Here is a 57,671-nt window from a genome sequence, read left to right on the forward strand (position 1 = left end):
GGAGAAAGGGAACGCCACTAACGCTCCTTGGCACCTCGACCATTGGGACGAAAGATCCGACGGGCTGATCGACCACCGGGACGAAAGATCCGACGGGCTGCTCGACCACCGAAAAGAACGGCCTCGAGACCCGGTCAGCCGACGCTCATAGGGTCCAGGAGTGCACCGGCTCGCCCTCGTGCATGTGGGTGACGTAGTCGGCCAGCATTCCGCGGAGGGCGGTGGTGCGGTCCTCGCCGGCCTGCTCGCGTGCGGCGACTGCCCGACGCTGCCATACCGAGCCGGTTTGTCTTGTGACGCAGCGGCCTTCGATGACCGACAGGTAGCGGGCACGCGCTTTGGAGGAGACTCCGAATGCGCGGAGGCCGTCGTCGGCGAGGGGGAGTAGTCGACGGAGGGTGAGCTCGTCGGGGCGCACCCAGCCCACGTCGGGCCAATACAGTTGCGACTCAAGGCCTCCGCGGGCGCCGGCATGCAGATTCTCGGCAGCGGCATTGAACGACATCTGCGACCACAGCGGCCGGTCGGCCTCCACGAGACCGCGGACCACCCCGTAGTAGAACGCGGCGTTGGCCATGGTGTCGACGACGGTCGGCCCGGCGGGCAGCACACGGTTCTCCACCCGCAAATGGGCCTGCCCGTCGACGACGTCGTAGACCGGCCGGTTCCAGCGGTACACGGTGCCGTTGTGCAGACGCAGTTCCTCGAGCGCAGGGATGCGCCCCGCGTCGAGTTCGGCGAGCGGATCGACGTCCGTCGACACCGGTAGCAGCGCAGGAAAATAGCGGGTGTTCTCCTCGAACAGGTCGAAGATCGTGTTGATCCATCGCTCCCCGAACCACACTCGCGGTCGCACGCCCTGGTTCTTCAGTTCCAGCGGCCGGGTGTCGGTCGCCTGCTCGAAGACGGGGATGCGACTCTCGTGCCACAGCGCTGTCCCTGCCAGGAACGGGGCGTTGCCGGCCAGCGCGACCTGCACCCCGGCGATCGCCTGCGCGGCATTCCAATGCGCGGCGAAATCCTCCGGTGCCACCCGAAGATGGAGTTGCAGGGACGTACACGCGGCCTCGGGCAGGATGGAATCGGTTGAGGTGTGCAGTCTTTCGCTGACGTGATGCTCGCCGAGCGGGACCCCGGCGATGTCGATCTCGATGTCCTCACCGCGGGCGGCAAAGATCTGTTGGTTCAGCAGGTCGTAACGCGGATTCGCCGAGATCCATTGATGTGCGAAGTGCTCGGTCCGCAGGGTGGGCAGCGTGCCGATCATGACGAGGTGCGTACCGACGCGGGTGGCCTGTTGCTCGGCGCGATTGAGCGAGGTGCGCAGCCGTTGTTCGAGAGACATCGTGTCGTTGTCGACGAAAGGCCGCGGCGAGACGTTGATCTCGATGTTGAACTGGCCGAGTTCGGTCTGATAGTCGGGGTCGGCGATGGCGTCGAGCACCTCGGCGTTGGCCATGGCCGGGTTCATCTCGTCGTCGACGAGATTGAGCTCGACCTCCATGCCGAGCAACGGCTCGGGCGGAGCGCCGTGGTCGGTGAACAAGCCGTCGGCGAGCATCCGGGCGATCGCCTCGGTGCCCCGGCTGACCTGCTTGCGAAAACGCACCCGGTCGGCGCCGGAGAACTGCTGGGTGCTGACGTCGGTGCCCATTGCTCAATCCTGCCCGGTCCGTCCGGGTTGCGGGCGCGATCAGCGCAGGGCACTCAACGCAGGGCGGCCACGACCTGATCGGCCATCGCCTGCTGGCCGCGCGCGTTGGCGTGCATGGACGGGAAGTTGACCGCACCCAGCGTCGGCTCGACCCAGCGCCGATCACCCGCGCAGGCATCGTGGCCTGCGGACGCCTTCGTCATATCGACGAAGGTCGCATGCGTCGTCGCCGCGGCACGGCGCAAGGCGTCGTTGAGGGCGGCGAAGGCCTGGTGCAGGTATTCGGTGTCGGCGGGCGTGGTGAGCAGCGCAGCCGAGCAGACCGGGGATCCCACGGCCGGGAAGATCTGCGGATATCCGGCGAGCACGACACGGGCGTTCGGGGCGGCGCGGTCGATGTGGCGCAACGCATTCACCAGGTCGGGGTAGGTCGAGGTGTTGATCTTGTCGACCAACGAGGTGCCGAATGCATCGCGGCACGGGGCGGCCGACAGCGGCGCGGACAGCCAGGCCTGCTGGCAGGCCGACGTCGAGTCGCTGAACAGCCCGTTGTTGTTCGCGCCGATCGTCAGGGTGATCAAGTGGGTCGCCGGTCCCAACGCGTTGATCTGCGGTCCCTGCCACCGGTACTGCGACTGGGTCAGGTCGGCGGTCGTCGCGCCGGCGCAGCTGACGTCGGCGACATTCATCCCACGTCGCTTGGCGACGAGGTGGGAGTAGTTGACGCTCGAGTTCGAGCAGAAGGTGGCCGCACTCGTGGCCTGGGGGAACACCGATGCGCCTGCGCTGTAGCTGTCACCGAGGTTCACGTAGGGATATCCGTCGGCCGCCTGCGCCCCGCCGGCCTGAGCGAGTCCGCCGAGAAGGGCGACGGCTGTGGCCGCCGCGGTCAGCACGGTTCGGATGCCGAGGCGTCGGTGGGGGCTGCGGCCGTACGGCAATGGCATTCGGTGACTCCAGATCGTGGTGCTCGTGTTACTGACGTTGTTAGTGTGACAAATGGTACTGATGATGTCGTCGGGTTCGTCCGGAGCGTTACCGGAATGGGTCCTGACTGCCCGGCCGCGTGCCCGAACGATCCCGCCGCGAGGCGGCGTGAATCGACGGCGAGGCATCATGGGCGGCGTGCCCGCCCGAAAACCCATCGATCCCACCGACACCCGCGCAGCGGTACTCGCTGTCGTCGAGTGGTTGCGCGATGAGCAACTGCCCGCGCCTGCACGGCCCACGCTCGCGGCCGCGGTCCGGCTGACCGCGCGCACGCTGGAGGACATCGCACCGGGGAACTCCGTCGAGGTCCGAGTGCCACCGTACGTGGCCGTCCAATGCATCGAGGGTCCGCGGCACACGCGGGGGACTCCGCCGAACGTCGTGGAGACCGACCCGCGCACCTGGTTGAGCCTGGTCGTGGGGGATGCGCGATTCGCCGATGCCGTCGAGTCCGGTGCGGTCACGGCGTCGGGGTCCCGCGCGGGCGAGGTCGCGCAGTGGCTGCCCCTGGTGCCGGTGCCCCGCCCCGACCTATGACCCTGCTCACCCCGGAGGAATATCGTCGGGCGCGTCGTCGCTGCACGGTTGGCATCGGGGCAGTACCGATCGGTAGACTCCGGAGGGTCTCCAGCCCATTGCCGCGTTGGCTTCCGCACGGCCGGTCTCGCCCGTGATCGGATCACCATCGTGACCCGACATCTCATCCGGCCGTCGTGTCCGCGTCCGGATGTGCAGACCAGAGCCCAGCCCCAGGGAGATCGTCGATGACCGAAGAGTCGATAGCCGGCCGGAACCTCCTGGCCCCCACGTCGCGGGCATGTCCCTCGAGCCGACCGATCGACGAACCCGAGAACGAGCCGCGCGAGGAGTGCGGCGTTTTTGGTGTCTGGGCTCCGGGTGAGGACGTCGCGAAGCTCTCGTACTACGGCCTCTACGCCCTGCAGCACCGTGGTCAGGAGGCCGCCGGGATCGCGGTCGGCGACGGCTCGCAGGTGCTGGTCTTCAAAGATCTCGGACTCGTCAGCCAGGTGTTCGACGAGCAGACGCTGGCATCGATGGTCGGCCACGTCGCGATCGGCCATTGCCGCTACTCGACGACCGGATCGACCACCTGGGAGAACTCCCAGCCGATCTTCCGCACCACCGACGCCGGGACAGGGGTTGCGCTGGGCCACAACGGCAATCTGGTCAACACCGCGGAGCTCGCGGCGCGCGCGCGTGAGGTCGGCATCAAGAGCACCGCGGCGACCTCGGATTCCGACGTCGTCGGCGCGCTGCTGGCCCATGGTGCCGCCGACAGCAGCATCGAGCAGGCGGCCATGGAGTTGCTCCCCACCCTGCGCGGTGCCTTCTGCCTGACCTTCATGGATGAGCACACCTTGTACGCGGCGCGCGACCCGCACGGTGTCCGCCCGCTGTGCCTGGGCCGTCTCGACCGGGGGTGGGTCGTCGCCTCGGAGACCGCGGCCCTCGACATCGTCGGTGCGTCGTTCGTGCGTGACATCGAACCCGGTGAGCTGCTCGCCATCGACGCCGACGGCGTGCGCAGTTCCCGTTTCGCCGAGCCGACGCCACGCGGCTGCGTCTTCGAGTACGTCTATCTCGCCCGCCCGGACAGCGTCATCCACGGCCGTTCGGTGCATTCCACGCGTGTCGACATCGGGCGGCGGCTGGCCCGCGAGTTCCCGGCGGTCGGCGACCTGGTGATCCCGGTACCCGAGTCGGGTACGCCTGCGGCCGTCGGGTTCGCCCAGGAGTCGGGGATTCCCTACGGGCAGGGGCTGATGAAGAACGCCTACGTCGGCCGTACCTTCATCCAGCCGTCGCAAACCATTCGTCAGCTCGGTATCCGTCTCAAGCTGAACCCGCTCAAAGAGGTCATCCGCGGCAAACGTCTTGTTGTCGTTGATGATTCGATCGTGCGTGGCAACACCCAACGCGCATTGATCCGGATGCTGCGGGAGGCGGGTGCGGCCGAGGTGCACGTCCGTATCGCGTCGAGTCCGGTGCGCTGGCCCTGTTTCTACGGCATCGATTTCGCCTCGCCCGCCGAACTGATCGCCAACGGCATGGAGTCCGAGGAGCACATGGTCGAGGGCGTCCGGCAGGCGATCGGCGCCGATTCGCTCGGCTACATCAGTACCGAGGAGATGATCGCGGCGACGCATCAGGAGCCGTCGGCGCTGTGTGCGGCATGCTTCGACGGCAACTATCCGATCGAACTGCCCAAGGAGTCGTCGCTGGGCAAGGCGGTGCTCGAGCAGATGCTCGCCAACGCCGCCGACGACGCCCGGATCGACCCATTGACCGCTCCCAATGACAACGTCAGCGCCGTGATGCGGCCCTGAAGCACTCGGGTAGCGTGTCTCCCGTGAGCGAACAGGATGCGGCTGACGAGAAGTCCACTTCACCTTCCGCGGATCTTCCTTCTGGCGGCCTGTCGTACGCGGGGGCCGGGGTCGACATCGACGCCGGTGATCGCGCTGTCGAGCTGATCGGGCCGCACGCCAAACGCGCCACCCGCCCGGAGGTTCTCGGCGGCCTCGGTGGATTCTCCGGACTGTTCGCCCTCAAGGGCAACTACCGCGAGCCGGTACTCGCCGCGGCGAGCGACGGCGTCGGCACCAAACTCGCCGTCGCGCAAGCGATCGGCAAACACGACACCGTCGGCCAGGACCTGGTGGCCATGTGCGTCGACGACCTCGTGGTGTGCGGCGCCGAACCGCTGTTCCTGCAGGACTACATCGCCATCGGCAAGGTGGTCCCGGAGACGGTCGCCGAGATCGTCGCCGGCATCGCCGACGGCTGCGTGATCGCCGGCTGCGCACTGCTCGGTGGCGAGACCGCCGAACATCCCGGTCTCATGCGCGACGACCACTACGACCTCTCGGCGACCGCGGTGGGCGTCGTCGAGGCCGACCAGGTGCTCTCGCCGGATCGGGTCCGCGCCGGCGACTCGGTGATCGCACTGGGTTCCTCGGGCCTGCACTCCAACGGATATTCGCTGGCGCGCAAGGTCCTTCTCGATTGGGGCCACATGGATCTCGGAGGCGATGTCGAGGAATTCGGTCGCACCCTCGGTGAGGAACTCCTCGAACCGACACGCATCTACGCACGCGATTGCCTCGCGCTGGCGGCCGAGGCCGATGTTCGGACGTTCGCCCACATCACCGGTGGCGGGCTCGCCGAGAACCTGGCCCGGGTCATCCCGTCGGGGCTCGTGGCCGAACTCGAACGCAATACCTGGACTCCCGCACCGATTTTCGCCATGATCGCCCAGCGCGGTCGCGTCGAGCAGGCCGAGATGGAACGCACCTTCAACATGGGTGTCGGCATGGTGGCCGTGGTGGCGCCCGAGGACACCGATCGTGCCCAGGCGGTACTGACCGCGCGCCACGTCGACAACTGGGTGCTCGGCACCATCAAGCGCAATCCCGAGGCCAAGGGTGGATCGGGGCGCGTGAACCTCGTCGGCGATCACCCACGCTTCTGACAAGCGCTACTACAAGTAACCGCCCGGGGAGACGCTGAGAAACCAACGATCACCGGTCCGTTCGCCGAACGCACTCGAGACTTGCGTTCGATGAACGAACCGGTGATCGCCTGTGGTGGCGCTACCGTGACGACGACGCCGGGGCGGTCGGCGTCAAGGGGTGAGCGAAATGAGGGCGGTCGCGCTCAGGCGCGACGCCACTCGTCCTCTTCAAGCCACTCGTCCACCGGATCCGGGCGGTCTGCCGAATCCGCCGAACCCGACAACTCGCGCTGCAAGCTGTCGAAGTCGGTGTGGGGAGTGGAGTACTTCAGCTGACGAGCAACCTTCGTCTGCTTTGCTTTAGCCCGGCCGCGGCCCATATGGGACCCCCTCGCACAATGACGGGGCGGCCAAACTGGTGGCGGCCCCGTTCTCTCGGTAGTTGAGTATCTCGTGGGCACCAGTTTAGCGCGCGTTTCGCGATTACGCGGATTGCCCCGGCAATGGCACGCCGACCAGCTGCGATGGGGTGTTGCCCGGGGCCTTCCCGGTGTGCTCGGGCCGGTGGCCGTCAGACCTTCGCGACGCGGGCGAGATGTCGGCTCGCCTCGCGACGAACCTTCGCGGGTAGGTCGTCGGCGGCCAGCAGGGTCTGTAGGGGCTCGGCGTCGGTGCCGGTCAGCAGATCGCGGACGGTGACTCCGTGGTCCGGGCGGGCGACGACGCGGATCTCGTCGCCGGCCCCGATGCTTCCGGGCGTGAGAACCCGCAGGTAGGTGCCGACGTCACCCTGCTGCATGAACCGTTTGACCCACCGGGGCTCGCCCGCCCACACGGCGAAGGTCCGGCACGGGGTCCGGGGGATGGTGGTCTCCAGCAGGACGCCGGTCGAGGGATCCTCCGGTGGCCCGACCCACCAGCGTTCGCCGACGAGCGCATCGGTGACGGGCAGGCCGTCGACGCGCAGGTTCTCCCCGAACCAGCCGTAGGGCAGGTCGCGACCGAGCTCGTCGGCCCAGCGGCGCGCCTCGCGGTCGTCGTAGGCGTAGACGGCCTGGTCGTGGCCCCCATGGTGTTTCGTGTCACGGACGTGGTCGTTCAACAGGCCGAGCTCGCCGACCTGCACCCGCCCGTCGTGGGGGCGCTTGTCGATGGCGCTGATGCCCGCCCGGCCGAGGTCGACGTCGGCGTGGACCGCGCAGACCGCCAGGACGCGCCCGTCCGGCTGACCCTGGTGTGCCGGCTCGGGCGGGGTCACCGTCATGCCCGTCCGCGGAGGCGTTCGACGGCCGCCCGGCCCGCCTGGACCCGGTCGTCGGCGTCCACGGAGTCGGGATCGACGCGGGCGGCCATCGGGGGTTCGTCGGCGTCGCCATTCACGAGTAACTCGACGTCGGGGCCGATGCCGCGCTTGAGCAGTCCGAGGGCGATGGGGCCGAGGTCGAAGTGGTCGACGGCGGTGCCGAGGCGGCCGACGGTGCGCCCTCCCGCGGTGATCGGGGTTCCGGGCGGCGGACGGTGATCGGAACTGCCGTCGAGATGCAGCAGCACGAGTTGCCGCGGCGGCTTACCGAGATTGTGCACGCGAGCGACGGTCTCCTGACCGCGGTAACAGCCCTTGTCGAGGTGGACGGCGCCGAAACGCTCCGGACCGCCGATCCATCTCGCCTCGTGGGGGATGGTGCGTTCGTCGGTGTCGACGCCGAGGCGGGGACGCCGGGCGGCGACACGCAGGGCGTCGAAGGCCCAGCTGCCGGCCATCCGTGCGCCGGCCTCGGTGAGCTGCTCCCACCAGCGCAGCAGCAGGAACTCCGGTACGACGAGGTCGACCATCGGCAGCGAGGTGTCGGTGTGCGGTCCCTCCGACAGGGGCGGCATCATCCGCCAGAAGCCGAGCGGCTCGTCCTCGTGATGGGATTCGGGCAGGTCGCCGGCCTGGTAGGGCGCGGCGTCGGGGTCGATCTCGAGGAGATCGGCGATCGGTCCGCGCACCGCGTCGGGGCCGATGAGGGTGAGGACCTTGACGTCGGCACGCGCCGCGGGTTGCACCTTGGCCCAGAAGACCATCCTGGTGAGGAACGTCAGCAGGGCCTCGCCGCGTGCGGCCTCGGTGTCGATCCAGATGACCTCGTCGACGTCGGTGAGCACGAAATGGTCCTCGACTCGGCCGTTGGCGTCGAGGGACAGCGCCTCGGCACTCGACCGGTCACCGAGGTCGCTCACCTGCTGCGAGCAGATCGTGTTCAGCCAGGTGAGGCGTTCGGGGCCGGGGAGTTCGAGGACCGCACGGTCGGTGCGGTCGACGATGGCCGCGCCGCGGACCGCCGCCCGCTGCTCACCGAGGGGATCGCCGTAATGCCAGGCGACTCCAGTGCCCTGCGGAGTGGTGGGAGTCTCGGGAGCGGCGACCGCGCCCTGGCTGGAATACCTGGTCAGGATGGGTGAGCGGCTCACGAGTCGAGTCTACGCGGCGGGTCGATAGGGTGGCGGCATGTCCCAGCCCGACAAGTCCCAGCCCGCAGTGTCGCAGTCCATCCTGGTGTCCCTCGATGGAACCGTCCTCGATCCCGAGGTCCCGTTCCTGCATGCCGACGATCTGGCCGCGGTGCGGGGCGACGGGATCTTCGAGACGCTGCTGATCCGCGACGGATGGGCGCGGTGCGTCACCCTTCATCTGCAGCGTCTGGCCCGCTCCGCGGAGATGCTCGATCTGCCCGAGCCGGATGCCGAGAAGTGGCGTTCGGCGATCGAGGTGGCGACGCGCACGTGGGTCGACCGCAACGGTGAGTTCGCCGAAGGTCTTCTACGCCTTGTCTATTCGCGTGGGCGGGAAGCTCATCCGGCAGGCGCGGGTGCCGAGTCCGGGGCGCCGACGGCGTACCTGACGGTTGGTCCGGTCGCCGAGCGGGTCGTAGCGGTCCGGGCGAACGGGGTCTCGGTGATCACCCTGGACCGCGGCTACTCGATCGATGTCGCCGACGCCGCCCCGTGGCAGTTGCTCGGTGCCAAGACCCTCAGCTATGCGACCAACATGGCTGCGCTGCGTCATGCCGCCGACAACGGCTACGACGATGTGATCTACGTCAGCAGCGAGGGTGCGATTCTGGAGGGTCCGCGCTCGACGGTCGTTGCTGTGATGGGGAAGACACTCGTCACCCCGCCGGCCGAAATCGGCATCCTGCCCGGCACCACCCAGGTGGCGACGTTCGCGTTGGCGGCCGAAGAAGGCTGGCAGACCGAGACCCGGGTACTGCGTCCGGCCGATCTGCTCGAGGCCGATTCGGTGTGGCTGATCAGCAGCGTCACCCTCGCCGCGCGGGTGACCGCGCTCAACGGTCACCCCCTGCCTGTGACGGAAGTTTGCCAGGATTTTATCGATTTGGTCGACCGCGCCATTTCTGCTGACCGATAATGGCTGGTGTCTGCGGGCTCTCCCCGCGGACACCAGCGAGATCCAGCCCACAAATGAACCCAGGTGACGGGACTTTTGGCGCTTGTTCGCGTGAGTGGCCAGGCGTAGCGTCACCGGTACGGTTACTACGTGGTGTAGTAGCCAACTTTCGTCCCGCGTCTCGCAGCCCGAGACGCGACCATGCGATTCGAGGCGACGTTGAACGCTCTGGATTTGTCACGATGGCAATTCGGTATCACGACCGTTTATCACTTCTTGTTCGTCCCGTTGACCATCGGTCTCGCGCCGATGGTGGCGATCATGCAGACGGTCTGGCACAAGACCGGAAACGAGCAGTGGTTACGAGCCACGAAATTCTTCGGGAAGCTATTCCTGATCAATTTCGCCCTCGGTGTGGCCACCGGTATCGTTCAGGAGTTCCAATTCGGAATGAACTGGAGCGAATACAGCCGATACGTCGCCGATGTGTTCGGCGCGCCGCTGGCCCTCGAGGGACTGATCGCCTTCTTCCTCGAGTCGACCTTCCTCGGTCTGTGGATCTTCGGCTGGTCGCGTCTGCCGCGTCGGGTGCACCTGGCCACCATCTGGCTGGTCGCGATCGGCGTGACCGCATCGGCGTACTTCATCATCGCCGCGAACTCGTGGATGCAGCACCCGGTGGGTGTGGCCTGGGATGAAACGCGTAACCGCCCGGCCATGAACAACTTCTGGGCGGTCATCACCAACAACACGACCCTCGCCGCGTTCCCGCACGTGATCGCCGGTGCATGGCTGACCGCGGCCACCTTCGTCGGGGGCATCGGTATCTGGTGGATGTCGCGAAACATGTGGCGCGCCAAGAAGTTGCGCGTGGCCATCGACACCGGCGACACGAGGGGGATGCCCAAGACCACCTCGCCGAGCCAGATCGATGCCACCCCAGAGGATCTCGAGCGCGACGCCCATCGCCTGTGGCGTCCGGTGACCCGGTTCGCGTGCTGGGTGGCCATCGTCGCCGGCGTGCTGTTGTTCATCACCGGGGACTTCCAGGCGCAGATCATGTTCAAACAGCAGCCGATGAAGATGGCGTCGGCGGAATCGCTGTGCAACACCCAGGAGAATGCCGGTTTCTCGGTGCTCTCGATCGGGCGGCAGAACAATTGTGCCGACATCGACCACGTCATCGAGATCCCGGGCATGCTGTCCTTCCTGGCCACGCATCGCTTCGGTGAAACTTTGCAGGGCGTGAATCAGTTGCAGACGCAATATCAGGAAGCGCTGAACATGCCCGGCCAGAACTTCGCCCCCAATCTGTTCGTCACCTACTGGGGATTCCGCGCGATGATCACCTGGGCGCTCGGATCGGTCGTCGTGGCCTTCGGTGGACTGTGGTTCACCCGGCGAAAGAAGGTGGTCGAATCCAGACGCCTGGGCCTGTTGGCCCTCTGGATGATCCCGACCCCGTTCCTGGCCAACGCTTCCGGCTGGATCTTCACCGAGATGGGCCGCCAGCCGTGGGTGGTCGCACCCAACTGGGAGAACAACCTCGACCCGTTGCGCATACACATGCTCGTGGCCGACGGCGTCTCCAACCACACGCCACCGATCCTGTGGGTCACCATGATCGGCTTCACGCTGCTCTACGGCGGACTGGGTGTGGTGTGGTTCCTCCTGCAACGGCGTTACGCCATCGAGGGTCCCGCGGCATATGACCACATCGCTCCGGAGGTGGAGTCCGACGACTCCTATTCCGATGAGCCCAAACAGCTTTCGTTCGCGTACTGAGGAGCGGGACAGATGTCACTCGAAAACTTCTGGTTCATCGTCGTCGCGGTCCTGTTCATCGGATACTTCGTTCTCGAGGGCTTCGACTTCGGTGTCGGCATGCTGATGCCGTTCCTCGGCGCGAGCCACACCGGTGGCGACGAGAAGGTCGCGGCCGACGACGATGCCGCCGACCCGGACAAGCGCAGGCGTGCGCTGCTCAACACCATCGGCCCGGTGTGGGACGGCAACGAGGTGTGGCTGCTGACCGCCGGCGGTGCGCTGTTCGCGGCGTTCGGTGGTTGGTATGCAACGATGTTCACCGCGTTCTACCTGCCGCTGTTCCTGATCTTGATCGGACTGATCACCCGGGTCGTGGCCATCGAATGGCGGGGCAAGATCAACGACCCGCGCTGGCGGATGTGGTGCGACGTCGGCATCGGCCTGGGATCGTGGATTCCCGCATTGCTGTGGGGCGTGGCCTTCGCCAACGTCGTCCGCGGTCTGCCGATCGACGCCGCGCACCAGTACACCGGCGGATTCTTCAACCTGCTCAATCCCTATGCGCTACTCGGCGGTGTCACCACGCTGCTCGCGTTCCTGACCCACGGTGCGGTCTTCCTCGGACTCAAGACCAGCGGCGTGCTGCAGCAGGACGCGATGAGATACGCCAAGCTGCTGGCCATTCCGACGCTGGTCGTGGCCGCGGCGTTCCTGCTGTGGACGCAGTTCGCCTACGGCAACGGCTGGACGTGGATCCCGGTGCTCATCGCCGCTGTCGCCGCGCTGGTGATGGTGGCGGCGACCCAGGTGCAGCGCGAGGGCATCGCCTTCCTGGCGACCTCGATCGCCATCGCCGGGACCGTGGCGACGCTGTTCTCGGTGCTGTTCCCGAATGTGCTTCCGTCGACCACTGATTCGGCCTACAACCTGACCGTCGCCAACACCGCGTCGAGTCATTACACGCTGACCGTGATGACGATCGCCGCGCTGATCATGACGCCCATCGTCATCGCCTATCAGGGGTGGACCTACTGGGTCTTCCGCAAGCGCATCAGCGTTGGCCAGATCCCGGCACCCACCGGCCTGTCGTTGAAGGCATGGCAATAGCGGACGCGGACGGGGGTTCTCGACGCGCACGGCGGGCCCGCCCGCCGCTCGATCCCCGCCTGCTGCGGTATTCGCCCGCCACCCGGCGCTATGTGCTGGTGACCGCATTGCTGGCGGCGGTCACCACGGTCGCGGTGATCGTCACCGCGATGATGACGGCGTCGGTCCTCGCGGAGTTGGTGACCGAGCCGGCGCGCCGTTCCCTGGCCGCACAGTCGGTGCACCTGTGGGTGCTGGCGGCGGCGGTCGCCGTCCGCGTGCTCACCTCGTTCGGCCACGATCGGTACGCGCATCGGGCCTCGGCGACCGCGATCGCCGAGCTGCGCGCCCGCGCCCTGGATGTGCTGACCGACCCGGACCGCACGCCGCCGCGAGAGCTGGTGCAGCGCCGCGAACACGCGACGACGGTGCTGCTACGGGGACTGGGCGCGCTGGGCCCGTATCTGTCGGGATATGTGCCGGCGCTGATCGTGACGGTTCTGGTCACGCCGACTGTGCTGGCCGTCATCGCCGTCGCCGACTGGCCGTCGGCGGTGATCATCGTGATCACGCTGCCGCTGATCCCGCTGTTCATGATCCTCATCGGACTGATGACACGTGATCGCACCGAGCGCAAGCTCGCGACGATGAGCCGGCTCAGCGCTCAACTGCTCGACCTGGTCACCGGTTTGCCGACGCTGCGCGCACTCAATCGCGCTCGCGCGCCCGCCCGGCAGGTTGCCGACCTCGGGCAGGCGCACCGGCGCAGTTCGATGTCGTCGTTGCGGGTGGCGTTTCTGTCCGGTGGGGTCCTGGAGTTCCTCGCGACCATCAGTGTGGCGTTGGTCGCCGTCGGTATCGGCTTGCGTCTGGTGTCGGGCGAGATGACCTTGTACGCAGGTGTTCTCGCACTCATCCTGGCGCCCGAGGCCTACCTGCCGTTGCGGCAGGTCGGTGCGCAGTTCCACAACTCGGTCGACGGGGTGACCGCTGCCGGCGAGGTGCTCGATCTCATCGACTCCGGTTCCGCGGGTGCGGGTGTCGGCCGGACGCGCTCGTGCACCGTTGCCGGAGAACCGATCCGGTTGCTCGACGTCGGTGTGCACGGCCGGGACGGCTGGGCGCCCTACGAGCTCACGGCGACCGCGAATCCCGGTGAGCTGACGGTGTTCACCGGACCCAACGGGTCGGGCAAGTCGACGATGTTCGCCGCCATCCTCGGACTGCTCGCCCCCGACGAGGGGTCGGTGCTCGTCGGGTCGATCCCGGTGGCCGAACTCGAACCCGACGCCTATCACGAGCAGGTCGCGTGGCTGCCCCAGCAGCCGGTCGTGGTGCCCGGCACAGTCGCCTACAACCTCGCCCTCTTCGGCGCACTCGATCCGGCGCAGCTCCACCGAGCCTGCGCCGCAACGGGTTTCGACGAGGTTCTGGCCTCGTTGCCGGACGGCGCCGACACCGTGCTCGGTACCGGGGGCGTCGGGCTGTCCGCGGGACAGCGGCAGCGACTCGCGCTGACCCGGGTGCTGGCCTCACCGTCGCCGCTGCTGCTGCTCGACGAGCCCACCGCACACCTCGACGCCGCGAGCGAGGAGTCGGTGCTCGCCGCGCTGGCCGCGCGGGCGCGCGCCGGTGACACCGTGCTCGTCGTCGCGCATCGCGATGTGGCCCGCGCCAACGCCGACCACGTCGTCGAACTCCCGGAGGTGCTCGGTGTCCGCTGATCTCGCTGAGACCTCTGATGTCTCAACAAGCACTGGGCGGCATCGCGATCCGTTGCTCCGCGCGTTGGGATTCCTCGGTCTGCGCACCCGGCCGGTGCTGTGGTCGCTGATGCTCGGCGTGGCCGGTGCCCTCTCGGCGCTGGGGCTCGCTGCGCTCTCGGCGTGGCTGATCACCCGAGCCTGGCAGATGCCGCCGGTGCTGTACCTGTCGGTCGCGATCACCGCCGTTCGCGCGCTGGGCATCTCGCGGGGACTGTTCCGGTACCTGGAGCGGCTGGCCACCCATGACCTCGCACTCGGCGCGATGGCGACCGCACGCGAACGGCTGTACGTGGCGTTGGCGTCGGGATCGCCGGCCTACTCGGTGACCCTGCGCCGCGGAGATCTGTTGACCCGCACCGGAGATGACGTCGACGAGATCGGCAATGCGCTCATCCGGGCGTTCATTCCGATCGGCGTCGGGTTGACGACCTCGGCGGCCGCGGTGGCGATCATGGCGTTGGTGTCCGGCTGGGCGGCACTGGTCCTCGCGATCGCCCTGATCGTCTCCGGGGTGATCGCGCCCTGGCTGGCGGCCCGCGGCTCCGATCGTGCGCTCGGTGACGCCGCCCGCGCGAACACCGCGGTCGCCGAGGCGACCACCACCGCCCTGTGGCATGCGCCCGAGCTGGTCGTCTCCCGGCGGCGGCGCAGCGTGCTGGCGACCGCCCGGCAGGCCGACGCCGAGGCGATCCGGGCTGCCGACCGGGGCGAACGCATCGAAGCCCTGGCCGCCGCGGCGACCCCACTCTCGTTGGGGGCGTCGCTGATCGCGGCCTGCGTCATCGGGATCGGCCTCGCCTCGGGGGTTTCCGGCTCGCTGGCCGGCGTGTCGAGTACCACCGGCCTCCTGACGCCGATGGTGCTCGGCGTGTTGATCCTGTTGCCGCTGTCGTCCTTCGAGTCCACGGCGCCGCTGACCGAGGCGGGAATCCAACTCGAGCGCAGTCGGCAGAGCGCCGCACGGGTGATGGCACTCGTCGACGGGGCACGCCGGATCGGCGAGGACTCGGCGGTCGGGGATGCGGCGATCGACGACGTCGCTGTGCACGCCGCGCCCGCGACGCTGCGCCTCGACGCTCTGCGCTGGGGGTGGTCGGATGCGGCCGTGCTCGGCCCCGAGGCGGGTGTGACCGCAACGCTGACGCCGGGTGCACGGATGGCCGTCGTCGGACCCAGTGGTATCGGCAAATCGACGCTGCTGTTGACGATGGCCGGTCTGCTCGATGCCCGCGGTGGGTTGGTAACGGCCGCCGACGAAGCCGGGCAGCAGCTGACAATCCGTTCGGCGACATGTTATTTCGCCGAGGAGGCGCACATCTTCTCCACGTCGCTCGAGGAGAACCTCCGCGTCGCCCGCGGGGATGTGACCGTCGAGGAGATGCACGCGGCGCTCGCCGAGGTGGGTTTGGCCGACTGGGTGGCCGAACTGCCCGACGGGCTCGGCACCGAACTGACCGGCGGCGCCGAATCGCTCAGCGGTGGCCAGCGCCGGCGACTGCTGCTTGCGCGGGCGTTGCTGCACCGTGCGCCGATCGTGCTACTCGACGAGCCGACCGAGCATCTCGACGCCGCCGACGCCGAGCGCCTGCTGGCACGGATTCTCGACCCGTCGTCGGGCATGTTCGCCCCGGATCGCACCGTGGTGGTGGTGACGCATCAGCTGCCGGCGACGGCGCTGCATCCCGGGCGTGCCGAGTCGGTTCGGGTGGTCGACCTCAGCCCGGTCGCGCACTGACGTGACATCTCCCCTGTGAAACCCCCCGGAACGAAAACCTGTTGCCGGGCTTGAGGTTGCGGCGTAGTTTCGTCGGTACACATGGAAGGAGGTGGTCCGAAGTTGATTGGCAAACGGACAAGTGAGGTGACCATCCGCTGACGCGGAGATCCATCTGATATCCCTCGATCGATCCCTCGCGTCGGCGAATACCAGGTGGTCACCCGACCCCCGCACCCGACCTGGTCCGGTCGCTCGGCCCGAATTCCCGGGCGGTGCGGGGGTCGTTCCATGTGTGGGGTCCGTCGGGGTGAACCCCGGGTTTTCGGGTAGTGCACTACTCGTGTTCGGGCTGTCCGGCCGGTGTGGACTGGCACACAGATCAGCTCACCAACGCGGGAGACGTCATGAACACCGGGATCCTGGATTCGTCAGCAACTGCCTCATCGGCAACCGTGGGCATTGCGACCGCATCGACGCGGGAGTTCTCGGTACCCACCGGCGGGTTGTCGCGCTTTCTCACCCCGGGCGATCGCGACTGGAACGACGACGGCGCGGGTACCTGGATCGCGGGGTACGCCGGCGGGCTCACGTACACGTTGACTGCCGATTCCGTGGACTCGCGTCTGACCCTGCACAACCGCGGCCGCACCGATCTCGCCGTACTCTCGATTCCCGGCTTCACCGCGATGTCGGGTGCCCGGCTCACGCCACTGAGCGCAGGATCATCGGCGGCGTTGCCGGACAACGAGTTCCACGTGCTGCAGGCCGAACGCCGCGGCGGGCGGCCGGTCATCGTCGGCCAGATCGTCGACGACGGTGAGCCCGCCTTCCTCATCCACCCGCCACGGCCAGACGAGGTCGATTGGCCGCGTATGCCCGGTGCGGACGAGTTCTGGACGCCGTATTCGCCGGCGCCGTCGGCCGAGCCCGATCAGTCGGGTGCGGCGTCCGACAGCATCGCAGGAAGATACGACGCCACGGACGCCGGGGTGTGCTGCGAGAGTGTCGCGGGGATGGCCGTGGTCCACAATCGGGGGCCGCGACGGATCGCGGTGCTGATGACCGGGCTCGGCGGGGCCTTCGACCTCGTCGTCGCGCTCCCCGGGGAATCGATCCCGATCCCACCGGGCCCCGGCATCCACTATGTGCAGGCGGCGCGGGATTCCGGGCGGCCGGTCGTCGTCGACGTCATCCACGTGCGCCCCTGATGGGTATGACGCCTGATGTGTATGACGTTCTCGTGTACGACGTTTCCGGCGGAAACCGGGCAAATCGTCATGCTGATCGACCTTCCGGGTGGCATGGGGGGATTGGCGGTAGCGTATGCGCGGTGAATGAACCGGGGAGCCATTATTCGAATCCGTACCCACACCAGCAATGGGGTCCGTCGACGCCGCAGCCGTGGGGTGGCGGCCAGTACCCGGGCGGCTACGGGGTGCCCGGTGCGTATGGGGCAGCACCGTTCACACCACAGCCGAAGCCGCCGCTGCGTCATGTCGCGCTGACGCGGACGTTTGCCGCGTGCACGATGCTGGCGTGGTTGCTGATCGGTGTTTTCGGGTTTCTCACCTTCGCGACGGTGACCGCAAACGACGGCGGCGACTCGACGTTCAACGGATGGGCTCACTGGACCTCGCAGGGTGAGGGACTGCCGCTGATGGGCGGATCGCATGCGGTCGTCTTCCCTGGGGTGCTACTGCCCTTACTCATCCTCTTCCCGACGCTGCTGTCGTCGATCCTCATCCTGTGCAACGTCGCCCGGCGCGGATTCTCCGCGGTGAACGTGGTGTTCGGGGTCATCGGTGCGGGCGTGGCGACGGTGGCGGTCGTCGACCCCTCGGCTGTGGTCGGCACCTTCGACAACGACTCGTCGCAGTATGTCGACGCCCACTACACGTTCTCGGCCGGACCGTCGGCGATCCTGAACGTCGTCCTCGGGGTCGTGGTGGTGCTGCTGGGAATCGGCGGAATCATCTGGGGTGGCAAGGCGCCTGTGCCGGCCGCCTACGCACCGCCCGCGTACACACCGACGGGCCACATGCCGCCGTCGGTGTGAGGCTCAGCCGAGCATGCTCACCGCGGCGGCGGTGACTGCCATTGCCACCAACCCTCGCGCCTGCGTTGTCAGCAGAAAGGGTTGGACGGATGCCCCGGTGACGAGAGGTTCGTTCACCACCACCGAGTCGTAGGGAAGAGGCGGTCGCGTGGCGCGCCGCAGGACCGCGATCGTCGAGCCGACGAACAACACCACGACCGACGACCCGGGCAGCGGCCAGGCGAGGGCCGCTATGCAGGTGGCAATCGCCACCACGACGCCGGGAACCACCATGTGAGCAGCCCAGAGTGTGCGATCGTCGAGGGCGAGTGCTCGTCGGAGTGCGCGACCACCGCCGGCCGTGCGCAACCCGTCGGTCACCGAGTTCCCCGCGCAGTAGGCCAGCGCGGCGACCACCACCGCAGATCCGTGACGAAACAACAACGCCTGTGGGATGACCATCAGAGCCATCAGACACAGCAACGCGCGGATCACCGAATCCGGATGGCGTCGGAGACGGCGAAAGTCCAATTGCACCAACGAGAACGTCGGTGAGTCGACGAGTCGAGGGCCCCTGGACGCGAGATGGCATCGTTGCCAGCGAACCACCCGGGCGTCGGTGAGCCAGGTGACATCCATCGTCGAGACCGTGAGGCCGAGCGCCCCCGAGTATCCATCGGTGGGCGCTATCGTCCGGCGATGAAGGGTGGCCGGGGAGAGTTCCCGCAGGGGAGGGGCGATACCACGGCGTCGATCATCGACGACTTGCGCGAGGTAGGCCGCTCCGGCGGCCGTCAGGCCCGCGGTACCGCCCACGATCATCGATGCCACCATGAGGTCTGGCCGGAGAAGTCCCAACAGTGCTGCACCGCAGAGACATACGAGGATCGACGAGATTCCGACACGCGCCAGGTGCCTCCCCAGAACGCGTCCGCGCGGCGCTGGGCCCGACAAGGTCCATCGCGCGACCGCCCGTGAGACGCGTACCGGACCCCACACTCTCGCCCAACGGGACGCGAAGACCGCGACCACGATGATGCCGATCAGTAACGCCGGCAGCGGATGAGTGGCCGCCGCTCCGGTGAGCTGAACGACCGAGGCAACTCGCGACGGCGCGAGCAGGGTGCCGACCCCGCCGGCGAGGACCGCCACGCAGAAGACGACCTCCACCCACGAGACGTCGTAGCGTCGCATCCAGTGCGGCCGTAGGCCGCCGAGACGTTCACCGAACCGGGTGCTCATCGACCCAACTCCACGATCTGGTCGGCGCAGCGCTGCACCAGCGTCGCGCTGTGTGATGCGATGAGAACGGCGCGTCCCGACGAAGCGGCAGTCTCGATCTCGGTGGCCGCCCATTGTTGACCGTCGGCGTCGAGTGCACGCTCGGGTTCGTCGAGCACCAGCAGCCGTGATGGCCGGAGGAACGCTGCCGCGAGTGCGAAACGTTGTCGTTGACCGGAGGACAACGTGTGCGGGTAGCGATCGGCAAGGTCACCGAGCCCGGCATGGGTGAGCGCCGCGTCGACGTCGGTGGCGCCGGTTCGATGTGTGCGGACGAGTAATTCGAGGTGCTCTGCGACAGTCACGTCGAAGAACGTTGCGTCGTCGCCGGTATCGGCGGAGACAAGCGCGCGAAAGCGCGGCGACCGATCGTCTGGAGCCATCCCGAAAACGTCGATGGAGCCGGCGTCGAGCCGGTCGTCGTCGATGACGCACCGCAGCAGGGTGCTCTTGCCGCTGCCATTGGGTCCGACGACGGCGGCGCAACCGCCCGGCGGAACGACGAGATCGAGTCCGGTGAACAGGGTCTGATGATCAATGGTGCGTGTGGCACCGGTGATGGACAGCATGAGATGAGAGATCCTCGGGTACGGCGGACAAGGGAACCGGTCGTCAGACCAGTGCCGCCGGCGCGCGCGGATCACCCACGCGCACAGCAAGAATCAGTTCACGAAGAAGTTGTGGCCGGCGGCGCCGGCGCCACAGCGTGCGATCGACCGGTGGCGGAGTGCGCTGCGGACTGATGCGCAGCGCCGCCAGCACACGCAGCATCAGACGTCGGGCGACCGGATGCGCAGCGGTGCCGGCCGCGAGTGCGATGAGCACCACCGCGAGGACAGACGTGACCGCGGTGGGCGCAGGCGGTCCCATGACCAGGGTGAATAGAAACGGGACCCACATCATGGCGAGATACACCGGTAGCGAGCGAGGGGCTCCCGTGTGATCGCGCAGCATGACGATTGCGTCAGCCGACGTGACGCCGCAGCTTGGCCGACAGGCGCGGGGTGAGGTCCCCCTCGGCATCGACGCGTTCCTCGACGTAGGCGAGATCGCCGTCGGGCACGATGCCGTAGAGACGCTTGGCGCCGCCGGTGTGCTTGCCCGACTCGGAGCGGATGACGACGTCGGTGGTCAGATTCCACGACGTCTGATTGAGCGGGCGGCCGTAGTACAGCTCGATGGAGCCCTCGGCGTGGGTGAGGAGGAGTTCGATGCTGTCGTCCTCGCCGATCCGCCAGAAGCCGGCCTCACGCAGATCGGGTCGGACGAAGTTCCCGTCCTCGTCGATCACCCACGAACGGGCCTCCCAGTTGAGGAAGTTCTGTCCGTCGTGGCTGGCCACGATCTGCTGGGCGAAGTGGTAGTCGTTGCCGCTGACCGGGTCGTGGCCCTCGCCCTCGCCGCGCCAGACTCCGACCATCGGCAGAAGGGCGAGCAGGCCCGGATGCAGGTCGGCGCCGATCCGCAGATTGGCGGTGTCGGCGGGCAACGGCAGATCGTCCCACGAGGGGGCGTTGCGTTCGCGGCTGCCGGATTCGGCGGCACGGACCTCGGCCTGGTTGATCGCCTCGTCACCCGACCGACGTGGGATATCGGCCCCGTCGGGGTCGGGTTGTCCGTCGGACGGCAGGGTCACGATTCGTCGTTGACCAGGCGGTAGATCACGTACAGCGTGAACCAGATGATCAGCAGCGTTGCCAGACCCAGCAGGATTTCGAAGAAGAGGACCACGGGTGGCAGTTTACCTCTCGGGGTGTGCGCGGACGTCGTCGGACCGGCCGAGTGAAAGATGAATCACGGGCCGCCCTGGGAAGACCCGAGGAAGAACAGGTGAGAACGCCGACGGCCCGGCCACCGCGAGGGTGACCGGGCCGTCGGGGAGTCCGTGTGGACTTACTTGCTGACGGTGATGTCGTGCGTGTGCACGCCGGGTCCGTCCGGGCTGACGGTGACGTCACCGTTGCCGACCGAGCTCAGCGCACGCAGCGTCCACTTGCCGGGCGCGGCGAAGAAGCGGAAGTCGCCGGTGGGGCTGGCGACGACCTCGGCGGTGAACTCACCGGTCTCGTCGAGCAGCCGCACGAACGCACCCGCGACGGGGCTCCCGGAGTTGTCGGTGACCTGTCCGGTCAGGACGGTCTCCTTCTCGACATCGACGCCCGCGGGCAGCTTCTGTCCCTGCTTGGGTGCAGCACACATGATTACTTACCTTCTCCCAGTTCAACCGGAACGCCGACGAGCGAGCCGTATTCGGTCCAGCTGCCGTCGTAGTTCTTGACGTTCTTGTGGCCCAGCAGCTCCTGCAGAACGAACCAGGTGTGGCTGGAACGCTCGCCGATGCGGCAGTAGGCGATGGTTTCCTTCTCGCCGTCGAGGCCGGCGTCCTTGTAGAGCTCGGCGAGTTCGTCGTCACTGCGGAAGGTGCCGTCCTCGTTGGCGGCCTTGCTCCACGGCACGTTGATGGCACCGGGGATGTGGCCGGGACGCTGGCTCTGCTCCTGCGGCAGGTGGGCAGGGGCGAGGATCTTGCCGGAGAACTCGTCGGGGCTGCGCACGTCGACGAGGTTCTTGGCGCCGATGGCGTCGACGACCTCGTCGCGGAAGGCGCGGATCGAGTTGTCCGGATCGGCGGCCTTGTACTCGGTGGCCGGACGGCTCACGGCATCGGTGGACAGCGGCCGGCCGTCGAGCTCCCACTTCTTGCGGCCGCCGTCGAGCAGCTTCACGTCCTGGTGGCCGTAGAGCTTGAAGTACCAGTAGGCGTACGCCGCGAACCAGTTGTTGTTGCCGCCGTAGAGCACGACGGTGTCGTCGTTGGCGATACCGCGCTCGGAGAGCAGCTTGGAGAACTGCTCGCGGTCGACGAAGTCACGACGAACCGGATCCTGCAGGTCGGTCTTCCAGTCGAGCTTGACCGCGCCCTCGATGTGGCCGCCGTCGTAGGCGCTGGTGTCCTCGTCGACCTCGACGAACACGACCTTGTCGGTGTGCAGGTTCTGCTCAGCCCAATCGGCGCTGACCAGGACGTCGGAACGTGCCATGGGTGTTTCCTCCCGTAGATGTGGGTATCGGGTGTAGTGGAGATGATCGTGAAACAGCGATGAAGGCGATCGGCGTCGGACGCCGACGAACTTCGGCGGATGATGACGGCATGATCGGCGGAGAGCCCGGGATCTCGGTGGACGGCGTCGTCATGGGAAACGCGCCTGGACCGGCCGGCATCGAGTGACCGTGCGACTCGGGCGGGACGGGCCGGCGCGAGCGAGACGATCACATCGTGATGCGACAGCAACAGTCGGCGACTCGACAGAAGTCGATCGCCCGGCGGCGGGTGAGCATGAACTCACGGCGCTGTTGCATGTCCACGAGGGTACAACAGCGAGCGGTGCCCGCCGCAAGCGTGTCCCCGGCCCGGCCGTGGTTGCGATCGTCGAGGTCAGAAGCGCGCGGGCAGCAGGTCGCGTGGCCCGGACCCGGCGGTGAGCAGGATGTCGCTGCCCGAGCTGTGTGCCCCGGTCGCCGGCAGGTCCCACGGCATGGGCAGCAGCGGCAGCGTGGCGGTGAAACGCGCGAACACGGCCGCGCGTAGAGCGGACTTGTCGGCGCCGGCGAGTTCCGGTGCGTCGACGTGCTTTTCGGGCCCGGTGTAGAAGCCCGTCGCCTGCAGGTGCAGCCGGCCATCGCGCACCGATACCTCGACGGTGACGCTGACCCTGGTCCGCGGGCCCGGGTACTCCGAGGCCGACGGCGCGCGCTGCGGACTCGGCGTCGCACCGGTTGGCGGCGCCGAGGCCGGCGGCAGCGCCACCGATCCGGTCAGCACGATCCCCGAGGTGCGCTCGAGGTTGCCGAACTGGGGTCCGCCGCCGCCGACACGGTCGGGGCCGGCGGGGGTGTTGACGGTGAGATCCAGGATGCCCAGCATGCGGCCCAGATTCACCGAGTCCAGTCGCGAGTAGGCGGTGACCGAATCGATGTGCAGGGTGTCGGTGGGCCCGATGTCGAAGCCGTCGGGGACCCGCAGCGCCCCGAGTGTCGCCCCGAGTTCGGCGAAGCAGGGGCCGGCCGCCGGATACGAGCATCCCTGCGCGATCGGCACCCCGCGGGCGGTGATCGTGGCGCCGGTGAACTCGCCGGACGAGGCATGGGTCAGGAACGGGAAGCCGCCGAGCGTCACCTCGGGCCGGTAAGCGATACCCGGTGCACTCGCGAGGGACGTCGAGAGGCGATGTTCGCCGCGACTTGCCGCGACGGTGTCGGCGATCGCCGCGATGGCACCCACGACGACGACGAGCGCAAGCGTCACCAGAAGCGTGCGTCGCAGCCGATGTCGCGAGGGTGCGGGGGTCGCTGCGTCCGAGGTCACGGCCTCCGAGTCTGCCTTGTTAACAGCCGAACGTGACATTGCGGCTATTCTGTCATCTGTCGCGCACATGTTGGTAAGGCAGAGTAAACATGCCCTTTCAGGCGCGATCGGTGGATCGCCTCAACGTCGAGGTGGCCGGGAGACGGGGTACGACCATCCCCGAGGCCCCCTGCCTCGGGACGTAAGGTGCGCGAGGCGCGACGAGGAAGATCGGAGAAGGACGTGGATCTCCTGTTGTTGACCGCCGATCCCAACCCGGAGTCGGTATTGCCGTCCCTGTCGCTGCTCGCGCACACCGTGCGGGTGGCTCCGACGGAGGTGTCGTCGCTGATGGAGGCGGGTAACGCCGACGTCGCGATCGTCGACGCCCGCACCGACCTGGCCGCGGCCCGCGGACTGTGCCGGCTGCTCGGCAGCACCGGATCGGCGGTGCCGGTGGCCGCGGTGCTCACCGAGGGCGGATTGGTCGCGGTGAATGCGGATTGGGGACTCGACGAGTTCCTGCTGCCCGGGACGGGCCCCGCCGAACTCGACGCCCGCCTGCGTCTGCTGGTCGTGCGCACCCGCGGCATCAGCGCCGAGGAGGCCTCCGGCAAGGTCACGCTCGGTGAGCTGGTCATCGACGAGGGCACCTACACCGCCCGTCTGCGCGGGCGCCCGTTGGATCTGACCTACAAGGAGTTCGAGCTCCTGAAGTATCTGGCGCAGAACGCCGGTCGTGTCTTCACCCGGGCGCAGTTGCTGCAGGAGGTCTGGGGATACGACTTCTTCGGTGGCACCCGCACCGTCGACGTCCACGTCCGGCGCCTGCGCGCGAAACTCGGCAGCGACCACGAGTCGTTGATCGGCACCGTCCGTAACGTGGGCTACAAGGCCGTGCGCCCGACGCGCGGCCGCTCCGCCTCGGCGGAGACCGCCGACGACGAGACCGCGGACGCGGGAGACGAACTCCCCGGCGAGGACCTCGGCGACATCGGCGACACCCGGATCGATCCCTTCGACGAGGAGTTCAGTGCCCCCTGAGGTCGAGGTCCCCGAGGTTGACGTCATCGAGTCCCTGACGCCCGAGATGGCCGCCCACGCACACCGTGTCGTCGCGGCAGCGACCGCGGCCGACGGGGTGGCGCCACTGTCGGAACAGGCCGTCCTCGCCATCGACGGTGCCGGCGTGGGCGTTCGACACGTCATCAGCGCGGCCGGCTACGCCAACATCGTTGCCGGCCGTGACGACGAGCCGGCGATGATCGAGGCCGTCGTCGATCCTGAACAGCGTCGCAGGGGGCACGGCCGGGCACTCCTCGAAACCGCCTTCACGGCGGCGCGCGAACGTGCCGGCGCCGCCCCCACCTCGGACGCCGTGCGGGCCTGGGCGCACGGCGATCTCCCGGCCGCGCAGGCGTTGGCCGCATCGCTCGGGCTGCAGCGTCGGCGAGAGTTGTTGCAGTTGCGGCGAACCGGTGGAGCCGATGGCCTACCCGCCCTCGACGTCCCCGCCGACATCGAATTGCGCACCTACGCAGGGTCTTCGGATGACGCGGAGATCCTTCGCGTCAACAACGCCGCCTTCGCCTGGCACCCCGAGCAGGGTGGGTGGGCCCCCGAGCAGATCACCGAGCGCGTGGCATCGGACTGGTTCGACCCGGCCGGGTTGTTCCTGGCGTTCGACGCCGCGGCCGGTGCCGGCGAATCAGATCGCCGACCGCTCTTGGGTTTTCACTGGACCAAGACGCAGGGGCCGGGGCTCGGCGAGGTCTACGTCGTCGGTGTCGATCCGGCCGCGCAGGGTCGCGGTCTCGGGCGGCTGCTGACGCTGGCGGGTCTGCACTACTTTGCCGAGCGGGGTGTCGACGAGGTGCTGCTGTACGTGGAGGGTGACAACACCGCGGCGCAGCACACCTATGAGCGATTGGGCTTCACCCGCTACGCCATCGACGTCGCCTATGGGTGAGCCGGCCCCGGCAACAGGTGGTCGTCGTTCGAGCTCTACCGGGGTGACCCGCTTCGGTGTGATTCGGCGGGGTGTGATCCGGTGGAGTGTGATCCATTGGGTGACAACGATTGTCGGCGTGGTGCTGGTCGGTGCGGGCGCCGCCGGGGTGGCCGCCCATCATTCGCCGCTGACCAGCTCGACGGCCAGCCGGATCGCCGCGTTCACGCCGTTGCTGGTGTTGGCCTCGATCGTCGGGTTGGCCGCGCTGCTCGCCGCACGGCGCAGGCTCGGTGCGGTGCTCGCGACCTTCGTGGTGGCGGCCGGCGTGGTGACCCAGGTACCGCTCTACGTCGGCTCGGCGTCGGCGCGGGCCGATGATCTCGTGGTCATGCAGGCCAACATCTACCTCGGCGCCGCCGACACCGACGCGCTGGCCGCCACGGTGCGCGCCGAGAAGGTCGACATTCTGACCGTCGTCGAACTCACCGACGCGGCGCTGACGCGCCTACGCTCCTCGACTCTGGCTGCGACGCTGGGGTATTCGTTCACCCACGCCCTGCCCGACGGCCGGGGGATCGGCATCTTCTCCCGGTTCCCCCTCGTCGAGGGTATGGTGCTGGAGCATTTCCGCCTGGGGAACGTGCGCGCGGTGGCCGACATCGACGGCCACGGCCGCCACGCCGTCTACGCACTGCATCCGTTGCCGCCGTGGCCGGAGCCGGCCTGGCGCTGGCAGTCCGAACTCTCCCGACTCTCGTCGATCCTGAACGCCGAGACACTCCCGACGATCGTCGGCGCCGACATGAACTCCACCTGGGATCATCGGCAGTTTCGAGAGTTGTTGCGCGGCCACGGTCCCGACGGATCACCGGGCCTGCTCGACGCCGCCGAACTCACCGGCGCGGGCGCCGCCGCCACGTACCCCGCGAACCGTCGGATACCACCGATGCTGGGGATCGATCACGTCATGACCCGCGGCGGGCCGGTACCGACGTCGCTGCGTACGGTGGACCTACCGGGATCCGATCACCGCGGCGTGGTGGCCACGGTGCGTCTGCGCCGATAGCGGGCCGTCAGGCCACCGCGGGGGTGGCGGGCGCACCGAGCAGCGGCAGCAGGAGATCGGCGGCGATCTCGGCCTCCGCGGCCAGCGGCCAGCCCGACAGAATCCAGATGTCGATACCGGCCTGTGCGGCAAGGGTGTTCATCGCGCGGGCCACGTTCTCGGCGCTGCCGACGAAGTACGTTCCGGTGCCCTTGCCGGCGATGTCGAAGGGAGGTTCGGCGGCGGTCCAGGTGGTCAGCCCGGCGGCCATGCTCGGGGCGAACTCGAGTAGGTCGCGCCCGGGGATGCGCCCGGCACGCAGGGCGTCGATACGGCCCTGCACCTGCGGGTCGGGACTGGTGATCTCGTCGAGCCCGGGAAAGCCGAAGCTGCGCAGGTTGCGGTCGGCCGTCGCGAGCACCGTCTCCGGGCGTGTGCGGGACAGCTGATCGGAGAACCGCTCCCACGCCTGCTCGTCGGTCTCGCGCACGATGACGCTGGCGAGCACGCCGAAGCGCAGCGACCGGCCGCGGCCTGCGGCGGCGTCACGGACCCGGGTGAACAGTGTCGACAGGTCCGCAGGTGCCGACATGAACGACAGGTACACGTCGAGGACCTCGGCCGCGTGGGCAATGCCCTCCGGTGATGCGCCGGTTCCCCAGACCTCGATGCCGCCGGGCTGTCGGGGGCCGGGGATCGCGGGCTTGTATCGCGGTCCGTAGGAGAAGAATTCGCCGTCGTAGGCGTCGGTGGCGTCGGCGTAGAGACGTTTGACCTGGGTCCAGTATTCGGCCGAGAGCCGGTACCGCTGCGCCTTCGAGGCGTACTGGCCGTACCGGGCGAGGACGGCGTCGGCACCGTTGACCTGATTGAAGATCAGGCGCCCGCCCGAGTACTGGTCGAAGACCTGTGCCTCCTCGGCGAGCATCGCCGGTGGCTTCACGCCCGGGTACACCGGGATCAGAAAGCGCAGATTCTCGGTCTCGGGGACGAGCGCGATCGGTTCGCGCGCGGTGGTCAGTGCCCCGCCGTAGCCGAGCCGGTCGAGGGTGCGGGCCTGATGCCGGATCACCTCGAAGGTGGGTTCGGTCCGCAGCGACGGTTCCCACGGGACGTCACCGTCGGTCGGATTGATGTACCAGAAGACCTCGGGCGCCATGGAGGATGAGGTTAGCCTATCCTGTTTTCGTGGACGCAACCGACACCTCGCCGATCAGCGCGGGGGCGCCGCTTCGGCCGGCCGCGTATCTCTCGAGGATCGGCGTGACCGATGTCGCCGCCGACCCGGCGAACCTCGTCGTCGCGATCGCCACCGCGCAACATCGGCGAATCCCGTTCGAGAATCTCGGCATTCACCTCGGGACGCCCGTCGAGGTGGACCCGCACGTCATCGTCGACAGGCTCGTCGACGGCCGTCGGGGCGGGATCTGCTACGAACTCAACGGGCTGCTGCTGCTCGCGTTGCGTGCGTTGGGTATCGATGCGGACGTCGTCGGCGCAAGGGTGGAGTCGGCCGCCGGTCTCGGCCCGCCGCTCGGGCACATGGCCGTGCTGGCGCAGGTCGGCGGAGAGCCGTGGCTCGTCGACGTCGGATTCGGTGGCGAGATGGTCTGCCGGCCCATCGACCTGGCCTCGGTCGCCGAACGCCGTATCGAATGCGGGTCGGCGGCCTACCTTCTGGAGCCGTACACGCGGGAACTCGCCGAGTTCGAGGCGATGGCCTGGTGGCACAGCACCTCGCCGCGGTCACGATTCACCGGCTCGCTCATCGCCACCCGGCCCGTCGACGGCGGCCGCGTGAGCATCACCGGCGGCATCGACCACTATCGGCTGATCGTCACCGACGCGCGGGGAACGCGCACCGAATCCGACCTCGATCACCGCGCGGCGCTCGACGTGTGCCGCCGGGTGCTCGGCCTCGACGTCGACGAGTTGCCTTCGCTACCAATCGGTTCCGCGAGTGACCGGTCTCACTCCGGGCGCCACGGGGTGGGAAACGGTAACCCGAGATAGACCTCGCCGAGCGCCTCCTGCTCGGCACGGGAAGCGACCCACCGGGTCAGCTTCGCGCGCCGCAACCCCCAGTCGAACGGGTCGTCGGTGAAGCGGTGCAGCACCGAGGTCAGCGTCCAGGAGAAATTCTGCGCCTGCCAGATCCGCGGCAGCGTGGTGTCGGTGTAGTTCTCGAGGGGGGTGCGGTCACCGTCGCGGTAGAACACCCCGAGGGCATGGGACAGCACACTCGCGTCCGACACCGCGAGGTTGAGCCCCTTGGCGCCGGTGGGCGGCACGATGTGGGCGGCGTCGCCGAGCAGGAACAGCGAACCATGCTGCATGCGTTCGGTGACCACGCTGCGCAGCGGGGCGAGGCTGCGGTCGAAGATCTCTCCGGTCTGCAGCTCCGGATGATCGTCGGAGGCACTGCGCCTGCGTAATTCGGCCCAGATACGTTCGTCGGGCCAGTCGGCGAGATCGGTGTCGGCCGGCACCTGGAGGTACTGGCGCGTGATGTGTGTGCCGCGCATGCTGTGGACCGACAACCCGTCGGGGTGGGCGCAGTACATGCCCTCCTCGGTCACCGGAGTCGTTCGGGCCAGGATGCCCAGCCATGCAAAGGGATACACGCGTTCGATGGTGCGTACCGAGGACGGCAGGCGGGTTCGGGACACCCCGTGGAAGCCGTCGCAGCCGGCGACGAAGTCGGCGGTGAGGCGATGGGTGCGGCCGTCGACGGTGTAGGTGAGCTCGGTGGTGGGGCCGTCGGTCGGGCCGATCTGGACGTCGGCGGCGTCGAACACCAGCGGCAACCCGGCCGCCGTGCGGGCGTCGATGAGGTCGGCGACGATCTCGGCCTGCCCGTAGACGAATGCGTTGCGCCCGGTCAGCCGGTGGAAGTCGAGGTGGTGGGTGTGGCGATCGAACCGGAGGTAGAAACCGTTGTGGCGCAGCGCTTGCGCGTGCAGGCGACCGGCGACGCCGAGTTCGGTCAGGGTGTCGACGGTGGTCTGTTCGATCACGCCGGCGCGAACCCGGGCGCGCACGTGCGCCTCGTCGCGCGCCTCGAGGACGACGGCGTCGATACCCTGACGGTGCAACATCATCGCCAGCGACAATCCCGCCGGGCCGGCACCGATGATCGCGACCTGACAACGTATGAGGGGACTCCTGGGCATGAGGGGACTCCTGGGTGTGGGTGCTCGGTCGATACGCGCTCAGGTGAGCGCGACCAGGGCACGGAGACGATCGGGCAGGGCGGCGAGTGCGTCGGCGACCGCGGCGGAGGACACCGCGTCGTCGAAATGGGCTGCGGCCACAGACATCCCGCCTCCGACGAGCGCGGTCGTCACGGTGAGGCCCTGCGGCGTCGGGGGGTCGGCGACCGAGAACACCCGCGCCCGCTCGTCGGCCAGCCACGTCCAGCGGTGATCGCGGCCCGGCACGGTGCCCACACTTGAATGGAGCAGCGGCACCGGCACATCGGTGAGTGCCGCGGGCGGTGGGTCGGCTGTGCGCCGGGAGGACGCGAGCGTCTTGACCGAGGTGATCGCAAGGTTGGCGATGGGCCGCCCCATCCGTGCCGACGCCGTCAGGGCGCGTTGAAGTTCGTCCGGGTCACTGCCGGGCGGAACCGGAAATGCCAGTCCGGCAGAGAAATTCGCGAGCGTGTTCCGGGATCGGGGGAGATAGACGCGGGCGTCGAAGGGAGCGGTGATCGTCGGATGCAGATCGACGCCGGCCTCGACGAGCGCATCGACGAGCGCGACGGTGGTCAGCGCGTACATCCCCACCCCGGGACGGTCACGGTCCCGGGCGGCGCGGACCTCGGCGACCGTGGCCGCGGGGACGTGGGCGAGGGTGGCGCGTGGGCGGCGGCCGGTTGCGGCGTCGACGCCGCCGACGGTGCCGGAACCGCCGGGTATCGACGCCGCTTCGCCGGTGGTCCGGACTCCTCCGGGCTCCGTCGGCGTCCGACGTAGCAGCCGCGCCAGCGCGACCACGCGGCGTGGATCCGCGCAGACCGCGGCCGAGGCTAGCGCCAGCGGCGGTGTGCGGTGGCCGAATCGGCGCCACGTCCGGCGATCATGCGGATCGGTGGACCCGAGGATCACCGCGACGACGACGTTGAGCAGTGCGGCGTCGCCGAGACCGTGATCGAAATCGATGGCGATGTGCTCGTCACCGAGTACGACGCGCAGGGGCCGATCGGGGCCGCTGCGGACCTCGTCGAGCAGACGCAGCGGATCGTCGCCGCCCCTGCTCGCCCGCACCTGGCAACCACCGGCGTCGGGATCGTGGGTCCATCGTGCACGCGCTGGTGTGGGGTGCAGGCCCACCCGCGTGAACGGGCCGGCCGCAGCCATCGCGCGCACTCGCTCGCGCACCTGCGCCACGGACTGAACCACCACTGGTCCCACGACCAACGCCGAGCGCCGGCGGCTGTGGTGGCGGTCGAGGGCCGCGCTGCGAACCGATTGCCGAGGGATGGACCCGCGTGGCATCGCGACCCGGGATGTCGGGAGTGCGGGATCAGGGGTTCGCTGTGTCGCCATGAGAATCGTGACAACTTTACCAAGCCTTACCTAAATTGAAGGCGTCGGGATGGGCTTTGCGCTGGCGCGCACCCGACGGCAACCCGGCATTCACCGCACGCTCACCCGGGTGCCGAGCGCGGGCCGCAGGCCACGCGTGGCGCGTGGCACGCGGTGTCGGCGTGTGGAGGGCCACAGCGACCCGAAATGGGACGTATCGGTCCAGCTCCGAGGGGTGATTGTCCGATCTACGCATCCGGTCGGGAGACGATGTGACCGGAATCGACATGTCCGAGTCGTCCAATTCATCTTCCGTTCACCTTTCGTCGGGGGACCGTCCATCACTGCCCCATAAGGTCAGCTCGACCGGGCAGGGTCGCATGGCCCGACTGCCGTGTTTTGATGCTGGAGGAACCAGAAGTGAAATTGAGTCGTACAGGTGCTGTTGTCGCCGCCATGGCGGCCAGCTCGGCCCTCATTCTCGGCGCGTGTAGCAGTAACGCGGACAAGGGGACCACCAGCGCGGCACCCGCGTCGGCCGTCGCCAATGTCAAATGCGAGGGCAAGCAGTCGCTCAAGGCCAGCGGCTCGACCGCCCAGGCCAACGCGATGAAGATCTTCTCCACGTCGTTCGCCAAGACCTGCCCGGGCTACGAGCTCGCCTACGGTGGCGGCGGCTCCGGCCAGGGTGTCTCCGACTTCACCCAGGGCCTCACCGACTTCGGTGGCTCCGACTCCCCGCTCAAGGGTGACGAGATCAGCAAGGCAGCCGCGCGTTGCACCGGTTCCGAGGCCTGGCAGCTGCCGCTGGTCTTCGGTCCGATCGCGGTCGCCTACAACGTCGACGGGGTCAGCGACCTCGCACTGTCCGGCCCGACGCTGGCCAAGATCTTCAGCGGCGAGGTCAAGACCTGGAACGATCCGGTGATCACCGCCGATAACCCGGGCAAGACCCTGCCGGCGACCCCGATCAGCGTCATCTACCGCGCCGATCAGTCGGGTACCACCGACAACTTCCAGAAGTACCTGACCGCTGCCGGTGGCTGGACCAAGGGTGACGGCAAGACCTTCAACGGCGGTGTTGGCGAGGGCAAGCAGGGCAACCCCGGTGTGGGTTCGGCCGTGAAGCCGACCCCGGGTTCGATCGCCTACGTCGAGTGGGCCTACGCGCAGTCCAACAACCTGTCGATGGCCAAGATCATCACCGATCAGGATCGCAGCGGTGTGGCGTTGACGGCGGAGTCGGGTGGCAAGACCATCGAGTCGGCCACCCTCAAGAACGGCCCGGACAACCACAACATGGTGATCGACACCTCGTCGTTCTACAAGCCCACCTCGGCCGGTGCTTACCCGATCGTTCTGGCAACATATTCGATTGTCTGCTCGAAGTACTCCGACACCTCGGTCGGGCAGGGCGTCAAGTCCTTCCTCTCGGTCGCCTCGGCGCCGCAGAATCAAGGGCAGGAACTGATCAACGCGGGTTACATCCCGCTCCCGAGTGACTTCCAGCAGAAGCTGCAGGCCTCGATCAACGCCATTCAGTAGGCGGCGCGAACGTCAACGAAACACCTCGAAGTACCCGAAGCAGCGAAGACCCGAAACCCTAGGCGATAAGAGTTATGTCAGTGGATGACACCACCGGTACGGGCCGGGGTCATACGGACAATCCGTACGACCCCGGCGCGCAGCCGCCCGAAACGCCCAACCAGTTACCGCCCGAAGAAGAGCGAGAACTCGACGAGCAACTCCACCCGGGCCTGCGTAGCCACCGAGGTGCCACCGGTGACCGCGTCTTCTCCTATCTCGCCCGGGGTACCGGGTTCTTCGTCATCGCCCTGATCGCCGGTATCGGTATCTCACTGATCGTCGATGCCATACCGGCGATCGCGGCGAACAACGCGAACTTCCTGTTCTCCTCGGAGTGGCAGGTCAGCCAGTCGAACTTCGACGGCAACTCCGTGCGCTTCGGTGTGTGGGAGTTGTTCCGGGCCACCGCATTGTCGTCGGTCTTCGCCCTGGCGCTGGCGACGCCGATCGCCATCGGCATCGCGGTCTTCCTCGTCGAATACGCACCGCGGCAGATCTCCCGGCCGCTCGGTGCGGTCATCGACCTGCTCGCCGCGGTGCCCTCGATCATCTTCGGCCTCTGGGGCATCTACATCCTCGCGCCGTTCATCGCGCCGTTCGCGGAATGGTTGAACAGCTCGCTGGGCTGGTTCTTCCTGTTCTCCTCGGGCAGCACGTCGGTCGCCGGCGGCGGCACCGTCTTCACCGCGGGCATCGTGCTCGCGATCATGATGCTGCCGATCATCACCTCCATCACCCGCGAGGTGCTGCGCCAGACGCCGAGCGGTCAGAAGGAGGCCGCGCTCGCGCTCGGCGCCACCAAGTGGGAGGTCATCCGGATGACCTCCTTCCCCTACGGACGCTCCGGCATGATCGCCGCGTCGATGCTCGCCCTCGGACGCGCACTGGGCGAGACCATCGCAGTGATGATCATCCTGAGTTCGGCTGTCGGCCGCCTCAAGTGGTCGCTGTTCGAGGGTGGTGACACCTTCGCCTCCAAGATCGCCCGCGACGTCGGCGAGTTCGTCGGCAGCCGCGACACCCAGAGTGCGTACATCGCAGCAGGTCTGGTGCTGTTCATCCTCACATTCGTGGTCAATGCGATCGCCCGTTCGGTCGCCGGTGGAAAGGTGAACGGATGACCGTCACGATGGACAAAACTCCCGGGGGCGGCCCGATCAAGGCCTCCGGCACGGCCTTTCGCGAGGTCTCGCTGAGCCGGAAACTGCGCAACAATTCGGCGAAGGGCATCTTCATCGGATGCTTCGTCATCGGCGTCATTCCGTTGGTGTGGCTGCTGTGGACGGTCATCTCCAAGGGCGTCGGTGCCATCACCGACCCGAACTGGTGGTTCGGCGACGCCTACGGCATCGACACCACCACCCAGTTCGGGGCGGGCGTCGCGCCGGCCATCATCGGTTCTATCATCCAGGCGCTCGTCGCCGCGATCATCTCGGTGCCGATCGCTGTGCTGACCGCGGTCATGCTCGTCGAGTATCCGACGTCGCGGCTGGTGAAGCCGGTCAGCTTCATGGTCGACATCCTCGCCGGCGTGCCGTCGATCGTGGCCACGCTGTTCATCTTCACCGTCTTCGTCATCGGGTTGTCGATGGGGCAGAGCGGCTTCATGGTGAGCCTCGCACTGATCCTGCTGATGATCCCGATCGTCGTGCGCTCCACCGAGGAGATGCTCAAACTCGTTCCCGACGAACTCCGCGAAGCCTCCTATGCGCTGGGCATCCCCAAGTGGAAGACCATCATGCGCATCGTCATCCCGACCGCGCTGTCGGGCATGCTGTCGGGCATCTTCCTGGCCATCGCCCGCATCATGGGTGAGACCGCGCCGGTGCTGATCCTCGCCGGACCGGCGAGCACCATGGTCAAGACCAACCCGTTCGAGGGCGGCATGAACTCGTTGCCCCTGTTCATCAAGGACATGTGGGCGGCGAGTCAGCCCGCGTCGTCGTTCTACTACTGGGGCGCCGCGCTCACCCTGATCATCATCGTCGCCGTCCTCAACCTGTTCGCCGCCGTGCTCTCGAAGTTGCTGGCCCCCAAGACCAAGTAAGTCTGAGCCGCGCCCGCAGTCGAAAGGGGCTGTGTGGCCAAGGCTCATCCAACGCCGTAAAGAAAGTAGTTCCATGGCCAAGCGCCTCGACATCAAAGACCTGAACATCTACTACGGCAAGTTCCACGCCGTGAAGGACGTGACGCTCTCGGTACCGCCGCGCAGCATCACCGCGTTCATCGGCCCGTCGGGCTGCGGCAAGTCGACCGTGCTGCGCACCCTCAACCGGATGCACGAGGAGATCCCGGGCGCCTACGCGGTGGGCAGCGTGCTGCTCGACGGTGAGGACATCTACGGCAAGGGCGTGAACCCCACCAGCGTCCGTACGACCATCGGCATGGTGTTCCAGCGCCCCAACCCGTTCCCGACGATGTCGATCCGCGACAACGTGGTCGCCGGGCTCAAACTGCAGGGTGTGCGGGGCAAGTCGCAGCTCAACGAGGTGTGCGAACGCAGCCTGCGCGGCGCGAACCTGTGGGAAGAGGTCAAGGACCGCCTCGACAAGCCCGGTGGCGGGCTCTCCGGCGGTCAGCAGCAGCGTCTGTGCATCGCCCGCGCGATCGCGGTCTCCCCGGATGTGTTGCTGATGGACGAGCCGTGCTCGGCGCTCGACCCCATCTCGACCCTGGCCATCGAGGACCTGATGGGGGAGCTCAAGAAGGACTACACGATCGTCATCGTCACCCACAACATGCAGCAGGCCGCGCGGGTGAGCGATCAGACGGCGTTCTTCAACCTCGAAGGGGTCGGCCAGCCCGGCCAGCTCGTCGAGATCAACGACACCGAGACGATCTTCTCCAACCCCACCAAGCGCGAGACCGAGGACTACATCTCGGGACGCTTCGGCTGAGGCCGGGAGCACGCAACGACCGAAGTCCCCGGACCGCCTGGCAGTGGCACGAAGCCATCGGCGGCCGGGGACTCGTCGTATGTCGTGGTCCTGTCACGTGCTGAGGTTTTGTCACATGTTGAGGTAGAGAATCGCGAGTAGCACCAGCAGCGACGCGATCACCCCGGCGTAGGTGAGCAGCTGCCGGGCACACACCCCGGCTCCGACGTCGCCCTGATCCCCGGCGGCGTTGACATCCTGGTCGGCGGGAGAGTGCAGGCTCATGACGAGCTACGCTAGCCGGTCGCCAGGCCCCGATGCACACCGATCGGTGACCTCGGATCGGGTATCACACGCAGACACGAAACGTGGTGCAGCACACAGGAGCGTGCTGCACCACGAAAGCGGAAGTGACCAGGGTGAGACGCCCTAGACGTCCAGTTCGGCGAGAGTCTTGCCGGTCGCCTGGAACACCACTCGGCGTCCGATCATGACGGCGTGGTCGGCGAAACGCTCGTAGTAGCGGCCGAGCAGGGTGATGTCGACCGCGGAGGCCACCCCGTGGTCCCATTCCCGGTCCATCAGCACGGTGAACAGGTGACGGTGCAGGTCGTCCATGGCGTCGTCGTCCTCCTCGAGACGGACGGCGGCCTGCGGATCCTGCGAATCGAGGGCCTCGCGGGCGTTCCGCGCGAGATGCACGGCCAACCGGCCCATCTCCGCGAAGTAGCCTGCGACCTCCTCGGGCAGCGCCTTGGCGGGGTGGCGACGGCGTGCGACCTTGGCGACGTGCAGCGCGAGCGCGCCCATGCGGTCGGCGTCGGCGACGATCTGCAGCGCGCTGACGATGCCGCGCAGATCACCTGCCACCGGGGCCTGCAGGGCCAGCAGCCCGAAGGCCTGCTCCTCGGCGCGGGTGGCGAGTTCGTTCATCCGGTCGTTCTCACTGATGACCTCTTCGGCGATCGCGAGATCGGCTTGGAGCAGCGAGCGGGTCGCGCGCTCCATCGCCGAGCCCGCGAGGTCGCACATCTCACCCAGGATGGTGTTGAGTGAGTGGAGTTGTTCCTGGTAGGCGGTCCGCATGTATCAAGGCTACTGCCTGTGTCGAGCGCTCACCGTCACCCGCCGGGTGAACACACCGTGAACGGTGATCGGCGGTTCGACGAGGGCCGTCATACCCGCCGAACGGCGTGGTGCAGGTCACGAACAGGTGGTGTCACCGGCGTTGGTGATGGCCAGGTCATTGGGCAGATTCGAGGTGTTGGCCGCCGGCGGCAACGACGACGCCGAGAGCGTCGTACCGACCGCGGGAGCCGTCCCGACCGATCCGTCGAACTCCGACCCCAGAATGACCTCCACACCGTCGCGCACCGTGCGGTCGAGCTGGATCGAGGCGCCCGGGAACATCTCGGCCACCGTGGCCGCAGAGTCCTCCGAACCGGTGCCGTACCGGATGACGGTGTCGGTGCGGTTCTCCGACGCGTCGGCGACGCCCTGGACGTCGAATCCCTGCGCCGACATCTGGTCGGAGACCTCACTGGCGATGCCGCTGCGCCCACTGCCGTTGAGGACCCGCAGCGAGACGTTGCCGGGGTTCTGGGCGGTCGCCGCCACCTTGGTCGGAGCAGCCGGCGTGGTCGTCGACGGGCGGGTGCTCGAGCTGGTGCCGGCCTTCTCGGCCTGCTCGCCGGGCAGCGGCTGATCATCGATGATCGCGTTGAAGATCGCGTTGATGGCGTCGGTGTTGGGTAGCTCGTTGTTGCTGCCGTCGGTGGCGGTGCCGCTGGTGGGCAGGGTGATGAAGGTGACCCGGCCGGCCTCGATGCCCTGCATCGACTCCGCGAGCTGCAGCAGTGACTCGGTGTTGACGTTGTCGACGTAGCTGTAATTGATGAACGTGTTGACGATCGAATTCAGCTTCGCCGGATTGGTCAGCACGTTGCTCGACAGACTCGACCGCAGCAGCGACGACATGAACAGCTGCTGCCGTTTGATGCGGCCGTAGTCGCCGTTGCCCTCGGTGGAGACCATGCGGGCGCGGACATAGTTCAGCGCGCGTCGGCCGGTCAGCTTCTGCTTGCCCGGTTTGCGCAGGATCTGACCGAGCTCGTAGTCGTAGATCGGTTGGGTCGAACAGACCTCCACACCGCCGACCGCGTTGACGACCTTCTCGAAGCCCTCGAAGTCCATCGCGATGAAGTGGTTGATGTTCAGACCGCTCATCTCGGTGATGACCCGCACCAGGCACTGCGGACCACCGTCGGCGTAGACGCTGTTGAGTTTCACCTGCGTCTCGGCGCCCAGCGGCGCGCCGTAGGAGCCCTTGTCGTTGTCCCACTGCTCGCATTCGGGCCGGTCGACCTGCAGATCACGTGGGAACGACACGGCTACGACCCGGCTGCGGTCGGCGGGGATGTTGACGAGGATGACGGTGTCGGAGCGGGCGCCCTCCACGTCGGCGGTGGTACCCGCGCCGACGTCGCCGTTCTGCCCGCTCCGGGTATCGGTGCCGACGATGAGGTAGTTCTCGTCGCCGTACTGGGCGTTCTTGTTGCGGATGTTGGTGTCGTCGGGGTTCACGGCCATGATGTTGCGCCAGGCGCCGTTCTTGGAGTTCAGATAACCCCAGACGAAGCCGGTGCCGACCAGTGCCATCACGCAGGCCACCGCGACCAGGATTCGACCGGTCACCGTGGCGTTGCGTCGCATCACCTGCTTGCGCGTGCGAGCCCGCACCCGACGGGGACGCGAGCGCGCCATCGCCGCCAGATCCGGTGTGCGCTGCAGCGGGGGTCCGGTTGGTTCGGTGGCCTCGGCGGAGGCCGCGTGCACGGTCTCGGGGGCGGCGGCAGGAGTGTCGGTGCCGGTGTCGGCGGCGTCGGGGGTGGGTGCGTCCTCGGTGTCGCCGGCCGGTGCGACCCGTGTGACCGGCTCGAACTCCTCGGGTGCGACCGGTGCGGCGTGGGAGCCCTGTGCGCGCGACTCCTCGCTGGCACGGCGCGCGGTGGCCTGGTCGGAGAGATCCACGCCGGTCGGTGTGTCGGTGACCGGGGGAAGCTTCTGGGTGACGTCGGCCGGTGCGTAGGGCGGGACCGGGGGAATCGACTCGGTCGGCGGGTCCGCACGCGGGTGGGCAGGCGCAGCAGGCGGGCTCGACCGTGGTCGTCGGAGTCTCGGGCGGGTCGGCGGGATGGCCTGGGTCGGGGTGTCGTCGGAGGCTCCGGCCGACGCATCGTCGGCATTCATCTGTTCCATCAGCTGCCGCACGGTCAGCCGATTGCGCCCCCGGACGAACCGATCCGCGGAGCGGGGCTCGCGGAGCCGATCGGCGGGTGGGCTCTCACCGGACGCGGCGAAGCCCGACCCACGATCGTCGCCGGTACGGCGAGCGTTGGGGTCGTCGCCGTCACCCGGCTGGGCGCCCTTGTTCGGCGTCGAACGACTCAACTGACAGTTCCTCTTCCCCCGGCAAGCTTTCGTGGACCGCGTCGTCGGGGTTCAACGCGTGCGGCACGCTCCGATCACGAACCTGCCGCAGCAGGACCTTGCGACATCTTACTTAGTCTCCGCTGTGAAGCACTCGCGCCGGTCGCCGATCCCGGCCGAGTGGGCACGCGTCGCGCAGGTCTCCGCTCACCCGCCGGAGTGCATCACCTCGGCGCCGGCCGGAACCACGTCCTCGTCGGGATCGTCGAGCCAGCCGTCCGGGAGCGCCACCTTGGCGGGTGATCCCTGACGCCCACGAGGACCGTGTCCGTCGTCGGGGAACGGGGCCTCGGCGGGCAGTGTGGCCACCAGATCGCGCAGCTCCGACAGTGTGGTGACCAGTGAAAGTCGTTGGCGCAGATCCGATCCGGCAGGGAAACCGCGGAGATACCAGGCGACGTGCTTGCGAATCTCGCGCATGCCCTTGTCCTCGCCGTGGTGGTCGGCGAGAAGCTCACCGTGGCGCACGATGATGGCCGCGACCTCGCCCAGGGTGGGCGCGGCGGGTGCGGGCAGGCCGTTCAGCTCGGCGGCGAGCTCGGCGAACAGCCACGGCCGGCCGAGGCAGCCGCGGCCGATGACGACGCCGTCACACCCGGTGCGCTGCATCATCGCCACCGCGTCGGCGGGCTCGAAGATGTCGCCGTTACCGAGCACCGGGACATCGGTGACGTGCTCCTTGAGACGTGCGATCTCATCCCAGTCGGCGTGCCCGGAATATCGCTGCGACGCGGTACGGGCATGCAGCGCAACGGCTTTCACACCCTCTTCGGCGGCGATACGCCCGGCGTCGAGGTGGGTGTGGTGCTCGTCGTCGATGCCGATGCGGAACTTCACGGTGACCGGGACGTCGGTGCCCTCGGTGGCGCGCACCGCGGCGGCGACGATCTTGCGGAACAGGGTGCGCTTGTAGGGGATCGCCGATCCACCACCCTTGCGGGTCACCTTGGGGACCGGGCAACCGAAGTTCATGTCGATGTGGTCGGCGAGGTTCTCCTCGACGATCATCTTCGCGGCCTCGTAGGTGTAGCGCGGGTCGACCGTGTACAGCTGCATGGACCGCGGACTCTCGTCCGGGCCGAAGGTGGTCATGTGCATCGTCACCGGATGGCGCTCGACAAGCGCTCGCGCGGTGACCATTTCGCACACGTAGAGCCCCGACACCGTCCCGGTGCGGGCGAGTTCGAGTTCGCGGCACAGGGTGCGGAAGGCGACGTTGGTGACCCCGGCCATCGGTGCGAGGACCACCGGGCTCGACAACTCGAACGGTCCGATGCGCAGCCCGGATGCTCGGGACGTCGGGTCGGACGGGGCGTGCGGGACAGACGCCGAACCGGCGCCCTCGGTGATCGAGGACGCCGGTGCGGTCAGGGTCGGTGCGGTGCTCAGGATGCCTGACGCTCCCGCTTCTTGGCCTCGCGGGCGAGGGCGCGGTCGCGCATCTCCTCGAACTTGAGGGTGTCCTTCTCGAGTTGCTCGAGGAAGGCGGCGAGCTCCTCGCGGGTCTTCTCGCCCTCGCTGGTGAAGTCCTCGCGTTCGAAGACCCGCCACTTGCGCAGCACCGGCTGCACGACCTCTTCGAGGTGCTGGCGCAGGTCGTAGATGCCGTGCTTGGCCATCAACACGCCGTGGCGGCGGAAGTTGGGCATGCCGGCGCCAGGCATCTGGAAGTTGGTGACGATGTCGGTGACCGCGCGCAGCGTCTGATCCGGTGCCAGATCCATCCCGGCGCCACAGATGTTGCGGTAGAAGATCATGTGCAGGTTCTCGTCGGCGGCGATGCGCTGCAGCATCTTGTCGGCGATCGGGTCGTTGCAGGCCTTGCCGGTGTTGCGGTGGCTCACCCGGGTGGCCAGCTCCTGGAAGGTGACGTAGGCGACGGAGTGCAGGATGCCCAACTCGTCGGCGTGCTCCTCCAACTCGTCCGCGCGTCCGGCGGCGGCGAGCATCGGGTCGTAGCCGTTGGTCATGTGGACCATGCGGTCGGCCTCGAGGGCGGCGGGATCGACACCGCGGGTCACCACGAGGTAGTCGCGCATCACGATGCCGTGACGGTTCTCCTCGGCGGTCCACCGACCGACCCAGTGGCCCCACGCAGAATCCATCGAGAAGTTGTCGGCGATCACGCGGTGATACGAGGGCAGGTTGTCCTCGGTCAGCAGGTTGGTGATCATTGCGGCCTTGGCGACCTCGCTGAGCTGCGACTGCTCGGGGTCGTAGTCCGGGCCGCCCAGCGCCGGGTAGTTCTTGCCCTCATCCCACGGGATGTAGTCGTGCGGGTTCCAGTCGCGGGCGATCTTGAGGTGTCGGTTCACGTTCTCTTCGGCAACCGGAGCGAGTTCCTGCAAGAGCTCCAGTTGAGTCAGTGCACGTGCCATAGAGATTCCTCCGAACGGTGGTCGCATACGTGTGGGGTCGGTGCGCACACGGTTGGGTCAGCATTACAGGCTACGGCACATACCAGGCCGAACCCAAGTCATTACCTACGGTGTCGTAACCCGACCTCTCGGTCATGTTGCTATGGGGTGATGTCGCTGTCTTTCCGATGCTGCTGTCTTTCGGATGTCGCTGTGGGCGCGAATGGTGTTACCCCGGCTCACCATCCTGAGGGGTCGGCTTTGCCCGGGTCCAGACCCGGACGCGTACTCACAGGTGATCGACAGATCAGCGGCGCACGGCGAACGCCGGCCCGATCCGGCGCATCCATTCGGCCGCGCTGTCGTCGAGAGTACCGAGGTCAGATGCCCTTTCACACCACTTCATGGCGGCGGCACCGAACTCGAGCGGGTTGTAGACGTCCTCCTCGCGCGACCACAGGCCGTCGCCGGCGTAGGTGAGGATGGTGATGTTGGTCGCTGTGATGAGGCTGCCGTCGCCGGGATCGCGCATCGGGTTGTCCACCTCGCAGATCACCCGTGCGGTCGACGGGTCGGCGACGTGCCACAGTGCCGGGAATCCGGTCATGTGGCTGCCCGGGAATGCCGTCATCGTCTTCCAGATCCACGCCCGGATCTCCTCGCGACCACGCATGACGCCCAGAGCGTGCTCCACGTAGTCGGCGTCGGTGGTGAACAGGTCGGCGAAGCGGTCCCAGTCCCGGCTGACCCCGATCTCGGCGACGGTCCGCTGGAAGTCGGCAAAGGCCGCGTCGAGTTCGGCGGCGTCGAAGGTCGGTGCGGCGGCTGCGTTGGACACGTGTCCACCCTACGGTGACGGGAACCGAATCGGTCGAATTTCGCATTCTCGCGCAATGTGTGGGGATGACCGCCGACGGGGAGCAGAATGGTTTCGGGGGCCGAAAGAGGGCCGCGTCGCCGAAGCACTCACGGGTGCTCCGGCCGAGACAAGTGGAGGTCCGCAGTGCAGCGGTTGAGTGGTTTGGACGCGTCGTTCCTGTATCTGGAGACGCGCTCGCAGTTGATGCATGTCGTGGGGATCATGGAACTCGATGCGAGCACCATTCCCGGTGGTTACAGCTTCACCCGAATGCGTACCCAGCTCAACGCGCGGGTTGCCGCGATGCCCATGTTGCGACGCAAACTGGAGAACTCCGCGCTCAACATCGACCACCCGGTGTGGGTCGAGGACGACCACTTCGACATCGATCGGCACGTGCACCGCGTCGCGTTGCCCTCGCCCGCGGGCAAGAAGGAACTCAACGAGCTCTGCGGCCACCTCGCCGGGCAAGCCCTTGATCGGGGTAAACCGCTGTGGGAGCTGTGGATCATCGAGGGCAGCGCCGACGGCAAGATCTGCGCGTTCCTGCGGATGCACCACGCCAGCGTCGACGGGGTCACCACCGCCGAGGTGCTCGGCCAGCTCTGCAGCCTGACCCCCGACGAGCCCGACGTCGACCCGGAGAAGGTCGCCGAGACCGCCGGTGGAGCCAACCGCACCGGCATGGTGATCTCCGGCGCCCTCAACTACTTCGTGCAGCGACCGATCGCGATGGCCAAACTGCTCCCGCAAACCGCAGGCGTACCGATCGAGTGGTTTCGCCGGTCGCGGTCGCGCACCGGGATGCCCGCCCCCTTCGCCGCGCCCCGCACCGTGTTCAACGGGCCGATCTCACCGCACCGCAGCATCGCGACCACCCAACTCTCCCTCGACGACGTCAAGCGGGTGAAGAACCGCTTCGGGGTGAAGGTCAACGACGTGGTGCTCGCGATGGTCGGCGGTGCGCTGCGCGAATATCTCTCCCAGCACGGGGATCTACCGGGCTCGCCGTTGGTGGCGATGGTCCCGGTGTCGGTCCACGATGCCGACGAGCGCGATCTGGTGGTCAACGGCACCAACAAGGTCACCGGCATGTTCACCGAATTGCCGTCGGACGTCGCCGATCCGGTCGAAAGGCTCGAACGTGCCGGCGAACTCGCCCGCCGCGCCAAGGAACACCACGCCGACATCGACGCGAACATCCTGCGTGCGTGGGCGCAATTCGCCCCCGGCACCACGCTGTCGACACTGATGAAGTTCTACGGCGACCGCAAGCTCGCCCTGAATCACCCACCGGTCTTCAACGTGACCGTCTCCAACGTCGCCGGCCCCGACTTCCCGATGTACTTCTGCGGGGCGAAGGTCGCCGCCATCTATCCGCTCGGCCCGATCTTCCACGGCCTGGCTCTCAACATCACCGTCTTCTCCGTCGACGGGCACCTCAACGTCGGCATCTTGACCTGCCCCGACGAGGTGCCCGACGTCGAGGTGATCGCCGAGGCCTTCGATCACCAACTCAAGGCGTTGATCGAGGCGTGTGACGACTGAGGGTCGACGCCGCGAACGGCCTCGCAGTTAGGCTGAGACCGTGTCTGTTCACGACCATGGTTTCGCGCGGGTCACCGGGGCAATCCCGGTTGTCCGCATCGCCGATCCGAAGGCCAATGCCGAGGCGATCGTCGAGTCGATGCGGCAGGGCGCCGCAGAGGGCTCGCTGCTCGTCGTCTTCCCCGAGATGGGTTTGTGTGGTTACAGCATCGACGATCTCGTCCAGCAGGATGCGATTCTCGACGGTTGTCGCGACGCACTGAAGTCGATCGTCGACGCCAGTGCAGGGTTGACCCCGCTCGTGGTGGTGGGGTTACCGCTGGTGGTCGGCGACGGCCTGTACAACTGTGCCGCGGTGATCCGTGACGGCGCAGTACTGGGCGTGATCCCCAAGTCGTATCTGGCCAACTATCGGGAGTTCTACGACAAGCGCTACTACAGTGCCGCCCGCGATGCGCCGCAGGATACGTTGCGGCTCTTCGGCTCCGACGTCCCGTTCGGTGCGGATCTCCTCTTCGACGCCGAGGATGTCCCGGGATTCTGCCTGCACGTGGAGATCTGCGAGGACGGCTGGGTGCCCATCCCGCCGAGCGTGTGGGCCTCGCTGGCCGGCGCGACCATCCTGGCGAATCTGTCGGGTAGCCCGGTCACCGTCGGGAAAGAGTCGTACCGGAAGTTGTTGAGTACCAGCCATTCCGCGCGCTGCATCGCCGCGCACCTGTACGTGGCGGCCGGGTTCGGTGAATCCACGACCGATCTCGCGTGGGACGGCGACGCGTTGATCACCGAGAACGGGACCCTGCTCACACGCAGTAAGCAATTCGAGATGGGTGCCCAATCCATCACCGCCGACATCGATCTCGACCGTCTGCGCCAGGAGCGCATGCGTATGACCAGTGTGCGCGATCAGGTCGGCGACCATGCCGAGGACCTGAAAAGGTTGCGGCGCATCGGTTTCATCTTCGGCGTGCAGCCCGGAACCGATGACGTCGATGTGCTGCGACGTGCCATTGCGCGGTTCCCGTTCGTGCCCAGCGGCACCAGCGACCTCGATGAACGTTGTCGGGAAGTCGGCAACATCCAGGTGCAGGGACTCGCGGCGCGCTTGCGTGCGACGGGACTCGAGAAGATCGTCATCGGTGTTTCCGGTGGACTCGATTCGACCCTTGCGTTGTTGGTCGCGGTGGACACCTTCGACCGACTCGAGTTGCCGCGCACCAATATTCTGGCCTACACCATGCCAGGCTTCGCCACCGGAGGCGCAACACTGCGGCGGGCGCATATCCTAATGGACTCGCTGGGCGTGAGTGGGACGGAACTCGACATCCGCCCGTCGTGCGAGCAGATGCTCGCCGACCTCGACCACCCGTACTCGCGTGGCGAGAAGGTCTTCGATGTGACGTTCGAGAACGTGCAGGCCGGGGAACGGACCTCACACCTGTTCCGCCTGGCCAACCACCATGGCGCCATCGTCCTCGGTACGGGAGATCTTTCCGAGCTCGCCCTCGGATGGTGCACCTACGGCGTCGGTGATCAGATGTCGCACTACAACGTCAACGGGTCGGTTCCCAAAACGCTTGTCCGCCATCTCATCCGGTGGATGATCAGCTCCGGTGAGTTCTCCGATGAGACCAGTGAGGTTCTCGCCGAGATCCTTGCCGACGTGATCTCACCCGAATTGGTACCGCCAGGCGAGGACGGTGCGATTCAATCCACCGAAGACACCGTCGGGCCGTACGAATTGCACGACTTCTTTCTCTACTATCTCACCCGGTTCGGCTACCGTCCCAGCAAAGTCGCGTACCTCGCTCGTCAAGCTTGGGGTGATCTCGACCGAACGCCGTGGGATACCGAGCCGATCGACGACCGCAACGTCTACGACGCGGCGACGATCGACAAGTGGCTCAAGGTTTTCTGCCAGCGGTTCATGGCCAACCAGTTCAAGCGCACAGCCATGCCCAACGGACCCAAGATCGGTTCCGGCGGTTCGCTGTCGCCACGCGGTGACTGGCGTTCACCGTCGGACGCCTCCGCACGTGCGTGGTTACAGGAGCTCCGCGGGGAGTGAGACGCGGGCAGTGAGATGCGGCCGGGCCCCACGGTGATCATCTCGACCAACGTGGGCGGTTCGCTATTGAGTTCTCAAACAACAGATGCGGTCCCGGCGATGCCGGGTGCAGGGAATCAAGTAGTAGGGCAGATCAGGCTGCGGCGTCGTCGAGTCGCATGGTGCGTCGGTGATAGGACGGCACGGGTCGTCGTTTCGGATCGATGCTGGCGGGTGGGATCAGCCAGGGGTGGCGGTCGAAGCCGAGGACGATGTTCCAGCCGTGGTGGTCGACGTCGTCATGGCAGCTGCTGCACAGCAGGCAGCCGTTGTGGATGTCGGTGGGACCACCATCGGCCCAGTGGTGCACATGGTGTGCTTGGCAGCGTCCGGCGTGGGCTCCGCATTTGATGCACCCGCGGTCCCGCACCAGCAACGCTTTCCGTTGTCCGGGGGTGAAGAAGCGTTTTTCTTCGCCGACACTGTGCGGTACACCGTTGGGGTCGAGCATGATCTTGGTGATTGTGGTGTCGCACGACAATAGTTTCGCGGTGGCTTCGGTGATGGCTCCCATGTTCTGCAGATCCTCACCGAGGGCCGGGTTGTCCGCCGACCAGGTCCACAACAACCCGTTGGTCGGTTTCGCCGAGAAGGTGGTGTCGGCCAATCCTTGTGCCGCCAACTCCACGATCGTCTCGAACGTGGCAGCACAGATCTGTTCGGGTGTCCGCGGATCGGCTGACGATGTCGGCGAAGACTGCTTCGGCGTCAACACCTTTCACGTCAAGAGTTGCGGCGGTGGCCGTCACGGGCCCCTCCCCGGTGGCTGATCGGTGTGATGCCTTCATGGTACTCGAACATATGGATTATGGCAAGATTGTTCGACAGTTCTGAGGAGGGAAAGGTGCTTGTGGACAACGAGTTTCGGGGGTGGGCTGGCGGCAGTTTTCTGTCGGTGGGGCGTGGTAGGGGGTGCGGCTTTGCTGTGGTGGGTGGATGTGGTTGGGAGGCTTGATGTCTCGCCGGGTCTCGAGGCTCGCCGCACGCGGCTCGCACCTCGACCATCGGGGGGAGGGCCAGGCGGCTGGGCGCCGTTTATCTCGACCATCGGGGGGAAGGCCAGGCGGCTGGGCGCCGTTTATCTCGACCATCGGGGGACGGCCCGGCGCCTGGGGCGCCGTGCATCTCGACCATCGGGGGAAGGGGGGCGGGGTGCGCGTCGCAGGCGGTCGCTACAGCCCCAGATCCTTGGCGATGATCGTCTTCATCACCTCGTTGGTCCCGCCGTAGATCCGCGATACGCGGGTGTCGGCGTAGAGGCGGGCGATGGGGAACTCGGTGATGTAGCCGTAGCCGCCGTGCAGCTGCAGGCATTTGTCGATGACCCGGCCCGCGGTGTCGGTGGCGAACAGTTTGGCGCGGGCGGCGTCGGGAACCGACAGCTCACCCGAGTTGTGCAGCGTCAGAGCGTGATCGACGAACTGCTGGATCGCCTCGACTTCCGCGGAGCATTCGGCGAGCACGAACTTCGTGTTCTGGAAAGAGGCGACGGGACGCCCGAAGACGTCACGCTCGCGGGTGTAGGCGAGTGCATGTTGCAGGGCAGCGGCGGCGGTGGCCGCCGAGCCGATCGCGATGGTGAGCCGCTCCTGCGCCAGATTGTGTGTGAGGTACCGGAATCCGGCGCCCTCCTCGCCCAGGCGATCGGCCACCGGCACGCGGACGGAACTGAACGACAGTTCGGCGGTGTCGGAGGCCTTGAGTCCGATCTTCTCCAGCTTGCGGCCCACGGCGAAGCCCTCGGAGGAGGTGTCGACCACCAGGATCGACAGGCCGCCGCGGCGGTTGTCGGGGTCGAAGGCCGACGTGCGGCAGACCACCAGGATGCGGTCGGCCAGGGCGCCGCCGGTGATGAATGTCTTGGCACCGTCGAGGATGTAGTGGTCGCCGTCCTTGCTGAGTCTGGCGGTGGTGGAGATGTTGGCCAGATCCGACCCGGTGCCGGGCTCGGTCATCGCAATCGCGAACATCAGCTCGCCGGAACAGAATCCGGGTAGCCACCGCTGCTTCTGCTCGTCGGTCGCGTATTCCATCAGGTAGGGCAGGATGAGGTTGGCATGCACCGAATAGCTGCCGAAGGTCACTCCGGCCAGCGCGCATTCCTCGGCGATGACCATCGAGTAGGTGAAGTCGTGCTCGCCGCCGCCGCCGTATTCCTCGGGCGCCTCGATGCCGAGCACCCCGAGCTCACCGAGCTTGTTGTAGAACTCGCGCGGCGGATGGCCTTGCTTCTCCCAGTCGTGGTGGACGGGTACGACCTCCTTGGCGATGAAGTCGCGAATGGTCTTGCGGAAGGCTTGGTGGTCGTCGTTGAACACGTTGCGCTGCATGGGTTCTGGCCTCTCTAATTGGTGCGGTACTCGCGGAGCAGTCCCTTGGAGATGATCTGTTTCTGGATTTCGCTGGTGCCTTCGCCGATCAGCAGGAAGGGAGCTTCCCGCATCAGTCGTTCGATCTCGAATTCCTTGGAATAGCCGTAGCCGCCGTGGATACGAAAACTGGCCTGGGTGACCTCTGCGCAGTACTCGCTGCACAGGTACTTCGCCATGCCGGCCGCGACGTCGTTGCGTTCGCCGGAGTCCTTGAGCCGGGCGGCGTTCACCATCATCAGGTGCGCCGCTTCGGTTTTGGTGGCCATCTCGGCCAGCGAGAAGGCGATGGCCTGATGCTCGGCGATCGGCTTGCCGAAGGTGCGTCGCTGTTGGGCGTAGGTGACGGCGAGTTCGAAGGCGCGCTGGGCGATGCCGCAGGCGCGCGCCGACACATTGACCCGGCCGACCTCGACGCCGTCCATCATCTGCGCGAATCCGCGGCCCGGTGTGCCGCCGAGGATGTGCTCGGCATCGGTGCGATAGCCGTCGAAGATCAACTCGGTGGTGTCGATCCCCTTGTAGCCCATCTTGTCGATCTTGCCGGGAATCGTCAGTCCGGCAACCACTTCGCCGAAGCCGGCCGGCTTCTCGATGAGGAAGGTGGTCAGATTGTGGTGCGGCTTCTCGGCACCCTCGTCGGTGCGCACGAGCGCCGCGACCAGCGTCGACGATGCGCCGTTGGTGAGCCACATCTTGGCTCCGTTGATCGTGTATGTGCCATCGTCGGAGCGTTTGGCCGACGTCGTGATGGCCGCGACGTCGGAGCCGAGGTCCGGTTCGCTCATCGAGAACGCGCCACGCACCTCGCCGGTCGCCATCCGCGGCAACAGCCGCTGCTTCTGCTCCTCGGTTCCGTGCTGTCGCAGCATGTAGGCGACAATGAAGTGGGTGTTGATCACCCCGGACACACTCATCCAGCCGCGTGCGAGTTCCTCGACGCACAGCGCATAGGTCAGCAACGATTCGCCCAGCCCGCCGTACTCCTCCGGGATCATCAGCCCGAACAGTCCCATCTCCCGCATGCCGGCGACGATCTCCTCGGGGTAGGCGTCGGCATGCTCGAGTTCTTGCGCGTTGGGGATGATCTGGGTGTCGACGAAGCGCCGCACGTTGGCGACGATGTCGGTCTGGATATCGGTGAGACCGAGGGTCTGGGCAAGGCGGGCCATGGTCTTCAGCATGCCCGTGACGGGACCGCCCGGTAACGCGGTCTTCGGCTAAGGCTCCGATAGGACGAGACAATGCCACGCCTGCAGGCAAGGACTGCGGGCCGCTGACCAGCACGTATAGGCAACACCTTCGACACCGATCGCCAAACCGGGCATTGTCGGCATTTCCGGCGAACGGTTTGCTGGGATTTGGATGTGATCTGGCGCACCCCCGGCGCCACCCCCAACCCCCCGACCCGAACAGGATCCCGCCATGGCCCACCTGGCCCCCGAACCGGCCGCCGATTCGTCCGTGACGCCGGCACCGATGCCCTCGACTGCCGCCCGCCCTCGCGACTCCCGCCGCACCGCGTGGGGACTGACCGGGCTGCTCGTCGCCCTCTACGTGATCAACTATGCCGACAAGGCCGTCCTGGGTATCATCGCCCAACCGCTGGCCGAGGAGCTCGGATTACGTTCGGCGCAAATCGGTTTGGTCGGCAGTCTCTTCTTCCTGACCTTCACCGTCGGTGGCTTCTTCGCCGGCGCGCTCAACCGGTGGATGACGCTGCGCTGGGCGCTGGTGGTGTTGGCTCTGTGCTGGGCCGTCGCGATGCTGCCACTGGTCGCCGTGGCCGCCTTCGCCGTGCTGGTGGTGAGCCGGTTGTTCCTCGGGCTGGCCGAGGGGCCCAGTTCGGCGTTGCTGCACACCGCGGCCTACTCGTGGCATCCGCCCGCCAAGCGTGGGCTGCCGTCGGCGCTGCTCGCCGGCGCCGCGTCGATCGCGAAGATCGCCATCGCACCCGCGCTCGCGGTGGTCACCGTCAGCCTCGGCTGGCGAGCGGCACTGGTCTGCCTCGCCGCGGCGGGCCTGCTCTGGTGCGTCATCTGGTTGGCCGTGTGGCGCGAGGGGCCGTACACCACCAACGGTGCTGCGCGGGAGTCCAGCGCAGAAGAAGCGAGCGCCGAGGTACCGAGTGCCGACGAACCGAGTGCCGACGAACCGTCCGTGCCGTGGCGACGCATCCTGACCTCGCGGAGTTTCGTCTTCGGCGCCCTGCTGGTGATGAGCGTGTATGCGCTGGTCACGGTCGTGCTGACCTGGTTGCCGTCGTACTTCGAGGTCGGGCTCGGCTATAGCCGCGTGCAGGCCGGGTCGATGTTCGCGCTGCCGTCGATCGTCGGGCTGGTGCTGATGCTGGTGTCCTCGATCGTCGGTGACCGGATGATCTCCGCGGATTCGTCGGCACGCAGTGTGCGCGTCGTGGTGCCCTCGGTCGGCGTGCTGATCTGTGGCGCCATGCTCGTCGCCCTGCCGTCGATCGGCACGCCGATCATCGCGGTCCTGGTGGTCTCCGTCGGCTACGGATTCGCTGCGACCGTGTTCCCGCTGCTCAACGCCGCGATCTCGGAGATCTGCCCGCCGCGCCAGATGGCGGGCACCCTGGGCGCATTCCTGGCCGTCATGGCCGTCGGTGGTTTGATCGCGCCTTATGCGACCGGCCTCATCGTCGACGCCGCGTCGTCGCCGGCCGCCGGATACGCCACCGCATTTCAGATCCTCGGTGTGGTCTCGGCCGTGGCCGCCGTCCTCGCGTTGGTCTTCGTCGACCCCGGTCGCGACAAGGCCGCGATCCGCGGTGATGCCGGTGTGCAGAGCGCGACATAGGTCGCGGCTATGACCCCATGAGCGTGAATCACCTTGTGATCGAGCGCCCGTCATGGTCGATTCGTTCATAGGGGTCGATTCGTTGGTAGTGGTTTCGAGAAAGGAACTCTGATGAGTGATGCGGTGATCGTCGATGCGGTCCGTACCCCGATCGGACGCCGGGGCGGGGCGTTGTCGGGTATCCATCCGGCCGACTTGTCCGCCCACGTCCTCGAGGCACTCGTGGAGCGCACCGGCGTCGATCCCGCCGACGTCGACGACGTCATGTGGGGGTGCGTCAGCCAGCACGCCGAACAGGCGGGCAACATCGCGCGCACCGCGATCCTGGCCGCCGGATGGCCGGAAAGTGTTCCGGGGACCACGATCACACGGGCCTGCGGATCGAGCCAGCAGTCGCTGGCGATGGCCGCCGCCGCGGTCATCAGCGGTCAGCTCGACATCGTCGTCGCCGGTGGGGTCGAGTCGATGAGCCGCGTGCCGATGGGCAGCGCGGCCCCGAACGGAGAGCATCAGCCCTCGACCGTGCTCGACCGCTACGGCGTCGACCGGTTCAGTCAGGGGATCGGCGCCGAGATGGTGGCCCGGCGTTGGGATCTGAGTCGCACCCGACTCGACGAGTACTCGTTGCGCTCCCATGAACTCGCAGCTGCAGCCAGCGATGCCGGGGCGTTCGACGGTCAACTCGCCCCGGTGCCCGGCGTCCTGGAGGGTGACGAGGGCATCCGGCGCGGCGGATCGCTGGAGTCACTGGCCAAACTCAAGACCGTGTTCGACGAGAACGGGGTCATCCACGCCGGCAACGCCTCTCAGATCTCCGACGGAGCGGGCGCGCTGCTGGTGTGCTCGTCGGAGACCGCCGCCGCACACGGCTGGACCCCGCTGGTACGCATCCACACCACCGTGGTGGCCGGCGACGATCCGGTCGTGATGCTCACCGGGCCCATCCCGGCCACCGCCAAAGCCCTTGCCCGGTCCGGGCTCTCGATCGACGAGATCGGGGCGTTCGAGGTGAACGAGGCGTTTGCGCCGGTCCCGCTGGCGTGGCAGATCGAGACGGGTGCGGCGGAGAAGGCGCTCAATCCGCTCGGCGGCGCCATCGCGGTCGGGCACCCGCTCGGCGGCTCCGGCGCCATCCTCGCCACCCGGCTGGCGCATCACATGCGCGACAACACCATCCGTTACGGACTACAGACGATGTGCGAGGCGGGCGGTATGGCCAACGCCACCATCTTCGAACTCATCGGCTGACCACCTCAGGAGCAGATGCATGGAACTCAAAGACCTCTCCACCGCCATCACCGGCGGAGCCTCCGGCCTCGGCCTGGCCACCGCCCGGCGCATCGTCGATGCCGGCGGGCAGGTGACCCTCATCGACCTGCCGACCTCCGACGGTGCCGAGGTGGCCCAACAGCTCGGTGCCGCAGCGAGATTCGCGCCCGCCGACATCACCGATCGCGAGCAGTTCGCCGCCGCGCTCGACGTGGCCGACGAACGCGGCGGTCTACGCACTCTCGTGCACTGCGCCGGTGCGGGTCGCCGGATGCGCATCCTCGACGCGCAGGGCCGCGCCGGATCGGCCGATGACTTCGAGTTCGTCATCCGGCTCAACCTCATCGGCTCCTTCCACGCCCTGTCGCTGGGTGCCGAGCGGATGGCCCGGCTGCCCGAGATCGACGGCGAGCGGGGCGTGATCGTGATGACCGCGTCGGTCGCCGCGTTCGAGGGGCAGATCGGCCAGATCAACTACAGCGCTTCCAAGGCGGGCATCGTCGGGATGACGCTGGTGGCCGCACGAGATCTGGCGAGCAAGCACATCCGCGTCAACACCATCGCCCCCGGCACCATGGACACCCCGTTGCTGGCGCGGTTGCGTGACGACGTCCGCGAGTCGCTGGCCGCGAGCATCCCGAATCCGTCGCGGCTCGGCAAGCCGGACGAGTTCGGCCGGTTGGCGGTGTCGATCGTGGAGAATCCGTACCTCAACGGGGAGACCATCCGCCTCGACGGCGCGATCCGGATGGCCCCGCGATGACCGAATTACGCTATCCGGCAATTACTCTCGCCACGCTGCCAGCAGGTATGGCCCGGCTGTATGCGAACCGCGCGGCCGTCATCGACGGTGAGCGGGTGCTCACCTTCGACGATCTCGACGTGCGCACGGCCGCGGTGGCCGCCGGGCTCGCCGCGATCGGGGTGGTGCAACGCGACGTCGTTGCGCTGCATCTGACCAACAGTGCCAACTTCGTGCTGGCCTACTACGGGGCGTTGCGCGCCGGCGCGACGGTGACATTGATCAACCCGGCGCAGCCGGTCGCCGGGTTGCGCGCCCAACTCGTGGAGACCGATGCCGTCGCGGTCGTCACCGAGGAGCCGCAGTCGCAGACACTGGCGTCGGCGATCGAGGGACTCGATCTGCGGGCCGCGATCCTCGTCGGCGACGACGCCGGAACCGACACCGCCACGGCCCCCGCGGGTCTGATCACCCTGGCCGAACTGACCGCCGATGCAGGCCCGGCACCACGGGTCGGGATCACCGGTGCGGATGTGGCCCACCTCGCCTTCACCGGTGGCACCACCGGCGTCTCCAAGGGCGTGCAGGTGTCGCACCGCAACGTCATCGCCAACGTCACCCAGATGATCGCCTGGCGCGCCGGACATGCGGTGACCGAGAACGACGACGGGTCGTTTCGCCTCACCCCGCGCGACGGCGCCGGACGCGGCGTCGTACCCGGGCAGGCCGCCACCATCGTGGTGTCCCCGCTCTATCACGCGCACGCCCTGATCAACATGTCCTTCCTCCTGATGTGCGGCGCCACCCATGTGCTGGCCGGCCGATTCGATCCGGCCCGGATGCTCGATCTCATCGAAGGTCACCGCGCCACCTACATCACCGGCAGCCCGACGATGTGGCATGCGCTGGCCGCACATCCCGATGTGGCCACACGCGATCTCTCGTCGGTGCGGGTCGTGTCGTCGGGGGCCGCGCCGATCGATCACGTCACGCTCGAGCGGCTCGCCGCGGCCTTCCCGTCGGGTGCGGTCGTGGAGGGCTACGGGCTGACCGAGGCGACCTGCCTGGTCTCGTCGGCGCCGCTGGCCGCCACCGGCAATGGCACCGGCAATGGCACCGGCAATGGCACCGGTGAATACCGTTTCGGCAGTGTCGGATTGCCGACCTTCGACACCGAGGTGTCGATCCGTTCGCTCGACGATCGCACCACCGAACTCGCCGCGGGCGAACGCGGTGGGCTGTGGGTCCGCGGACCTCAGGTGACTGCCGGGTACCTGCACCACCCCGAGATCACCGCCGAACAGTACGTCGACGGATGGCTCGACACCGGCGACATCGCCTACGTCGACGACGACGGCCACCTCTACATCTGCGACCGTGCCAAGGACATGCTGATCTACAAGGGCTACAACGTGTATCCGCGCGAACTCGAGGAGATCCTGGTGACCCACCCCGACATCGCCGGTGCCGCGGTGGTGGCCCGGGAGGCCGGGCCGGTCGGGCAGGAGCCGGTGGCCTTCGTCGTCGCCCGGCCCGGCCACCGGGTCGACGCCGACGCGGTGCAGGGCTTCGTCGCCGAACAGGTGTTGCCCTACAAGAAGATCCGCGAGGTGATCATCGTCGACGAGCTGCCAACCTCCGCCGCCGGCAAGATCCAGAAAGTGGCGTTGCGCGCCCAACTCGCCGCCGCCGAGAACCCCGGAAAGGACCGACTCCATGCGTGATGTCGTCATCTGCGAGCCCGTGCGCACCCCGATCGGGCGCTACGGGGGCATGTTCGGATCGCTGACCGCCGTCGACCTCGGGGTGGCCGCCCTGCGCGGGCTCCTCGAGCGGACCGGTGTCCCCGACGACGCCGTCGACGACGTGATCCTCGGTCACTGCAACGGCAACAGTGAGGCACCGGCGATCGGCCGTGTCGTCGCGCTCGACGCCGGACTGCCGACCACCGTGCCCGGCATGCACATCGACCGACGCTGCGGGTCGGGGTTGCAGGCGGTCATCCAGGCCGCCTACCAGGTGGGGTGCGGTGACAACGATCTCGTCGTCGCAGGCGGTACGGAGTCGATGAGTAACGCGTCGTTCTACTCGGTGGACATGCGTTGGGGTGGTGCGCGCACCGGAATCGCCATGCACGACAGCCTGGTTCGGGCCCGGTCCACCGCCGGTGGCAAGAACTGGCCGGTACCCGGCGGCATGATCGAAACCGCCGAGAACCTCCGCAAGGAGTACGGTATCTCCCGCGAGGAGCAGGACGATCTCGCCGTCGAATCACACATGCGCGCGGTTCGTGCACAGAAGGACGGCATCCTCGGCGAGGAGATCATCCCGGTCACCGTGCGAGATCGTAAGTCCGAGAAGCTGATCGACACCGACGAGCATCCGCGCGCCGACGTCTCGCGCGAGTCGCTCGCCGGACTGCGACCCATCATGGGCGCCACCGACCCCGACGCCACGGTGACCGCCGGCAACGCCAGCGGGCAGAACGACGCGGCCTCGATGTGCCTGGTGACCACCGCCGAGGTCGCCGCACAGCACGGTCTGACGCCGTTGGTGCGCCTGGTGTCCTGGGGTCTGGCCGGTGTGCCGCCGGCGACCATGGGCATCGGCCCGGTGCCGGCCACCGCCAAGGCGCTCGACAAGGCGGGATTGACGCTCGCCGACATTGACGTCATCGAACTCAACGAGGCCTTCGCCGCGCAGGCGCTCGCCGTCACCCGGGAGTGGGGATTCGGCCGATTCGCCACCGACAGTCCCGATTTCGCACGCACCAACGTCCACGGATCGGGAATCTCGCTGGGACATCCGGTCGGTGCGACCGGCGGGCGGATGCTGGCATCGCTGGCGCGGGAACTGCACCGGCGCGAGGCACGCTATGGCCTGGAGACGATGTGCATCGGCGGCGGGCAGGGGCTGGCCGCAGTGTTCGAACGGGTCACCGGGTAGCCGTTCTCGTGACAAGCCGCCTTGACATCTGATGTCAAGGCGGCTTTACTCGTGGCATGCCCGACCTGGCTGCTGTCTCATCGCCGATCCGGGCCGCGCGGACCCGGGCGGCCCTACGGCAGGCCGATCTGGCGAAGGCGGTCGGGGTGAGCAGGCAGACGATCGTGTCGCTCGAGCGCGGCGACTACGCACCGTCGGTCTATCTGGCCATCCGGGTCGCGCGGGCGCTCGGTGCCGGCGTCGAAGAACTGTTCCCGTTGCCCCCGGAGAACTGAGACCCAGGAGAGTTGAGATGAGTTCCGGACGAACCACATTCCCCGATCTGTTGCTCGGCCCCGACGATGCGTCGTGGGGCGACGAACGTGAGCGCGCGGTACTGCTGGAGGGCTATGCCTACACCTACACCCTCTCGACGCTGCTGCTGTGGGCGCTCGGCGCCGTCGCTGCGTGGTTCGTACCCGCCTGGGTGTCCGTCCTGTGGTGGGTCGCGTTGATCGCGCCCGCGATGGAATGGCAACGATTCTGCACGGCACGCCGCGTGGATCCCCAGACGCTGGTCTACGCCCGCGGATCCCGGCGCCGCATCATCGTCGCCAGCCTGTACACCGGTGCCTGCTCGCTGTCGATGGCACTCGCGGTGATCCTCGGGCTCGGACCCGACGGTGAGGCGACGACGATCGTGGGGGCCGTCGTCGGCGGTATCGTCGGTGGCGGTGCGGCGTTCCTGCTGGCCCGGCGACATGCGATCAAGTCCGAGAAGGCTCAAGCCGCAGGCGATCTCGACGACTGAGCAGTGCGCACTTCGTGCACCTCACTCCGGGACCGCTCGCTGCGCGGCCATCGACCGCGCGACGTCGGCGAACGCCTGGCCGGCGACCGAGAGGCCGCCCGGATCGAAGATCATCGCGAAAGTCCGTGCGAACCGCGGTGACACCGGCCGCACCACCGCGCGATCGGCCACCGATTCGGCGATGCGACGTTCGAGCAGGGTGGCCCCGATCCCGGCCAGCACCATGGGAAGTCGCTGCTCCCGGTGGTCGGAGAGCACCGCGATCGGCAGTCGCACACCGGATTCGCGGATCGCGCTCTCGATCTCCTCGGCGACCGACCCGCCCCGCGGAACGAAGATCATCGGAATGCGGGGGAGATCGGCGATCGGGATCGGTCCGTCGGGTACCTCGGTCCCGGGTGGGCAAACCAGCCAGAATTCCTGTTCACCGAGCACGATCATGTCGAGATCGTCACCGACCGTGGGCAAATGGGTGATGACGAACTCGCAGCGCCCCTCCTCGATCATCGCCGACGCCTGTGTCTCGACTCGCAGGTCGCCGAGGCGTACGGTGACCCCCGGATGGCGGGCCCGGAAGCCGGCGACCAGGTCGATCACCGCGCCGCCGTCGATGAAGGGCGACGCGAGCACCTCGACGCGGCCGGTCGGTTCGTCACCGGCCGCGGAGAGGGCGTCGTCGACGGCAGCCACATCACGCATGATCTGCCGGGTCGATCCGACGAGCGCTCGTCCCGCCGAACTCGGCACCATGCCGCGTCCGATCCGGTGGAACAACTGCACCCCGACTTCTCGTTCCAACGCCCGAAGCGCCTGGGACACAGTCGGTTGGGTGACCCCCAATGACGCCGAGGCGCCGCCGATGCCGCCGTGTTCGACGACG

At 67.5% G+C, this 57,671-nt stretch carries 52 protein-coding genes (1 of these 52 running past the window's edge); 27 read left to right on the forward strand and 25 right to left on the reverse strand.

Annotated features, from left to right (window positions below; genetic code table 11):
• Window positions 1–145: 145 nt before the first annotated feature.
• A complete protein-coding gene (locus P3L18_RS13290; RefSeq protein WP_014361355.1) occupies window positions 146–1,654 on the reverse strand; it encodes a hypothetical protein in 1,509 nt (502 codons plus the stop codon).
• A gap of 53 nt (window positions 1,655–1,707) precedes the next feature.
• Window positions 1,708–2,601 carry an SGNH/GDSL hydrolase family protein gene (locus P3L18_RS13295; RefSeq protein ID WP_276114314.1) on the reverse strand — a complete coding sequence of 298 codons (894 nt, stop codon included), beginning with the start codon at window positions 2,599–2,601 and terminating at the stop codon, window positions 1,708–1,710.
• A gap of 169 nt (window positions 2,602–2,770) precedes the next feature.
• Between P3L18_RS13295 and P3L18_RS13300 the strand changes: the two genes are divergently transcribed.
• From P3L18_RS13300 to purM, 3 genes are all read left to right on the forward strand, one after another.
• Window positions 2,771–3,181, forward strand: coding sequence for a sterol carrier family protein (locus P3L18_RS13300; RefSeq protein WP_006368123.1), 411 nt, complete (start codon window positions 2,771–2,773; stop codon window positions 3,179–3,181).
• 227 nt (window positions 3,182–3,408) lie between these two features.
• Window positions 3,409–4,992, forward strand: a complete 1,584-nt coding sequence (purF, locus tag P3L18_RS13305; protein WP_006368124.1) for an amidophosphoribosyltransferase — start codon at window positions 3,409–3,411, stop codon at window positions 4,990–4,992.
• A gap of 23 nt (window positions 4,993–5,015) precedes the next feature.
• The gene (gene purM, locus P3L18_RS13310; protein WP_014361354.1) at window positions 5,016–6,137 is read left to right on the forward strand and encodes a phosphoribosylformylglycinamidine cyclo-ligase; all 1,122 of its coding nucleotides are present in this window, start codon (window positions 5,016–5,018) and stop codon (window positions 6,135–6,137) included.
• Window positions 6,138–6,322: 185 nt separating this feature from the next.
• On the opposite strand, the gene P3L18_RS13315 is transcribed toward purM, so the two are convergent.
• From P3L18_RS13315 to P3L18_RS13325, 3 genes are all read right to left on the reverse strand, one after another.
• Complete coding sequence (locus P3L18_RS13315) at window positions 6,323–6,499, reverse strand: DUF3073 domain-containing protein (protein WP_006368126.1); 177 nt, start codon at window positions 6,497–6,499, stop codon at window positions 6,323–6,325.
• Between the two features lie 191 nt (window positions 6,500–6,690).
• Window positions 6,691–7,383 (reverse strand): MOSC domain-containing protein, encoded by a 693-nt coding sequence (locus P3L18_RS13320; RefSeq protein ID WP_079928773.1) that lies wholly within the window; start codon window positions 7,381–7,383, stop codon window positions 6,691–6,693.
• Window positions 7,380–8,573 (reverse strand): folate-binding protein, encoded by a 1,194-nt coding sequence (locus tag P3L18_RS13325; RefSeq protein ID WP_276114315.1) that lies wholly within the window; start codon window positions 8,571–8,573, stop codon window positions 7,380–7,382. The genes P3L18_RS13320 and P3L18_RS13325 overlap by 4 nt, the downstream gene beginning before the upstream one ends.
• 67 nt (window positions 8,574–8,640) lie before the next feature.
• Here P3L18_RS13325 and P3L18_RS13330 point away from each other — a divergent pair, with 67 nt between their 5' ends.
• The 7 genes from P3L18_RS13330 to P3L18_RS13360 all read left to right on the forward strand — a co-directional run bounded on the left by P3L18_RS13330 (window position 8,641) and on the right by P3L18_RS13360 (window position 17,902).
• The gene (locus P3L18_RS13330) at window positions 8,641–9,531 is read left to right on the forward strand and encodes an aminodeoxychorismate lyase (RefSeq protein WP_271355834.1); all 891 of its coding nucleotides are present in this window, start codon (window positions 8,641–8,643) and stop codon (window positions 9,529–9,531) included.
• A gap of 198 nt (window positions 9,532–9,729) precedes the next feature.
• Window positions 9,730–11,295 carry a cytochrome ubiquinol oxidase subunit I gene (locus P3L18_RS13335; RefSeq protein ID WP_276114316.1) on the forward strand — a complete coding sequence of 522 codons (1,566 nt, stop codon included), beginning with the start codon at window positions 9,730–9,732 and terminating at the stop codon, window positions 11,293–11,295.
• Between the two features lie 12 nt (window positions 11,296–11,307).
• A complete protein-coding gene (cydB, locus tag P3L18_RS13340; RefSeq protein ID WP_006368131.1) occupies window positions 11,308–12,384 on the forward strand; it encodes a cytochrome d ubiquinol oxidase subunit II in 1,077 nt (358 codons plus the stop codon).
• Window positions 12,375–14,087: a thiol reductant ABC exporter subunit CydD gene (gene cydD / locus P3L18_RS13345; RefSeq protein ID WP_276114317.1), complete on the forward strand. Its 1,713-nt coding sequence runs from the start codon at window positions 12,375–12,377 to the stop codon at window positions 14,085–14,087. Before cydB ends, cydD begins: the two co-directional genes overlap by 10 nt.
• Window positions 14,088–14,139: 52 nt before the next feature.
• Window positions 14,140–15,864 carry a thiol reductant ABC exporter subunit CydC gene (cydC, locus tag P3L18_RS13350; protein ID WP_276114410.1) on the forward strand — a complete coding sequence of 575 codons (1,725 nt, stop codon included), beginning with the start codon at window positions 14,140–14,142 and terminating at the stop codon, window positions 15,862–15,864.
• 386 nt (window positions 15,865–16,250) lie between these two features.
• Complete coding sequence (locus P3L18_RS13355; RefSeq protein WP_253194058.1) at window positions 16,251–17,054, forward strand: hypothetical protein; 804 nt, start codon at window positions 16,251–16,253, stop codon at window positions 17,052–17,054.
• A gap of 122 nt (window positions 17,055–17,176) precedes the next feature.
• Window positions 17,177–17,902: a hypothetical protein gene (locus P3L18_RS13360; RefSeq protein ID WP_276114318.1), complete on the forward strand. Its 726-nt coding sequence runs from the start codon at window positions 17,177–17,179 to the stop codon at window positions 17,900–17,902.
• 3 nt (window positions 17,903–17,905) lie between these two features.
• On the opposite strand, the gene P3L18_RS13365 is transcribed toward P3L18_RS13360, so the two are convergent.
• The 7 genes from P3L18_RS13365 to P3L18_RS13395 form a co-directional block, all read right to left on the reverse strand.
• Complete coding sequence (locus P3L18_RS13365) at window positions 17,906–19,123, reverse strand: DUF6297 family protein (protein WP_276114319.1); 1,218 nt, start codon at window positions 19,121–19,123, stop codon at window positions 17,906–17,908.
• Complete coding sequence (locus P3L18_RS13370; RefSeq protein ID WP_276114320.1) at window positions 19,120–19,731, reverse strand: ATP-binding cassette domain-containing protein; 612 nt, start codon at window positions 19,729–19,731, stop codon at window positions 19,120–19,122. The genes P3L18_RS13365 and P3L18_RS13370 overlap by 4 nt, the downstream gene beginning before the upstream one ends.
• Before the next feature lie 43 nt (window positions 19,732–19,774).
• Window positions 19,775–20,116 (reverse strand): hypothetical protein, encoded by a 342-nt coding sequence (locus P3L18_RS13375; RefSeq protein WP_276114321.1) that lies wholly within the window; start codon window positions 20,114–20,116, stop codon window positions 19,775–19,777.
• A 10-nt stretch (window positions 20,117–20,126) separates the two neighbouring features.
• Entirely contained in the window at window positions 20,127–20,798 is a 672-nt protein-coding gene (locus P3L18_RS13380; RefSeq protein WP_079930778.1) for an FABP family protein, read from the reverse strand.
• 257 nt (window positions 20,799–21,055) lie between these two features.
• Window positions 21,056–21,361 carry a DUF1416 domain-containing protein gene (locus P3L18_RS13385; RefSeq protein ID WP_006368137.1) on the reverse strand — a complete coding sequence of 102 codons (306 nt, stop codon included), beginning with the start codon at window positions 21,359–21,361 and terminating at the stop codon, window positions 21,056–21,058.
• Window positions 21,362–21,363: 2 nt separating this feature from the next.
• Window positions 21,364–22,203 (reverse strand): sulfurtransferase, encoded by an 840-nt coding sequence (locus P3L18_RS13390; RefSeq protein WP_006368138.1) that lies wholly within the window; start codon window positions 22,201–22,203, stop codon window positions 21,364–21,366.
• A 395-nt stretch (window positions 22,204–22,598) separates the two neighbouring features.
• Window positions 22,599–23,528, reverse strand: coding sequence for a DUF2993 domain-containing protein (locus tag P3L18_RS13395; RefSeq protein WP_079930777.1), 930 nt, complete (start codon window positions 23,526–23,528; stop codon window positions 22,599–22,601).
• A 222-nt stretch (window positions 23,529–23,750) separates the two neighbouring features.
• Between P3L18_RS13395 and P3L18_RS13400 the strand changes: the two genes are divergently transcribed.
• From P3L18_RS13400 to P3L18_RS13410, 3 genes are all read left to right on the forward strand, one after another.
• On the forward strand, window positions 23,751–24,551 hold the full coding sequence (locus P3L18_RS13400; RefSeq protein WP_079930776.1) for a response regulator transcription factor: 801 nt from the start codon (window positions 23,751–23,753) through the stop codon (window positions 24,549–24,551).
• Window positions 24,541–25,476, forward strand: a complete 936-nt coding sequence (mshD, locus tag P3L18_RS13405; RefSeq protein WP_079930775.1) for a mycothiol synthase — start codon at window positions 24,541–24,543, stop codon at window positions 25,474–25,476. The genes P3L18_RS13400 and mshD overlap by 11 nt, the downstream gene beginning before the upstream one ends.
• A gap of 100 nt (window positions 25,477–25,576) precedes the next feature.
• Window positions 25,577–26,524, forward strand: coding sequence for an endonuclease/exonuclease/phosphatase family protein (locus P3L18_RS13410; protein WP_253194057.1), 948 nt, complete (start codon window positions 25,577–25,579; stop codon window positions 26,522–26,524).
• A gap of 7 nt (window positions 26,525–26,531) precedes the next feature.
• On the opposite strand, the gene P3L18_RS13415 is transcribed toward P3L18_RS13410, so the two are convergent.
• Window positions 26,532–27,662: an LLM class flavin-dependent oxidoreductase gene (locus P3L18_RS13415; protein ID WP_276114322.1), complete on the reverse strand. Its 1,131-nt coding sequence runs from the start codon at window positions 27,660–27,662 to the stop codon at window positions 26,532–26,534.
• Between the two features lie 29 nt (window positions 27,663–27,691).
• Here P3L18_RS13415 and P3L18_RS13420 point away from each other — a divergent pair, with 29 nt between their 5' ends.
• A complete protein-coding gene (locus P3L18_RS13420) occupies window positions 27,692–28,516 on the forward strand; it encodes an arylamine N-acetyltransferase (RefSeq protein WP_276114323.1) in 825 nt (274 codons plus the stop codon).
• On the opposite strand, the gene P3L18_RS13425 is transcribed toward P3L18_RS13420, so the two are convergent.
• Both P3L18_RS13425 and P3L18_RS13430 read right to left on the reverse strand, forming a co-directional pair.
• Window positions 28,474–29,676, reverse strand: coding sequence for a 4-hydroxybenzoate 3-monooxygenase (locus P3L18_RS13425; RefSeq protein WP_276114324.1), 1,203 nt, complete (start codon window positions 29,674–29,676; stop codon window positions 28,474–28,476). The genes P3L18_RS13420 and P3L18_RS13425 overlap by 43 nt on opposite strands.
• Window positions 29,677–29,715: 39 nt before the next feature.
• Complete coding sequence (locus P3L18_RS13430) at window positions 29,716–30,906, reverse strand: hypothetical protein (protein WP_276114325.1); 1,191 nt, start codon at window positions 30,904–30,906, stop codon at window positions 29,716–29,718.
• A gap of 546 nt (window positions 30,907–31,452) precedes the next feature.
• Here P3L18_RS13430 and pstS point away from each other — a divergent pair.
• The 4 genes from pstS (at window position 31,453) to pstB (ending at window position 35,516) form a co-directional block, all read left to right on the forward strand.
• Window positions 31,453–32,577, forward strand: coding sequence for a phosphate ABC transporter substrate-binding protein PstS (gene pstS, locus P3L18_RS13435; RefSeq protein WP_216354260.1), 1,125 nt, complete (start codon window positions 31,453–31,455; stop codon window positions 32,575–32,577).
• Window positions 32,578–32,651: 74 nt separating this feature from the next.
• Window positions 32,652–33,740, forward strand: coding sequence for a phosphate ABC transporter permease subunit PstC (pstC, locus tag P3L18_RS13440; RefSeq protein WP_079930769.1), 1,089 nt, complete (start codon window positions 32,652–32,654; stop codon window positions 33,738–33,740).
• A complete protein-coding gene (gene pstA / locus P3L18_RS13445; protein WP_006368150.1) occupies window positions 33,737–34,666 on the forward strand; it encodes a phosphate ABC transporter permease PstA in 930 nt (309 codons plus the stop codon). The genes pstC and pstA overlap by 4 nt, the downstream gene beginning before the upstream one ends.
• A gap of 73 nt (window positions 34,667–34,739) precedes the next feature.
• Window positions 34,740–35,516 (forward strand): phosphate ABC transporter ATP-binding protein PstB, encoded by a 777-nt coding sequence (pstB, locus tag P3L18_RS13450; protein WP_014361332.1) that lies wholly within the window; start codon window positions 34,740–34,742, stop codon window positions 35,514–35,516.
• Window positions 35,517–35,627: 111 nt separating this feature from the next.
• Here pstB and P3L18_RS13455 read toward each other — a convergent pair whose 3' ends face one another.
• The 6 genes from P3L18_RS13455 to P3L18_RS13480 all read right to left on the reverse strand — a co-directional run bounded on the left by P3L18_RS13455 (window position 35,628) and on the right by P3L18_RS13480 (window position 42,179).
• Window positions 35,628–35,780: a hypothetical protein gene (locus P3L18_RS13455; RefSeq protein WP_172398886.1), complete on the reverse strand. Its 153-nt coding sequence runs from the start codon at window positions 35,778–35,780 to the stop codon at window positions 35,628–35,630.
• Between the two features lie 144 nt (window positions 35,781–35,924).
• The gene (gene phoU / locus P3L18_RS13460) at window positions 35,925–36,581 is read right to left on the reverse strand and encodes a phosphate signaling complex protein PhoU (RefSeq protein ID WP_079930768.1); all 657 of its coding nucleotides are present in this window, start codon (window positions 36,579–36,581) and stop codon (window positions 35,925–35,927) included.
• Between the two features lie 117 nt (window positions 36,582–36,698).
• On the reverse strand, window positions 36,699–38,945 hold the full coding sequence (locus P3L18_RS13465) for an LCP family protein (protein ID WP_276114326.1): 2,247 nt from the start codon (window positions 38,943–38,945) through the stop codon (window positions 36,699–36,701).
• Window positions 38,946–39,131: 186 nt separating this feature from the next.
• The gene (dusB, locus tag P3L18_RS13470; protein ID WP_276114411.1) at window positions 39,132–40,265 is read right to left on the reverse strand and encodes a tRNA dihydrouridine synthase DusB; all 1,134 of its coding nucleotides are present in this window, start codon (window positions 40,263–40,265) and stop codon (window positions 39,132–39,134) included.
• 104 nt (window positions 40,266–40,369) lie between these two features.
• Entirely contained in the window at window positions 40,370–41,362 is a 993-nt protein-coding gene (locus P3L18_RS13475; RefSeq protein WP_006368156.1) for an acyl-ACP desaturase, read from the reverse strand.
• Window positions 41,363–41,648: 286 nt separating this feature from the next.
• On the reverse strand, window positions 41,649–42,179 hold the full coding sequence (locus tag P3L18_RS13480) for a nuclear transport factor 2 family protein (RefSeq protein ID WP_079930766.1): 531 nt from the start codon (window positions 42,177–42,179) through the stop codon (window positions 41,649–41,651).
• Between the two features lie 165 nt (window positions 42,180–42,344).
• On the opposite strand from P3L18_RS13480, the gene P3L18_RS13485 reads away from it, so the two are divergent.
• Both P3L18_RS13485 and P3L18_RS13490 read left to right on the forward strand, forming a co-directional pair.
• The gene (locus P3L18_RS13485; protein ID WP_276114327.1) at window positions 42,345–43,748 is read left to right on the forward strand and encodes a wax ester/triacylglycerol synthase family O-acyltransferase; all 1,404 of its coding nucleotides are present in this window, start codon (window positions 42,345–42,347) and stop codon (window positions 43,746–43,748) included.
• A gap of 40 nt (window positions 43,749–43,788) precedes the next feature.
• Complete coding sequence (locus tag P3L18_RS13490; RefSeq protein ID WP_276114328.1) at window positions 43,789–45,816, forward strand: NAD(+) synthase; 2,028 nt, start codon at window positions 43,789–43,791, stop codon at window positions 45,814–45,816.
• A gap of 133 nt (window positions 45,817–45,949) precedes the next feature.
• Here the strand turns inward: P3L18_RS13490 and P3L18_RS13495 are convergent, their stop codons facing one another.
• The 3 genes from P3L18_RS13495 to P3L18_RS13505 all read right to left on the reverse strand — a co-directional run bounded on the left by P3L18_RS13495 (window position 45,950) and on the right by P3L18_RS13505 (window position 49,396).
• The gene (locus P3L18_RS13495; RefSeq protein ID WP_346348430.1) at window positions 45,950–46,570 is read right to left on the reverse strand and encodes an HNH endonuclease signature motif containing protein; all 621 of its coding nucleotides are present in this window, start codon (window positions 46,568–46,570) and stop codon (window positions 45,950–45,952) included.
• Window positions 46,571–47,027: 457 nt separating this feature from the next.
• Window positions 47,028–48,185, reverse strand: coding sequence for an acyl-CoA dehydrogenase family protein (locus tag P3L18_RS13500; RefSeq protein ID WP_276114329.1), 1,158 nt, complete (start codon window positions 48,183–48,185; stop codon window positions 47,028–47,030).
• Between the two features lie 14 nt (window positions 48,186–48,199).
• A complete protein-coding gene (locus tag P3L18_RS13505) occupies window positions 48,200–49,396 on the reverse strand; it encodes an acyl-CoA dehydrogenase family protein (protein WP_014361325.1) in 1,197 nt (398 codons plus the stop codon).
• Window positions 49,397–49,703: 307 nt separating this feature from the next.
• Here P3L18_RS13505 and P3L18_RS13510 point away from each other — a divergent pair, with 307 nt between their 5' ends.
• The 7 genes from P3L18_RS13510 to P3L18_RS13540 all read left to right on the forward strand — a co-directional run bounded on the left by P3L18_RS13510 (window position 49,704) and on the right by P3L18_RS13540 (window position 56,791).
• A complete protein-coding gene (locus tag P3L18_RS13510; protein ID WP_276114412.1) occupies window positions 49,704–51,044 on the forward strand; it encodes an MFS transporter in 1,341 nt (446 codons plus the stop codon).
• A 111-nt stretch (window positions 51,045–51,155) separates the two neighbouring features.
• Window positions 51,156–52,292: a thiolase family protein gene (locus P3L18_RS13515; protein ID WP_271354040.1), complete on the forward strand. Its 1,137-nt coding sequence runs from the start codon at window positions 51,156–51,158 to the stop codon at window positions 52,290–52,292.
• Window positions 52,293–52,311: 19 nt separating this feature from the next.
• Window positions 52,312–53,076: an SDR family NAD(P)-dependent oxidoreductase gene (locus tag P3L18_RS13520; RefSeq protein WP_276114330.1), complete on the forward strand. Its 765-nt coding sequence runs from the start codon at window positions 52,312–52,314 to the stop codon at window positions 53,074–53,076.
• Window positions 53,073–54,779 (forward strand): AMP-binding protein, encoded by a 1,707-nt coding sequence (locus P3L18_RS13525; RefSeq protein ID WP_276114331.1) that lies wholly within the window; start codon window positions 53,073–53,075, stop codon window positions 54,777–54,779. Before P3L18_RS13520 ends, P3L18_RS13525 begins: the two co-directional genes overlap by 4 nt.
• On the forward strand, window positions 54,772–56,001 hold the full coding sequence (locus P3L18_RS13530; protein ID WP_267626799.1) for an acetyl-CoA C-acetyltransferase: 1,230 nt from the start codon (window positions 54,772–54,774) through the stop codon (window positions 55,999–56,001). Before P3L18_RS13525 ends, P3L18_RS13530 begins: the two co-directional genes overlap by 8 nt.
• Window positions 56,002–56,057: 56 nt before the next feature.
• Window positions 56,058–56,276 carry a helix-turn-helix transcriptional regulator gene (locus P3L18_RS13535; protein ID WP_006368168.1) on the forward strand — a complete coding sequence of 73 codons (219 nt, stop codon included), beginning with the start codon at window positions 56,058–56,060 and terminating at the stop codon, window positions 56,274–56,276.
• Between the two features lie 17 nt (window positions 56,277–56,293).
• Entirely contained in the window at window positions 56,294–56,791 is a 498-nt protein-coding gene (locus P3L18_RS13540; RefSeq protein WP_276114332.1) for a hypothetical protein, read from the forward strand.
• A 21-nt stretch (window positions 56,792–56,812) separates the two neighbouring features.
• Here the strand turns inward: P3L18_RS13540 and P3L18_RS13545 are convergent, their stop codons facing one another.
• Window positions 56,813–57,671: the 3' portion of a LysR family transcriptional regulator gene (locus P3L18_RS13545; RefSeq protein WP_276114413.1), read on the reverse strand. Its footprint extends 32 nt past the window's final position; 859 of the gene's 891 nt are visible here — the last part of the coding sequence; its start codon lies beyond the right edge, outside the window; the stop codon is at window positions 56,813–56,815.

Source organism: Gordonia sp. N1V, from assembly GCF_029269935.1.
In the GTDB taxonomy this organism is placed as follows: domain Bacteria; phylum Actinomycetota; class Actinomycetes; order Mycobacteriales; family Mycobacteriaceae; genus Gordonia; species Gordonia polyisoprenivorans.

Excerpts from the sequence above, each read along its gene's own strand:
- P3L18_RS13290 (WP_014361355.1), bottom strand. The coding sequence starts at position 1,654 with ATGGGCACCGACGTCAGCACCCAGCAGTTCTCCGGCGCCGACCGGGTG.
- P3L18_RS13295 (WP_276114314.1), bottom strand. The coding sequence starts at position 2,601 with ATGCCATTGCCGTACGGCCGCAGCCCCCACCGACGCCTCGGCATCCGA.
- P3L18_RS13300 (WP_006368123.1), top strand. The coding sequence starts at position 2,771 with ATGGGCGGCGTGCCCGCCCGAAAACCCATCGATCCCACCGACACCCGC.
- purF (WP_006368124.1), top strand. The coding sequence starts at position 3,409 with ATGACCGAAGAGTCGATAGCCGGCCGGAACCTCCTGGCCCCCACGTCG.
- P3L18_RS13315 (WP_006368126.1), bottom strand. The coding sequence starts at position 6,499 with ATGGGCCGCGGCCGGGCTAAAGCAAAGCAGACGAAGGTTGCTCGTCAG.
- P3L18_RS13320 (WP_079928773.1), bottom strand. The coding sequence starts at position 7,383 with ATGACGGTGACCCCGCCCGAGCCGGCACACCAGGGTCAGCCGGACGGG.
- cydB (WP_006368131.1), top strand. The coding sequence starts at position 11,308 with ATGTCACTCGAAAACTTCTGGTTCATCGTCGTCGCGGTCCTGTTCATC.
- cydD (WP_276114317.1), top strand. The coding sequence starts at position 12,375 with ATGGCAATAGCGGACGCGGACGGGGGTTCTCGACGCGCACGGCGGGCC.
- P3L18_RS13355 (WP_253194058.1), top strand. The coding sequence starts at position 16,251 with ATGAACACCGGGATCCTGGATTCGTCAGCAACTGCCTCATCGGCAACC.
- P3L18_RS13365 (WP_276114319.1), bottom strand. The coding sequence starts at position 19,123 with ATGAGCACCCGGTTCGGTGAACGTCTCGGCGGCCTACGGCCGCACTGG.
- P3L18_RS13370 (WP_276114320.1), bottom strand. The coding sequence starts at position 19,731 with ATGCTGTCCATCACCGGTGCCACACGCACCATTGATCATCAGACCCTG.
- P3L18_RS13375 (WP_276114321.1), bottom strand. The coding sequence starts at position 20,116 with ATGCTGCGCGATCACACGGGAGCCCCTCGCTCGCTACCGGTGTATCTC.
- P3L18_RS13385 (WP_006368137.1), bottom strand. The coding sequence starts at position 21,361 with ATGTGTGCTGCACCCAAGCAGGGACAGAAGCTGCCCGCGGGCGTCGAT.
- P3L18_RS13390 (WP_006368138.1), bottom strand. The coding sequence starts at position 22,203 with ATGGCACGTTCCGACGTCCTGGTCAGCGCCGATTGGGCTGAGCAGAAC.
- P3L18_RS13415 (WP_276114322.1), bottom strand. The coding sequence starts at position 27,662 with ATGGCGCCCGAGGTCTTCTGGTACATCAATCCGACCGACGGTGACGTC.
- P3L18_RS13425 (WP_276114324.1), bottom strand. The coding sequence starts at position 29,676 with ATGCCCAGGAGTCCCCTCATACGTTGTCAGGTCGCGATCATCGGTGCC.
- pstC (WP_079930769.1), top strand. The coding sequence starts at position 32,652 with ATGTCAGTGGATGACACCACCGGTACGGGCCGGGGTCATACGGACAAT.
- pstA (WP_006368150.1), top strand. The coding sequence starts at position 33,737 with ATGACCGTCACGATGGACAAAACTCCCGGGGGCGGCCCGATCAAGGCC.
- pstB (WP_014361332.1), top strand. The coding sequence starts at position 34,740 with ATGGCCAAGCGCCTCGACATCAAAGACCTGAACATCTACTACGGCAAG.
- P3L18_RS13455 (WP_172398886.1), bottom strand. The coding sequence starts at position 35,780 with ATGAGCCTGCACTCTCCCGCCGACCAGGATGTCAACGCCGCCGGGGAT.
- phoU (WP_079930768.1), bottom strand. The coding sequence starts at position 36,581 with ATGCGGACCGCCTACCAGGAACAACTCCACTCACTCAACACCATCCTG.
- P3L18_RS13475 (WP_006368156.1), bottom strand. The coding sequence starts at position 41,362 with ATGGCACGTGCACTGACTCAACTGGAGCTCTTGCAGGAACTCGCTCCG.
- P3L18_RS13500 (WP_276114329.1), bottom strand. The coding sequence starts at position 48,185 with ATGCAGCGCAACGTGTTCAACGACGACCACCAAGCCTTCCGCAAGACC.
- P3L18_RS13505 (WP_014361325.1), bottom strand. The coding sequence starts at position 49,396 with ATGGCCCGCCTTGCCCAGACCCTCGGTCTCACCGATATCCAGACCGAC.
- P3L18_RS13510 (WP_276114412.1), top strand. The coding sequence starts at position 49,704 with ATGCCCTCGACTGCCGCCCGCCCTCGCGACTCCCGCCGCACCGCGTGG.
- P3L18_RS13515 (WP_271354040.1), top strand. The coding sequence starts at position 51,156 with ATGAGTGATGCGGTGATCGTCGATGCGGTCCGTACCCCGATCGGACGC.
- P3L18_RS13520 (WP_276114330.1), top strand. The coding sequence starts at position 52,312 with ATGGAACTCAAAGACCTCTCCACCGCCATCACCGGCGGAGCCTCCGGC.
- P3L18_RS13525 (WP_276114331.1), top strand. The coding sequence starts at position 53,073 with ATGACCGAATTACGCTATCCGGCAATTACTCTCGCCACGCTGCCAGCA.
- P3L18_RS13530 (WP_267626799.1), top strand. The coding sequence starts at position 54,772 with ATGCGTGATGTCGTCATCTGCGAGCCCGTGCGCACCCCGATCGGGCGC.
- P3L18_RS13535 (WP_006368168.1), top strand. The coding sequence starts at position 56,058 with ATGCCCGACCTGGCTGCTGTCTCATCGCCGATCCGGGCCGCGCGGACC.
- P3L18_RS13540 (WP_276114332.1), top strand. The coding sequence starts at position 56,294 with ATGAGTTCCGGACGAACCACATTCCCCGATCTGTTGCTCGGCCCCGAC.